52 protein-coding genes, 1 riboswitch and 2 other annotated features (2 of these 55 running past the window's edge) are annotated in these 57,671 nt (G+C 39.1%); of the genes, 17 read left to right on the forward strand and 35 right to left on the reverse strand.

The features are described 5' to 3' along the window. Together AC6CH1_RS12005 and AC6CH1_RS12010 are read left to right on the forward strand one after the other, a co-directional pair. On the forward strand, window positions 1–356 hold the final stretch of the coding sequence (locus AC6CH1_RS12005) for a site-specific integrase (RefSeq protein ID WP_498317671.1). 847 nt of this gene lie to the left of the window's left edge; only the last 356 of its 1,203 coding nucleotides appear in the window; its start codon lies beyond the left edge, outside the window; it ends in the stop codon at window positions 354–356. A gap of 350 nt (window positions 357–706) precedes the next feature. Continuing rightward, window positions 707–862, forward strand: coding sequence for a YjcZ family sporulation protein (locus AC6CH1_RS12010; protein WP_251686471.1), 156 nt, complete (start codon window positions 707–709; stop codon window positions 860–862). Between the two features lie 252 nt (window positions 863–1,114). Here AC6CH1_RS12010 and AC6CH1_RS12015 read toward each other — a convergent pair whose 3' ends face one another. From AC6CH1_RS12015 to tyrS, 3 genes are all read right to left on the reverse strand, one after another. Next, window positions 1,115–1,726 (reverse strand): YIP1 family protein, encoded by a 612-nt coding sequence (locus AC6CH1_RS12015; RefSeq protein WP_498317673.1) that lies wholly within the window; start codon window positions 1,724–1,726, stop codon window positions 1,115–1,117. A gap of 96 nt (window positions 1,727–1,822) precedes the next feature. Then, window positions 1,823–2,995: a PstS family phosphate ABC transporter substrate-binding protein gene (locus AC6CH1_RS12020; RefSeq protein ID WP_498317674.1), complete on the reverse strand. Its 1,173-nt coding sequence runs from the start codon at window positions 2,993–2,995 to the stop codon at window positions 1,823–1,825. 91 nt (window positions 2,996–3,086) lie between these two features. Continuing rightward, window positions 3,087–4,358, reverse strand: coding sequence for a tyrosine--tRNA ligase (tyrS, locus tag AC6CH1_RS12025; RefSeq protein WP_498317676.1), 1,272 nt, complete (start codon window positions 4,356–4,358; stop codon window positions 3,087–3,089). A 74-nt stretch (window positions 4,359–4,432) separates the two neighbouring features. After that, window positions 4,433–4,640, reverse strand: a binding site (T-box leader). A 102-nt stretch (window positions 4,641–4,742) separates the two neighbouring features. Between tyrS and AC6CH1_RS12030 the strand changes: the two genes are divergently transcribed. Further along, on the forward strand, window positions 4,743–7,616 hold the full coding sequence (locus tag AC6CH1_RS12030; RefSeq protein ID WP_427708611.1) for a transglycosylase domain-containing protein: 2,874 nt from the start codon (window positions 4,743–4,745) through the stop codon (window positions 7,614–7,616). Between the two features lie 52 nt (window positions 7,617–7,668). Here the strand turns inward: AC6CH1_RS12030 and argD are convergent, their stop codons facing one another. The 5 genes from argD to acsA all read right to left on the reverse strand — a co-directional run bounded on the left by argD (window position 7,669) and on the right by acsA (window position 13,816). Further along, window positions 7,669–8,820 (reverse strand): acetylornithine transaminase, encoded by a 1,152-nt coding sequence (gene argD / locus AC6CH1_RS12035; RefSeq protein WP_498317677.1) that lies wholly within the window; start codon window positions 8,818–8,820, stop codon window positions 7,669–7,671. Continuing rightward, on the reverse strand, window positions 8,817–9,593 hold the full coding sequence (gene argB, locus AC6CH1_RS12040; protein WP_251686465.1) for an acetylglutamate kinase: 777 nt from the start codon (window positions 9,591–9,593) through the stop codon (window positions 8,817–8,819). Before argB ends, argD begins: the two co-directional genes overlap by 4 nt. Further along, the gene (argJ, locus tag AC6CH1_RS12045; protein WP_498317679.1) at window positions 9,556–10,779 is read right to left on the reverse strand and encodes a bifunctional glutamate N-acetyltransferase/amino-acid acetyltransferase ArgJ; all 1,224 of its coding nucleotides are present in this window, start codon (window positions 10,777–10,779) and stop codon (window positions 9,556–9,558) included. Before argJ ends, argB begins: the two co-directional genes overlap by 38 nt. A gap of 76 nt (window positions 10,780–10,855) precedes the next feature. Next, window positions 10,856–11,890: an N-acetyl-gamma-glutamyl-phosphate reductase gene (argC, locus tag AC6CH1_RS12050; protein ID WP_498317680.1), complete on the reverse strand. Its 1,035-nt coding sequence runs from the start codon at window positions 11,888–11,890 to the stop codon at window positions 10,856–10,858. Window positions 11,891–12,088: 198 nt separating this feature from the next. Then, window positions 12,089–13,816, reverse strand: coding sequence for an acetate--CoA ligase (acsA, locus tag AC6CH1_RS12055; protein WP_498317681.1), 1,728 nt, complete (start codon window positions 13,814–13,816; stop codon window positions 12,089–12,091). Between the two features lie 164 nt (window positions 13,817–13,980). Between acsA and AC6CH1_RS12060 the strand changes: the two genes are divergently transcribed. The 3 genes from AC6CH1_RS12060 to AC6CH1_RS12070 are packed head-to-tail and all read left to right on the forward strand — an operon-like array spanning window position 13,981 to window position 16,446. After that, entirely contained in the window at window positions 13,981–14,613 is a 633-nt protein-coding gene (locus tag AC6CH1_RS12060) for a GNAT family N-acetyltransferase (protein WP_427708601.1), read from the forward strand. 25 nt (window positions 14,614–14,638) lie between these two features. Then, on the forward strand, window positions 14,639–15,286 hold the full coding sequence (locus AC6CH1_RS12065; protein ID WP_251686461.1) for an acetoin utilization AcuB family protein: 648 nt from the start codon (window positions 14,639–14,641) through the stop codon (window positions 15,284–15,286). Beyond that, complete coding sequence (locus AC6CH1_RS12070) at window positions 15,283–16,446, forward strand: acetoin utilization protein AcuC (protein WP_498317683.1); 1,164 nt, start codon at window positions 15,283–15,285, stop codon at window positions 16,444–16,446. The genes AC6CH1_RS12065 and AC6CH1_RS12070 overlap by 4 nt, the downstream gene beginning before the upstream one ends. A gap of 80 nt (window positions 16,447–16,526) precedes the next feature. On the opposite strand, the gene ccpA is transcribed toward AC6CH1_RS12070, so the two are convergent. From ccpA to AC6CH1_RS12085, 3 genes are all read right to left on the reverse strand, one after another. Next, window positions 16,527–17,525, reverse strand: coding sequence for a catabolite control protein A (ccpA, locus tag AC6CH1_RS12075; protein WP_498317684.1), 999 nt, complete (start codon window positions 17,523–17,525; stop codon window positions 16,527–16,529). Between the two features lie 207 nt (window positions 17,526–17,732). Further along, a complete protein-coding gene (locus AC6CH1_RS12080; protein WP_498317781.1) occupies window positions 17,733–18,494 on the reverse strand; it encodes a 3-hydroxybutyrate dehydrogenase in 762 nt (253 codons plus the stop codon). A gap of 127 nt (window positions 18,495–18,621) precedes the next feature. Further along, window positions 18,622–19,707, reverse strand: a complete 1,086-nt coding sequence (locus AC6CH1_RS12085; protein ID WP_251686458.1) for a bifunctional 3-deoxy-7-phosphoheptulonate synthase/chorismate mutase — start codon at window positions 19,705–19,707, stop codon at window positions 18,622–18,624. 177 nt (window positions 19,708–19,884) lie between these two features. Here AC6CH1_RS12085 and pilM point away from each other — a divergent pair, with 177 nt between their 5' ends. Further along, the gene (pilM, locus tag AC6CH1_RS12090; RefSeq protein ID WP_498317685.1) at window positions 19,885–22,026 is read left to right on the forward strand and encodes a pilus assembly protein PilM; all 2,142 of its coding nucleotides are present in this window, start codon (window positions 19,885–19,887) and stop codon (window positions 22,024–22,026) included. Between the two features lie 59 nt (window positions 22,027–22,085). Here pilM and AC6CH1_RS12095 read toward each other — a convergent pair whose 3' ends face one another. The 9 genes from AC6CH1_RS12095 to AC6CH1_RS12135 all read right to left on the reverse strand — a co-directional run bounded on the left by AC6CH1_RS12095 (window position 22,086) and on the right by AC6CH1_RS12135 (window position 32,234). Further along, complete coding sequence (locus AC6CH1_RS12095) at window positions 22,086–22,568, reverse strand: YtxH domain-containing protein (protein WP_498317686.1); 483 nt, start codon at window positions 22,566–22,568, stop codon at window positions 22,086–22,088. Between the two features lie 40 nt (window positions 22,569–22,608). Continuing rightward, window positions 22,609–23,118 (reverse strand): DUF948 domain-containing protein, encoded by a 510-nt coding sequence (locus AC6CH1_RS12100; RefSeq protein ID WP_251686455.1) that lies wholly within the window; start codon window positions 23,116–23,118, stop codon window positions 22,609–22,611. Between the two features lie 391 nt (window positions 23,119–23,509). After that, window positions 23,510–24,808 carry a UDP-N-acetylmuramate--L-alanine ligase gene (murC, locus tag AC6CH1_RS12105; RefSeq protein ID WP_251686454.1) on the reverse strand — a complete coding sequence of 433 codons (1,299 nt, stop codon included), beginning with the start codon at window positions 24,806–24,808 and terminating at the stop codon, window positions 23,510–23,512. Window positions 24,809–24,953: 145 nt separating this feature from the next. Beyond that, complete coding sequence (locus AC6CH1_RS12110) at window positions 24,954–28,127, reverse strand: DNA translocase FtsK (RefSeq protein WP_498317687.1); 3,174 nt, start codon at window positions 28,125–28,127, stop codon at window positions 24,954–24,956. Between the two features lie 210 nt (window positions 28,128–28,337). Beyond that, window positions 28,338–28,952 (reverse strand): YtpR family tRNA-binding protein, encoded by a 615-nt coding sequence (gene ytpR, locus AC6CH1_RS12115; RefSeq protein WP_014823085.1) that lies wholly within the window; start codon window positions 28,950–28,952, stop codon window positions 28,338–28,340. Next, window positions 28,949–29,764: a DUF1444 domain-containing protein gene (locus AC6CH1_RS12120; RefSeq protein WP_251686452.1), complete on the reverse strand. Its 816-nt coding sequence runs from the start codon at window positions 29,762–29,764 to the stop codon at window positions 28,949–28,951. The genes ytpR and AC6CH1_RS12120 overlap by 4 nt, the downstream gene beginning before the upstream one ends. A 108-nt stretch (window positions 29,765–29,872) precedes the next feature. After that, complete coding sequence (locus tag AC6CH1_RS12125; RefSeq protein WP_427708583.1) at window positions 29,873–30,391, reverse strand: hypothetical protein; 519 nt, start codon at window positions 30,389–30,391, stop codon at window positions 29,873–29,875. 72 nt (window positions 30,392–30,463) lie between these two features. Further along, window positions 30,464–31,000 carry a DUF84 family protein gene (locus tag AC6CH1_RS12130; RefSeq protein ID WP_251686450.1) on the reverse strand — a complete coding sequence of 179 codons (537 nt, stop codon included), beginning with the start codon at window positions 30,998–31,000 and terminating at the stop codon, window positions 30,464–30,466. A 157-nt stretch (window positions 31,001–31,157) separates the two neighbouring features. After that, window positions 31,158–32,234, reverse strand: coding sequence for a M42 family metallopeptidase (locus tag AC6CH1_RS12135; RefSeq protein WP_427708582.1), 1,077 nt, complete (start codon window positions 32,232–32,234; stop codon window positions 31,158–31,160). 146 nt (window positions 32,235–32,380) lie between these two features. Between AC6CH1_RS12135 and AC6CH1_RS12140 the strand changes: the two genes are divergently transcribed. Together AC6CH1_RS12140 and AC6CH1_RS12145 are read left to right on the forward strand one after the other, a co-directional pair. Then, window positions 32,381–32,695 carry a peptidase M4 gene (locus tag AC6CH1_RS12140; protein WP_079528542.1) on the forward strand — a complete coding sequence of 105 codons (315 nt, stop codon included), beginning with the start codon at window positions 32,381–32,383 and terminating at the stop codon, window positions 32,693–32,695. 79 nt (window positions 32,696–32,774) lie between these two features. After that, entirely contained in the window at window positions 32,775–33,119 is a 345-nt protein-coding gene (locus AC6CH1_RS12145) for a DUF3169 family protein (protein ID WP_498317783.1), read from the forward strand. Between the two features lie 41 nt (window positions 33,120–33,160). On the opposite strand, the gene AC6CH1_RS12150 is transcribed toward AC6CH1_RS12145, so the two are convergent. From AC6CH1_RS12150 to pepV, 6 genes are all read right to left on the reverse strand, one after another. After that, the gene (locus AC6CH1_RS12150; protein ID WP_251686447.1) at window positions 33,161–34,021 is read right to left on the reverse strand and encodes a YtnP family quorum-quenching lactonase; all 861 of its coding nucleotides are present in this window, start codon (window positions 34,019–34,021) and stop codon (window positions 33,161–33,163) included. A gap of 23 nt (window positions 34,022–34,044) precedes the next feature. Beyond that, a complete protein-coding gene (gene trmB, locus AC6CH1_RS12155) occupies window positions 34,045–34,692 on the reverse strand; it encodes a tRNA (guanosine(46)-N7)-methyltransferase TrmB (RefSeq protein ID WP_251686446.1) in 648 nt (215 codons plus the stop codon). A gap of 65 nt (window positions 34,693–34,757) precedes the next feature. Further along, on the reverse strand, window positions 34,758–35,678 hold the full coding sequence (locus AC6CH1_RS12160; RefSeq protein WP_251686445.1) for a diacylglycerol/lipid kinase family protein: 921 nt from the start codon (window positions 35,676–35,678) through the stop codon (window positions 34,758–34,760). A gap of 3 nt (window positions 35,679–35,681) precedes the next feature. Continuing rightward, on the reverse strand, window positions 35,682–36,680 hold the full coding sequence (locus AC6CH1_RS12165; RefSeq protein WP_498317690.1) for a nuclease-related domain-containing protein: 999 nt from the start codon (window positions 36,678–36,680) through the stop codon (window positions 35,682–35,684). 116 nt (window positions 36,681–36,796) lie between these two features. Then, window positions 36,797–37,648: a D-amino-acid transaminase gene (gene dat / locus AC6CH1_RS12170; RefSeq protein ID WP_427708574.1), complete on the reverse strand. Its 852-nt coding sequence runs from the start codon at window positions 37,646–37,648 to the stop codon at window positions 36,797–36,799. A 19-nt stretch (window positions 37,649–37,667) separates the two neighbouring features. Beyond that, window positions 37,668–39,062: a dipeptidase PepV gene (pepV, locus tag AC6CH1_RS12175; protein ID WP_498317692.1), complete on the reverse strand. Its 1,395-nt coding sequence runs from the start codon at window positions 39,060–39,062 to the stop codon at window positions 37,668–37,670. Between the two features lie 327 nt (window positions 39,063–39,389). Here pepV and AC6CH1_RS12180 point away from each other — a divergent pair, with 327 nt between their 5' ends. Then, window positions 39,390–39,611: a DeoR family transcriptional regulator gene (locus AC6CH1_RS12180; protein WP_008408196.1), complete on the forward strand. Its 222-nt coding sequence runs from the start codon at window positions 39,390–39,392 to the stop codon at window positions 39,609–39,611. Window positions 39,612–39,801: 190 nt separating this feature from the next. Here AC6CH1_RS12180 and AC6CH1_RS12185 read toward each other — a convergent pair whose 3' ends face one another. Both AC6CH1_RS12185 and AC6CH1_RS12190 read right to left on the reverse strand, forming a co-directional pair. Continuing rightward, on the reverse strand, window positions 39,802–40,512 hold the full coding sequence (locus AC6CH1_RS12185) for a pseudouridine synthase (RefSeq protein WP_251686441.1): 711 nt from the start codon (window positions 40,510–40,512) through the stop codon (window positions 39,802–39,804). A gap of 49 nt (window positions 40,513–40,561) precedes the next feature. Then, on the reverse strand, window positions 40,562–42,178 hold the full coding sequence (locus tag AC6CH1_RS12190) for a putative polysaccharide biosynthesis protein (RefSeq protein ID WP_251686440.1): 1,617 nt from the start codon (window positions 42,176–42,178) through the stop codon (window positions 40,562–40,564). Window positions 42,179–42,440: 262 nt separating this feature from the next. Between AC6CH1_RS12190 and AC6CH1_RS12195 the strand changes: the two genes are divergently transcribed. Together AC6CH1_RS12195 and AC6CH1_RS12200 are read left to right on the forward strand one after the other, a co-directional pair. Continuing rightward, complete coding sequence (locus tag AC6CH1_RS12195) at window positions 42,441–43,694, forward strand: BaiN/RdsA family NAD(P)/FAD-dependent oxidoreductase (RefSeq protein ID WP_498317695.1); 1,254 nt, start codon at window positions 42,441–42,443, stop codon at window positions 43,692–43,694. 89 nt (window positions 43,695–43,783) lie between these two features. Further along, on the forward strand, window positions 43,784–44,599 hold the full coding sequence (locus AC6CH1_RS12200) for a cysteine methyltransferase (RefSeq protein ID WP_251686438.1): 816 nt from the start codon (window positions 43,784–43,786) through the stop codon (window positions 44,597–44,599). A 39-nt stretch (window positions 44,600–44,638) separates the two neighbouring features. Here AC6CH1_RS12200 and trhA read toward each other — a convergent pair whose 3' ends face one another. The 4 genes from trhA to AC6CH1_RS12220 form a co-directional block, all read right to left on the reverse strand. Further along, window positions 44,639–45,280 carry a PAQR family membrane homeostasis protein TrhA gene (trhA, locus tag AC6CH1_RS12205; RefSeq protein ID WP_251686437.1) on the reverse strand — a complete coding sequence of 214 codons (642 nt, stop codon included), beginning with the start codon at window positions 45,278–45,280 and terminating at the stop codon, window positions 44,639–44,641. Window positions 45,281–45,499: 219 nt separating this feature from the next. Further along, window positions 45,500–45,934, reverse strand: coding sequence for an SRPBCC family protein (locus AC6CH1_RS12210; protein WP_498317696.1), 435 nt, complete (start codon window positions 45,932–45,934; stop codon window positions 45,500–45,502). A gap of 168 nt (window positions 45,935–46,102) precedes the next feature. Further along, on the reverse strand, window positions 46,103–48,517 hold the full coding sequence (gene leuS / locus AC6CH1_RS12215; RefSeq protein WP_427708564.1) for a leucine--tRNA ligase: 2,415 nt from the start codon (window positions 48,515–48,517) through the stop codon (window positions 46,103–46,105). A 112-nt stretch (window positions 48,518–48,629) separates the two neighbouring features. Continuing rightward, window positions 48,630–48,844, reverse strand: a binding site (T-box leader). A 51-nt stretch (window positions 48,845–48,895) separates the two neighbouring features. Beyond that, entirely contained in the window at window positions 48,896–50,065 is a 1,170-nt protein-coding gene (locus AC6CH1_RS12220) for an MDR family MFS transporter (protein WP_498317698.1), read from the reverse strand. A 133-nt stretch (window positions 50,066–50,198) separates the two neighbouring features. Here AC6CH1_RS12220 and mnmL point away from each other — a divergent pair, with 133 nt between their 5' ends. From mnmL to AC6CH1_RS12235, 3 genes are read left to right on the forward strand one after another with little or no spacing between them, the layout of a single operon-like run. Then, on the forward strand, window positions 50,199–51,155 hold the full coding sequence (mnmL, locus tag AC6CH1_RS12225) for a tRNA modification radical SAM protein MnmL/YtqA (protein WP_498317700.1): 957 nt from the start codon (window positions 50,199–50,201) through the stop codon (window positions 51,153–51,155). After that, window positions 51,152–51,733 (forward strand): tRNA 5-(aminomethyl)-2-thiouridylate-methyltransferase MnmM, encoded by a 582-nt coding sequence (mnmM, locus tag AC6CH1_RS12230; protein ID WP_251686432.1) that lies wholly within the window; start codon window positions 51,152–51,154, stop codon window positions 51,731–51,733. The genes mnmL and mnmM overlap by 4 nt, the downstream gene beginning before the upstream one ends. Before the next feature lie 40 nt (window positions 51,734–51,773). After that, on the forward strand, window positions 51,774–52,187 hold the full coding sequence (locus AC6CH1_RS12235; RefSeq protein ID WP_498317702.1) for a pyrimidine dimer DNA glycosylase/endonuclease V: 414 nt from the start codon (window positions 51,774–51,776) through the stop codon (window positions 52,185–52,187). A gap of 29 nt (window positions 52,188–52,216) precedes the next feature. Here the strand turns inward: AC6CH1_RS12235 and AC6CH1_RS12240 are convergent, their stop codons facing one another. Next, window positions 52,217–53,677, reverse strand: a complete 1,461-nt coding sequence (locus tag AC6CH1_RS12240; protein ID WP_498317704.1) for an alanine/glycine:cation symporter family protein — start codon at window positions 53,675–53,677, stop codon at window positions 52,217–52,219. Between the two features lie 132 nt (window positions 53,678–53,809). Then, complete coding sequence (locus tag AC6CH1_RS12245; protein ID WP_251686429.1) at window positions 53,810–54,613, reverse strand: alpha/beta hydrolase; 804 nt, start codon at window positions 54,611–54,613, stop codon at window positions 53,810–53,812. 254 nt (window positions 54,614–54,867) lie between these two features. Here AC6CH1_RS12245 and AC6CH1_RS12250 point away from each other — a divergent pair, with 254 nt between their 5' ends. Further along, window positions 54,868–55,380, forward strand: a complete 513-nt coding sequence (locus AC6CH1_RS12250) for a gamma carbonic anhydrase (RefSeq protein ID WP_251686428.1) — start codon at window positions 54,868–54,870, stop codon at window positions 55,378–55,380. 109 nt (window positions 55,381–55,489) lie between these two features. Here the strand turns inward: AC6CH1_RS12250 and metK are convergent, their stop codons facing one another. Continuing rightward, window positions 55,490–56,686, reverse strand: coding sequence for a methionine adenosyltransferase (gene metK, locus AC6CH1_RS12255; RefSeq protein WP_251686427.1), 1,197 nt, complete (start codon window positions 56,684–56,686; stop codon window positions 55,490–55,492). Window positions 56,687–56,951: 265 nt separating this feature from the next. Then, a riboswitch (SAM riboswitch) is annotated at window positions 56,952–57,067 on the reverse strand. A 198-nt stretch (window positions 57,068–57,265) separates the two neighbouring features. Here metK and pckA point away from each other — a divergent pair. After that, window positions 57,266–57,671, forward strand: the 5' portion of a protein-coding gene (gene pckA / locus AC6CH1_RS12260; RefSeq protein WP_251686426.1) for a phosphoenolpyruvate carboxykinase (ATP). Its footprint extends 1,181 nt past the window's final position; 406 of the gene's 1,587 nt are visible here — the first part of the coding sequence; its start codon is at window positions 57,266–57,268; the stop codon falls past the right edge of the window.

The following is a 57,671-nucleotide window of genomic DNA, read 5'->3' on the forward strand; positions in this document are numbered from 1 at the left end:
TGCTTGCTTTTGGTATAGGCTACTCTGAAAACTCATTCGTATTCATCTCATATCAAACAGGCGAGCCAATAACGGACTCAGGCCTACTGTATATGCTTAGGCGTGTACACGAAGTTGCTGGGCTTGTAATTATAAATGATGAGGGCGAGCAAGTACCAAAAAGTACTTTGCATGGTCTACGACATACTCATGCTACGATATTATTGAACAGCGGGCAAAATGTGAAAGTAATCGCGGAGCGTTTGGGTAATACACCAGCTATGATTTATGAAATTTATGGCCATGTCTTGAAGGAACTTGAGCAAGAATCCGTTAATGTATTTAGTAATATGTTAAATGCTAGTGGAGCTAAGTAGCAATACGGAATTTCAGTTTCAGTTATTTTCGTGTTGGACAAAAGTCTTTTGTACAAAAGGAATTTTCCCACAAGTGGGCAAAAATACAACTGGGGCTAAAAGTGGGGCTATTTAATAGTAGATACTCCTTCAACCCTTGATGCACCTATTTTTTTAGGGCTATGAGAGTTCTACTCTCGTTAATCTTTCGAGTTTCAGATATATTCGAATCAAACCATCAAGCCCTGTTCACAGGTGCTTGGTGGTTTTTTTATTAATTTAATTTCGGCAAAATTTTTTTAAAATTTGTTCAATCGCCCCGATCAACCTTTCTTAGTTGAATAGGATAACGAGGAAAGGGGGTGAATTTAATGGGTTACGGATATGAAGGGTATCAAAATCAAGGAAACTACGGTGGTTACGGCTGTGGTGGCGGTGGTTACAGCGGCGGTAATAGCTCAACTTTCGTTCTGATCGTTGTTCTATTCATTCTTTTAATTATTGTCGGCGCTACTTTTGTTTACTAATAGCATCGATTCACAAAAAATTTTTAGCTAGCCAGGAATAATTCCAACTACTTATTACTGATTTTCGCGCCATTAGGGTCACTTCCCCCAGTGACCCTTTTAATTTTTAGTTCAGTGACAATGTATTTATCTTTTTCCTGACTCAGACAATGCAGACCGCTAACAATAAAAAAGATGCTGTACGCTTATATAGCGGCAGCATCTTTTAATTTAAACGTAGAATTAGAATACGTTACAATTTAATAATGTCTTTTAAAATGCAAAGTAAGTTGCTCCTAATACAGCAATTACTATAAACGAAGCAAAAAATGCTTTCCATTTAGAAATGCGGTGGACTTCTGAAATTCCAATAACTGTGATGACATATGTCCAAATACTGCTAATGATAATTAGTGTTCCGCAAACAAATTGCAAAATCAAATCACCTAGTGACGTCTCCATATAGGAGATCGTGAAAAATGACTGTGGTGCGAATTGCATCCAGAAAAGCAGAACCGGCAATATCCAAATATAAGGAATCATTGTCACACTGATCATGCGGAACATTTCTTTAAATTTCCCTATACCACCGAAAACTTTTGCTGAGAGTGTCAATACGCCTGCTGATAAAACTGTAGAAAGAAAATACAGTATTAAACTAAATAGAAAAGTTGAATAAACGATATCCCCTAGTGTAAATTGCCCTGTAAATTCACTACCGATAAAGCTGACTAAATTGCTAGCAAACACTCCGATAATACCAACGAAAATGAAATAAGATAACTTTTTGGTTGTTAACACATAACGAATAGTATCTCGGGGTTTAACAGCAATGCTTAATATGGTATGTCGATCATCGACTGTACCTGTTAATTGCTCACTCAAAATAACATCCCCCTAAAAATATGTATACAATCTATTATACTGATATTTTAAGGTGATACAAAGTTATTGCTCCTTTAGTAGCATACCAATCTTTTACTATTCGGCAGATTTAAGAGATAAATAGCCAGCCTTTTCCACTAATGCCTGCCCTTCTTCCGACAGCACCCATTCAATCAGTTTCTTAACATTTCCTGTCGGCTCGCCTGCTGTCACAATATAAAATTCGGAAGCGATCGGATACGTATTGTTGCGGATCGTTTCTCTTGTCGGTGCAACTCCATTGATTTCCAAAAGTTTGATTTCTTTATTTTTAACCATTTCATTTGAATAGTAACGGAAAGTATAACCGATAGCATTTTTATAATTTTTGTATTGGGACACTTCATTGATAATTCCGCCCATACCTGTCGCTATATCTTCCGTTGGTGCTTCCATTAAAGGGGTATCCCCCATTAGACGTTGCAGTGCAGTTTGCGATCCGCTATCCTGAGGTCTTTGGAACGCCCGGATTGCATCATCTTTTCCGCCCACTTCTTCCCAGTTTGTAATTTCCCCAGCATAAATCCCTTTAATTTGATCGAGTGATAGACGATTGACGTTATTTTTACTGTTGACGAAAAAGACAAACGCTTCTTTTCCGATCGGCGTCAAATGAAGTTTAATACCCTGTTGTTCGGCTTGATTAATTTGCGAATCTGAAGGACCAGCTGCAAAAATCATGTCCGTATTTCCGAAAATCAGATTCGTATAGGCTTCATGAGTCTGGTTGACCACCACTTCGCTCTTGTACGGATTGTATTCTTTTTCCGGATATATATGCTCAGTAATGGCGGCATACAATGGATACAAAGCCGTTGCACCGTCGATTTTAGGTAGAGGTTCCGCTAGCTTTAAAGTCGGCTTCTTATCCAATTGAACTAATTCATTTTTATCTGTAAACGGCTCATATTGATAAATATTCACTTCTGAGTCTACAGTAGGTACCCGATCATCGAACCATTTATAAACAGGTTGGACCGTACAGGCGACTAAAACGATTCCGGCAATTGTCCAAAAGATTTTTACACGTTTACTATTTTTATAAAACACATCAAAAATCACAAGGACAAAACCAATATATAATATGACCGCAGCTGCAATTACTAACGGTATATAATGAATGTTACCGCTGAACGCCACAATAAATAACAATATGAAAGTAAAAAAGCAAACAGTCAGTAATACAAAAATCGAAATGACAATTTTCCCTAAATACGATTTATTTTCCATACTTTCCCCCTAACCTCTACGTTCTTTATGAAACATGAAATTCCTTTTAAAAAACGTCTTGGAAAACTGCTTTCCAAGACGTTTTAATTACTTAAGCAAATTTCACCATATGGTATTTTTTCTTACCGCGACGGATAATTGCAAAAGCATCTTCCAAACGGTCTTTCGAATCAATTACATATTCAAGATCCGTAATTTTTTCACCGTTCACACTAATTGCACCGTTCGTAACATCTTCACGTGCTTGACGCTTTGACGAAGAAATCCCTGCTTCTACGATTAGTTCCACAATATTTTTATCCTCTTTTGCCACTTCTACAGAAGGTACACCAGAGAAGGCTACTTTCATTTCTTCAACTGATAATGCTTTTAAATCGCCAGAGAATAATGCTTTTGTAATACGCTCTGCTGCTTCCAGACCTTCTTCACCGTGGATCAGACGTGTCATTTCTTCAGCCAGCGCTTTTTGTCCTTTACGTAAATGCGGCTCTTCTTCAACACTTACTGCAAGACCTTCAATCTCTTCACGTGTCAGGAATGTGAAGATCTTCAAGTATTTCACGACATCGGCATCCGCTGTATTGATCCAGAACTGGTAGAACTCGTACGGAGATGTTTTAGCAGCATCCAGCCAAACAGCGCCACCCGCTGTTTTACCGAATTTTGTACCGTCTGCTTTTGTTACAAGCGGAATGGTAATACCAAACGCTTTCGCATTTTCATCATGTGTTTTACGAATCATTTCCAAGCCTGTTGTAATATTGCCCCACTGATCCGAACCACCTACTTGAATTCGAACGTTGTGATGATCATACAAATGGTTGAAGTCAATACCTTGGATTAATGTGTAAGCAAATTCAGTAAATGAAATACCTGAATCCAGGCGTGACGCTACTGTATCTTTATTTAAGATGTAGTTTACATTGATCAGTTTCCCGTAATCACGAAGGAAATCGATTAATGTCATTGGACCTACCCAGTCATTATTGTTTACAAGGACAGCACTATTTGCCGCATCCGATGAAAAGTCGAATAAGCGTTCCATTTGCTTTTTAAGACCTTGCACATTTTTTTCGATTTGGTCCATCGTCTGTAATTGGCGCTCTTCTGAACGGCCAGATGGATCCCCTACAGTACCTGTCGCTCCACCAACTAATAAAATCGGTGTATGGCCTGCTTTTTGGAAACGGCGTAATGTAAGCAATGGCACGATATGTCCGATATGCATCGAGTCCGCTGTCGGGTCAACACCTACGTATAGAGAAACCTTCTCCTCGTTTAAAAGCTTTTCCATACCTTCCGCGTCAGTTTGTTGGTATAACAATCCGCGCCATTCCAAGTCTTGCAGTAATTCGTTTGTCATTTGTTTTCTCTCCTTTTACATGATGCGTCATTTACTTGTAAGGAAAATAAAAAACGTCCCTACACGCAAATGCATGCAGGGACGTCAAATTTTAATTTAACGCGGTACCACCCGGCTTGAAGAAATTTCAGTCTCTTTCTTCCACTTTAAGCGTCTATAACGAGACGATCCGTTCAGGCTCCAAGTACGTAATTCATAAATGCGCTATGTCTAGCTTTCACCAACCGCTAGCTCTCTATGCAGGGAACACATTTATTACTGCAAACTCTTCACTGCCTGAAATTTATATTTTCTATTCTACCTAGAAAATAGTTGATGTCAATATTTATATTCGTTTATATATCAAATATGCTATAATAAACAAGATTTTAGGAGGTCGATGATGTGAGAGAATGGCTCGAAAAATTAAATAAAAAAATCGATATCCTTGCTTCTTCAGAACGAATGCGCTACGTCCGAATTGGAGGCGGTGTATTCTGGAATTTAACTTTGCTGGCGATTATTTTTATAGCTGCGACACTGTTGTTTGTCGGAGGTGTAGGCGCAGGTTACTTCGCATCATTAACAAAGGATGAACCTTTGCGATCGAAAGAAGAAATGCGCGAACAAATTTTCAGCTATGAAGAAACAAGTGAACTTTATTTTGCGAACGATATTTACATAGGAAAGATCCGAACAGATTTAGACCGACGTGAAACATCGCTTGCCAATATATCCCCTTCCCTAATTAATGCAGTACTTGCTACGGAGGATGAATATTTCCGGGAGCATACCGGCATTGTGCCAAAAGCGGTATTACGGGGATTACTGCAAGACGTATCCAACTCGTCAACACAGACAGGTGGCTCTACGCTTACACAGCAATTAATAAAAAACCAAATATTAACGAATGAAGTTTCATATGAACGTAAAGCAAAGGAAATTTTACTTGCTTATCGTTTGGAACATTTTATGACTAAAGAAGAAATACTCGAAGCCTATTTAAATATTATCCCGTACGGCCGAAATTCTTCAGGTCGTAATATTGCCGGCATCGAGACGGCTGCACAAGGTATTTTCGGTATTTCCGCATCTAAATTAAATTTACCGCAGGCTGCCTATATTGCCGGTATCCCTCAGGCACCTTTCACATATACACCTTTTACAAATAAAGGTGAGCAAAAAAGCGCGGAAGGAATGCAGCCAGGTATTGACCGGATGAAAACGGTTCTTTATCGTATGCAGGAGGCGGGTTATATTACCGAGAAAGAATATAACAAAGCAATTGCGTACGATATTACGAAAGACTTCAAAGGGTATGAAATCCGTCCGGAAGAAAAATATCCTTGGTTAACAGCTGAGCTTGAGCTCCGTTCAAAAGAGATTTTCGCTAAAATTCTCGCGGAAAAAGACGGCATTGACCCGGATCGTTTAAAAGAAGAAGAAAATTTAAACGAAAAGTATACTATACTGGCAGACCGTACAATACGTTCCGGCGGTTACCGTATTTACTCAACGATCAATAAAGATATGTATGATTCCATGAAAAAAGTGACGGAGGAATTCACTTTATACGGACAAACATACAAGAAAAAAGAAAAAGATCCTGAAACAGGCGAAGAAATTGAAGTGGATGTACCTGTACAAACAGGAAGTATTGTTATTGAAAATAGTACCGGCCGTATTTTAAGTTTCGTTGGCGGTCGCGACCATAATATTACACAAGTAAATCACGCAACAAATGCATTCCGTTCAAACGGTTCAACAATGAAACCATTACTTGCCTACGCACCAGCACTTGATTACGGTGTCATCGGAGCAGGAAGCCCTGTTGTCGATGTGAAATTCAAACGTCCATCTGACGGCTATGCCCCTGTAAACTATAACCCGAATCAGGAATTAGGAATTATACCAGCACGCCAGGCGGTTGCTTCATCACAAAACTTAGCCGTCCTAAGATTATATAATTCAATTTTAGACCGCAGTCCGGCAACCTATTTGGAAAAAATGGGATTCTCCAAGCTAGACAAAAAGGACTATGTAAACCTTTCTACAGTTCTTGGAGCTTTGGATATTGGTGCTTCAGTTGAAGAAAATACTAATGCCTATGCGACATTTGCCAATAACGGGCAATTTATCGATGCCTATATGATTGACCGCATTGAAGATTTGGACGGCAATATTATTTATGAACATAAAGTAGAGCCAGTGAAAGTATTTGCGCCTGAAACAGCGTATATGATGACAGATATGCTGCGTGATGTGCTGAAGCAGGGCGGAACTGGAACATTGGCAAAGAGCCAGTTGAAATTCTCATCTGACTTCGCTGCTAAGTCTGGTACAACACAGGACCATAACGATGTTTGGTTTGTCGGATATAATCCGAATATATCGGTAGGTGTCTGGATGGGTTACGAAAAATTGCGTACACTTTATGCATTTAATAACCGTTACCAGCATCCAAGTCAGCGGGTAAACCGTTTATGGGCAAAATACCTAAATACACTTTATGACATTGACCCGGAATTAATCGGTACGAAAGAAACATTCAAAAAACCTGAAGGCGTTGTGACAAGATCATTTTGTGGTATTTCAGGCCTGGCACCTTCTACTTCATGTGCCAATGCCGGTTTAGTCACTTCCGATTTATTTAATAAAAATGTATTTTTACCGACACAGCCGGATGATAGCTTTGTATCTTCCACATCGGTTGTAATTAACGGCAACACGTATGCTGCATTACCGAATACACCTACTGAGTTTGTTCAAATGAGCGGTTTCGGATTAAATCAGGCCTTTGTTGACCGCATGTTAGGCAAACTGGGTGGTGACGCTTCAAAATTATTGTCATTCAATTCAGGTAAGGGCGTTGTAACCGGTGCTCCATTCTCGGCAGACAGTGCACCACCGCAACCTGTTTTTGCTACATTGGCAAATGGTTCACTTTCATGGACAGCCTCTGCATCAAATGATGTTGTTGGCTATCGCGTATATAGCGTTACCGACCAGGGCAGATCGCTTGTACGTTCATTAAAATCTTATGAAGGATACCGCGTGTCTGTTTCACCAGGCGTTCGTTACATCGTTGTAGCAGTCGATATTACTGGATTGGAATCCGGTTATTCGAATGAAGTCGGAGAAGTGGTGGAAACTGCTCCACCTGCTCCACCGGAAACAGAAGAAGAGGAAGAAAATGTTGTACCTGGGGAAATAATTGAAGACCTGGACGAAATTGAAGTTGACGTTGATCCGGTCGAACCAGAACCATCAGGAGAATAAAAGCAAAAACTCACCAACTTATAATAAAGTTGGTGAGTTTTTTTTAATGTAATTAAATTGATACTTGTTCCGCTTTTAATACATCTTTTAGTAAATTGACTGCTTCATCAATTTCCTGTTCACTCACTGTTAAAGGAGGTAATAATCGAATTACTTTCGGGCCGGCTGCAACCGTTAATAGACCCGCTTTATCCAATGCTGCCACATATGGCGCCACATCCTCGCCACCAAGGCTTAGACCAAGCATTAACCCTTTTCCTTGAACTGAATAGTTATCTTCAGGAAAAGCTTCTTCCAGTTTATTAATAAAATACGCCGACTTTTGTTTAACATTATCCAAAAAGGCATCATTGAATATTTGATCGATAACTGTTTGTGCAACGGCAACACCTAATGGATTTCCGCCGAATGTCGTACCGTGTGTACCGGCATTAAATGTGTTAAACAGCTTTTCTGTCCCGAGGATTCCCCCAATAGGGAAACCGCCACCAAGACCTTTTGCCATTGAAACAATATCCGGTTTGATAGCTGTCTGTTCATATGCGAAACGTGTTCCTGTACGTCCGATACCTGTTTGTACTTCATCAACGATAACTAAAACATCCGATGATTGCTGAATTTCATGAATAGCTTTCGCGAAATCCTCCGTTACAGGATTTACTCCGCCTTCACCCTGAATCATTTCAAGCATAATCGCAGCAGTATCTGCATCAGCTGCAGCTTTTAATGCTTCGACATCATTAAACGGCAATGTAATAAACTCGCTTACTAAAGGACCGAAGCCATTACGTACTTTATCTTGTCCAGTTGCGCTCATCGCACCAAATGTACGTCCGTGAAAGCTCTGTTCAAACACAATGATTTTATGTTTTCCTGTATGCTTACGTGCTAATTTAATAGCTGCTTCGTTCGCCTCTGCGCCACTATTACAGAAAAATGCATACGATAAATGCAAATCTTTCACTAATGATGCAGCAAGTTTTTCCTGTCCCGGACTTTCAAATAAGTTACTAATATGCCACAGCTTTTGACTTTGTTTTTGAATCGCTTCAACGATAGATGGATGTGCATGCCCTAAACTACAAACAGCAATGCCGCTCGTAAAATCTAAATATCTTTTCCCTATCGTATCAAATACTTCTGTTCCTTTTCCTTCGACAATAGCAAAAGGTCTTCTTGCGTAATTTTGGAATAATGCACTCATTTCACTAGCTCCTCACTTAAAATAGTCGTCCCGGTTAAAGTTTCATTAACAATTTGTACAGAAGGAATGCCTGCATTTAAACAATTAAGGGCGCCTTGCACTTTCGGAATCATCCCGCCGTAAATATGCCCTTCGCCAATCCATTGTTCAATTAAGCTTGGTGTCACTTCCGTCTGATATTCATCCTGTATGCGAATACCGGCTACATCCGTCACAAGCAGGAGACAATCTGCCTCGACAGCCAATGCAATTTCACTTGCCACTGTATCGCCATTTATATTCAGCGCCTGCCCATCCTTCGTTGCACCGATACACGCAATGACAGGAACAATTCCAGCTTCCGTCAAAGAGTTTAACATATTAATATTAACATGCTTCACTTCTCCTACATATGCGTAAGTTTCATAATCTAAAAATTCACTCTCTAGTAACCCGCCATCAAACCCATTCAGTCCAATGGCAGAAATACTTGCCGAATGGAGCTCATGGACGAGTGAAGGATTTACTTTCCCGATTAAAGTTGACTGTACAATATCGATCATTTCTTCACTCGTGACACGCAGTCCATTTACTGTATGGGACTCGATTCCGGCAGCAGCTAATTCGCGGTTGATTGCAGGCCCTCCGCCATGTGTAATAATGAGTTGGATCCCTTGTTCCTGCAATGCTTTAAAATTGCGAAAGAAGGTCTCGTTAAGACCTTCTAATGTGCTGCCACCAAGCTTGATGACCATTTTACGAGCGGTATGATGCGTTGATTTGAACGTAGTCATAAGTCAAATCACACCCCCAGGCGAATCCGTGCCCTTTACCGACTTCAAGTGACACATATATTTTTACTTCATGTTGCTTTAAAATTTCGATGAGCTCTTCTTCGGAAAACTTAATCGGTTCGCCATTTTCCACCATTGTTGCTCCACCAATTTTGATTGTGATTTTATCAGGATCGATTACAGCTCCGGAATAGCCAACTGCTGCAATAATACGTCCCCAGTTTGCATCACAGCCAAATACTGCTGTTTTCACTAGTGGTGAACCTACAACTGTCTTCGCGATTTTACGTGCTTCTTCATCTGAAACTGCTCCATCCACTTCTACTTCAATCAGCTTTGTCGCACCTTCCCCGTCACGTGCAATTGACTTTGCTAGATCTTCTGATACGAGACGTAATGCTGTGTAGAAGTTATCCCAGTCCGGATGTGCAGGTGATAGCGGTTCATTTCCTGCTAAGCCGTTTGCCATTACAATAACTGTATCGTTCGTTGATGTATCTCCATCAACTGTGATCGAGTTGAATGTGCAATCCGTTACACTCGATAACGCTTTTTGCAGCTCTTCTGATGCAATATTGGCATCAGTTGTAATAAACCCGAGCATTGTCGCCATATTCGGTTCAATCATTCCAGAGCCTTTAGCTGTTCCTGAAACAATTACTTCCCTGCCATCAATGATTGTTGCATAAGTTGTATTTTTCATTACTGTATCTGTCGTTAAAATTGCTTGAGAAAAATCAATACCGCTTTCTAGCTTTGAATCCGGAGTTAATAGCTCCACACCTTTTTTAACTGGCTCCATCTTCATAATTTCCCCGATGACACCCGTAGAGGCTACCCCTACCAAATCAGATGCAATGCCAAGCTTTTGTGCAGCAAGAAGTTGCATTTCATATGCGTCCAATACTCCTTGTTTACCTGTACAGGCATTGGCATTTCCTGAATTTACGATGATTGCCTGCATTTTTTTCGTTTCATATACAACTTCTTTTGTTACTTTTAACGGTGCTGCCTGGACTGCATTTGTCGTAAATACACCGGCAACGCTAGCTGGTACTTCACTTACTAGAATCGCTAAATCTTTTTTCTTATGCTTAAGTCCGCAATGAACACCTGCTGCAGTAAACCCTTTTGGTGATACGATATTTTTGCTTGATAATTTTTTCATTTCTATTGTTGAAGTCATCTAATGACCCTCCCTAAATTTAAAATGCTCGTCATAAAATGCGGGTTGATTTTCATCTATTACTCATCTTTATAAATTAAATAAAATACGGAACGAGTTGTAAGCCTGTTTGCTGCGGGAGACCGAATTGGACATTCATGTTCTGAATTGCCTGACCGGCTGCTCCTTTAACTAAATTATCGATCACACCGATAATTGTTGCCCGATTTGTCCTTTCATCGAGCTTCACATATATGTCGCAATAATTTGAACCTTTCACGCGGTTTGTTCCCACTGCGGAAGCCTCTTGAATGACACGGACAAATGGATGATCTTTATACGTATCTGTTAAACAGTCCACTAATTGTTTTTGTGTTACACCTTCCGTTACTTGTGCATAGGAAGTTGCTAAAATACCACGTGTCATCGGGACTAGATGAGTATTAAATGTTATTGCTGTCTCGATATCGGTAAACATTGAAATCGCTTGTTCGATTTCCGGAATGTGCTGGTGTTCATTAATTTTATAAATCGAGAAGCTTTCATTTGCTTCACTGAAATGTGCTGCTTGTGATGGTTTATTACCTGCACCTGAAATTCCGCTCTTCGCATCAATGACCAAGAAGCTCGGATCAATTAACCGATGTTTTATAAGAGGTAAGATGGATAATAAAACAGCCGTTGGATAACAGCCTGGGTTGGCAATTAAATCGGCTTTTTCAATAGCTGGTTCATTCCACTCCGTTAATCCGTAAACACTTCGGTCCACTACTTCCTGTGGTGCCGGATTTTTTTTATACCAAGTTTCATAGCTTGCTAAATTTTTCAGCCGGAAATCCCCGGATAAATCAATTAATTTTGGTCCCCGTTCAACTAAAGAAGGGAAAATCGTACTTGATACCCCAGACGGCGTACTTGCAAATACAACATCGTATTCCGCCAATGCATCATCGTCCAATTTAAGTAACGGCTGATTATAAATATCCGTTAAATGTGGAAATTTATCCGAAAATAGAGTTCCTTCATCAGAGGATGTAAATAATCCGATTTCCTCCACTTCTTTATGATTATGCAAAAACCGCAGTAGTTCTAATCCACCGTAACCTGTTGCACCAATAATACCTGCTTTCATGTTGTCACCTCGTCATTTTTATATAGCTGAAAAATTTTTACGAATTCTAAATGATAAAAATAAGTATAAGTATGTATATTTATTTAGTCAACTGTATTTTTATATATTTGTAGATTATTCTAAATTATCGTTAAATAATAATACAAAAAGCGCCTACATATGTAAGCGCTCCGATTTAAGAAGTACTGGCATATAAAGTTAATCTTCCATTGTTGATAAGTCGCCTGCCGGTAAATCGAGTTCCCACGCCTTTAACACACGACGCATAATTTTACCGCTTCGAGTTTTTGGCAACTTATCTTTGAATTCAATTTCTCGTGGTGCTGAATGGGCAGATAATCCTGTTTTTACAAAGTCCCGAATATTCGCTTCAAGCGCTTCACTAGGCTTTACCCCTTCACGCAATGAAATAAATGCCTTAATAATTTCACCGCGCACCGGATCTGGTTTACCAATTACACCTGCTTCCACCACATCAGGATGTTCAAGCAGTTTACTTTCCACTTCAAATGGTCCAACTCGTTCTCCAGCCGTCATAATAACATCGTCTACTCGACCTTGGAACCAGAAGTAACCTTCCTCATCCTTAAATGCGGAATCACCTGAAACATACCATTCTCCTTTTAAGAAATAAGATTCATAGCGTTCAGGATTCCCCCAAATTTGCCGCATCATCGCCGGCCACCCTTTTTTGATAGCCAAATTACCCATCGTATAAGGCGGCACTTCATTGCCTTGATCATCTACAATTGTCGCATAAATTCCCGGCACAGGTTTCCCCATTGAACCTGGCTTAATATCCATCGATGGATAGTTGCAGATAATATGGCCTCCCGTTTCCGTCATCCACCATGTATCGTGAATACGATGTTTTAAAATCTCCATTCCCCACTTCACTACTTCCGGATTTAATGGTTCACCGACCGATAAAACGTGACGAAGTGTAGAAAGATTATATTTGCCGATAATATTCGGACCTGCACCCATCAACATACGAAATGCAGTTGGCGCACTATACCAAACTGTGACACCATATTCCTCAATTGCTCCATACCAAGCTTGCGGACTGAAGCGGCCCCCGATGACTACATTCGTCACACCGTTTAACCATGGTCCAAAAATTCCGTAAGCTGTTCCGGTCACCCAACCTGGATCGGCTGTACACCAGTAAATATCGGCCTCCTTTAAATCCAGTACCCACTGAGCTGTCTGGTATTGCTGAACCATTGCATAATGGACCTGCAATACCCCTTTTGGTGCACCCGTTGAGCCGGATGTATAATGCAAAATGGAGCCATCTTCCTTATCGACCCATTCAATGTCAAAATCCTGAGATGCCTCTGCAAAGTATTTATTAAAATCTACTATCTTATCTGTTTCTTCTATATTTTCCCCGACTACAAAAACCGTCTTTAAATGCGGCAGCTTTTCCAGCGGTACTCTTGTCAACAGTGCAGGCGTTGTAATGATTGCTGTCGCCTCACTATCCATTAAACGGTCATATACGGCACCTTCCATAAATGCTTCAAATAATGGCCCAACAATTGCGCCAATTTTCAATGCACCAATTAAGCTGAAATAAAGTTCCGGCGTGCGTGGCATAAAAATAAAAATACGGTCCCCTTTTTTTAAATCTGCCTTTTCCTTCAACACATTCGCAGCTTTATTCGTATGACGTTTCATATCATAAAAAGAATATGCTTCTTTTCTATTCCCATCATTATAATAAAGAGCAACCTTATTTTTGCGGTGTGTTGTTGCATGCCGGTCTATTGCTTCATATGCAATATTGACCTTCCCCGTTTCAAACCAAGAAAATGCTGTTTCACTATGTTGCCAATCATGATTTGCAGCTGTTTCCTCATAATTTTTTAAATTATGTTCCCCTGGAATAACTGCTAGCTTTTCCATTGTTTTCATCCCCATGAAAAATCCCCTTTCATTAAAAACTACAATCATTTTACAATAAAAATACTATAATAGTCAAAATATTTAAAACTTTCAATCAATTTAGTTACATCTCGCGAATTTAAGCGTATTTTCGCATGAAATAGAGTATAATAGATGTATTAAAAGCAGGTGGTGTGATTATGATTCATGTGAAAAATTATTATCGTCTTGAATTCAAAACGAGAAATGGTAATGTTTTAGTAGAAGGACCTGTTTCTTCCGAAAAACTTGCTACCTACACATTACATGAAGATTTAAAAGCTTTTAGACCTTCCCATCAGCAGCATGAAGCACTTGTCGGAATTGCTCAGCTGGAAGAAGGACGCATTATCGTCATTCGACAGGATAACATAATCGTCGGCTATGTTACGTATCTCTATCCAGATCCATTGGAACGCTGGTCTGAAGATCGGATTCCAAATATGATTGAGCTTGGTGCCATTGAAGTCATTCCTGCTTTTAGAGGATCCGGCGCAGGCAAAAAATTATTGGAAGTATCATTTATGGATGATGCAATGGAAGATTATTTAGTAATTACAACTGAATATTACTGGCATTGGGATTTAAAAGGAACAGGTTTATCTGTTTGGGAATATCGAAATATGATGGAGAGAATGATGACATCTGTCAATTTCGAATATTATGCAACAGATGATCCTGAAATTACTTCCCATCCTGCCAACTGTCTAATGGCGCGTGTTGGGGCACGTGTTGGAAATGAGACAATGGAGAGATTTGACAGACTTCGCTTTAGAAATCGTTTCATGTATTAATTCTTATCACAAAGGGGAATGAACTATGATTGTCGAAGAAATTATGCAAAGAGAGATACATACACTCCTGCCCGAAAACACAGTACGTGATGCTGTACGTCTTATGCGAGATAAAAATATCCGTCATGTGCCAATTGTTAACAAAGAGAAACTGGTTGTAGGAATCATTACAGACCATGACTTGAAAAATGCTTTGCCTTCTCGTTTGCGTGAAGAACCGGACTCTACGATTTATGATGCAACAATCGAGAAAATCATGATAAAAAATCCGATAGTCGGTCATCCGCTAGACTTCGTTGAAGAAGTTGCCATGACTTTTTATGATGCTAAAATCAGCTGTTTACCTATTGTTACTGCCGGGAAACTGGTCGGCATCGTAACGACGACTGATTTACTATATACTTACATCGAATTAACAGGCGCACATAAGCCCGGTTCTAAAATTGATATTCGGGTAAACGACAAACCTGGCATGTTGTTTGAAATAACGAAAGTATTCCATGAAAATAAAGCAAATGTATTAAGTGTTCTCGTATATCCTGATGGTGAAAATGTGAAATCCAGAATTGTAAGTGTCCGTCTGCAAGTAATCAATCCGCTGCATATTATTGAAGAGTTGCGAAAGCAAGGATACGATGTATTGTGGCCAAACTTGCCTGGCGTTACATTATGAAAAAAGCTGTATTTATTTATTCACCAGAACAACTCACTTACAAATTTTCGGACACACACCCGTTTAACCATAAACGATTACACTTAACGATTGATTTACTGAAAAATATCGGTGCCCTCCAAGATGAGGATATCGTCCCTGCTCGTATTGCAACAGATGAAGAAATTGCGCTTGCCCACGACATGCAGTATATTGACATCGTAAAAAAAGCAGGTCATGGTGAGTTAGCCGCTCAGCAAGGGGAACCATATGGTATTGGGACAGAGGATACTCCGATTTTCAAAAATATGCACGAAGCAAGCGCATTGTTAGTCGGCGGGACTCTACAGGCGGTCGACCAAGTACTGCAAGGTAAATCTCAGCACGCATTAAACTTGGGAGGCGGACTTCATCACGGTTTCCGTGGAAGAGCATCCGGTTTTTGCATTTATAATGATAGCAGTGTAGCTATTAAATATATTCAGAAAAAATACGGGCTGCGTGTTTTATATGTAGATACTGATGCACATCACGGCGATGGCGTTCAATGGTCCTTTTATGATGATCCGAATGTTTGTACATTATCGATTCATGAGACAGGACGCTATTTATTTCCGGGTACAGGCAATATCACAGAACGCGGGAATGGTGAAGGATATGGGACTTCTTTTAACTTCCCGATTGATGCCTTTACGGAAGATGAGAGCTTCTTGGAAATATATGAACAATCAATGCGGGAAGTTTTTGAATTCTTCAAACCGGATGTTGTTTTGACACAAAATGGTGCAGATGCCCATTATTTTGACCCCCTAACACATTTATACGGGACGATGAACATTTATAAAGAAATACCGAAGCTTGCACATAAATTGGCACATGAATATTGTGAAGGTCGCTGGATTGCAGTTGGTGGCGGAGGATATGATATTTGGCGGGTCGTCCCGCGGGCTTGGTCACATATTTGGACAGAGATGACCGATCAGCCTGCACCGACTGGAGCGTTACCGCAGCAATGGCTTGATACATGGCAATCTGAATCGCCTGTTCCGCTAATTCCGACATGGAATGATCCACAACCTCTATATGATCCTATTCCGCGTAAAGCAGAAATTGAGGAAAAAAATGCACGAATGCTTGAAAAAGCACTACATATTATTCGTACAGAAAAAAACCGATCGTAACGTTTGCAATAAAGTTTGAACAAAATTATAAAGCTATAAAATAATACAAAGCGCCTGTCAGCTACTGACAGGCGCTTTTGTTATTTACTCGAACCACGCTTTTCTATGCGGTGAGGTAAGATGACATGTTGCTGTTCAACTTCCTCTTTGTTCATATACTTCGTTAATAAGCGCATTGCGACTGCTCCAATATCGTATAAAGGCAATACAACACTTGTAAGTCTTGGTCGTACCATACGCGCTAGTTTTGAATTTTCGAAGCTGATGATTTCAACATCATTGGGTACATTTTTTTCGCTATCTTGAATGCCATGTACTAGTCCAATTGCCAGCTCATCATTCCCGACAAAAATGGCTGTAGGCGGTTGCTGTAGTTCACTTAAACTCACCCAGCTTTCCAATCCGTCATCATAAGAGCCATCTCCGGCAACAATTAAAGCATCGTCTATTTCAATGTTTGCTTTTTCAAGAGCATCTTTATAGGCTGCAAGTTTATGCTGACCATTCACTGTATACTGTAATGGACCTGAGACAAATGCAATTCTCATATGTCCATTATTAATAAGTGTTTCTACAGCTTCAAATGCCGCATTATAATAATCAATGTTTACAGAAGCTACTTTTTCAGTAGAACTGATAGAACCTGCCAATACAATCGGTACTGGACAAGCTTCCACTGCGCGTTGGATATTTTCAGTTACCTCTTCACTCATCATCACAATACCGTCAACTTGCTTTCCTAGCATCGTATCAAGTAAAGACAACTCTTTTTCTTCATTTTGATCTGAATTTGCTAAAATAATATTATAGCGGTACATTGTCGCAATATCTTCAATGCCTCGTGCAAGCTCAGCATTTAAATTATTCGAAATATCAGGGATGATGACTCCTACTGATGTTGTTTTTTTACTTGCTAAGCCACGTGCTACTGCATTTGGACGATATTCGAGACGCTCAATCACTTCCAACACTTTTTTTCTTGTCGCAGGCTTAACATTTTGATTTCCATTTACTACGCGAGATACGGTTGCCATTGATACATTCGCCTCACGTGCAACATCATAAATTGTGACAGTCAAAAATTTCTCCCCCTTTTTATCTTAGTGATATAAGTTTTTATAAACGACTAGTAGAACTAATTGTTATGTATAGCTTCATCATATAATATTTTCATTTCTATTTTCAATCTAAAACCTAGTGAATACCTGGTTTTTTCATCAATTGTCTTAAAATATTCAAAAAGTGTGATATCAACACGATAGCACTTGTTTAAATTCGCTATTTTTTTATTGAACGGTGTATCCTCCATCCAATACAACCGCCTGTCCTGTCATCCCTTTTGCTGCATCACTGCATAAATAGATGACTAACGCTGCAATTTCGGAAACATCAATTAAGCGCTTTTGTGGCACTAAAGGATAGAGTACTTGCTCCAATACATCTTCAACCGCTATATTCCGTGTTTTCGCTAAATCCTGAAATTGATTTCTAACTAATTTCGTATCAACATAGCCGGGACAAATTGCATTTACTGTAATTCCATTTGCTGCCGTTTCAAGTGCTGCTACTTTAGTTAAACCAATAACACCATGTTTAGCGGTATTATAGCCGGCTTTCCCTGCAAAACCGACCAAACCATTGATGGACGCAATGTTAATTATTCTGCCAAAGTTTTGCTGTTTCATAATAGGTAATGCATACTTCATAAAAATAAAAGGCCCTACAACCATTACTTTCTGCATCAATTCAAAAACTTCCGTATCAAATTCCTCTATTATGGATACATGTTGGAAACCAGCATTGTTGATCATGGCATGTAGTGCACCAAACTGCGAAATAACTGTATCGATTGTTTCTTTAATTTGGTCTTCATCGCTGACATCACAAAGTAAATACTTTAAATCCGGTCGTTCTGTAATTGCTTCTTTCAGTCTTTCTTCATTTTTATCTGAAATAATAACTGTCATCCCATTGTTTGAAAGCTCTTTAGCAATTTCAAAGCCGATTCCTTGTGCAGCCCCCGTGATTAACGCAATTTTTTGCACTATGTCATTCCCCCTTATATAAGGTATTTAGAAAAAATTGTAATTTATTACACTACTATTCGTCAAATTAAAACATGCAGAAATACATAAAGGCCCATGTTGAATTGACTCAACATGGGCTTATTAATGTTTATTTTGACACTTCGTATTGTTTCATGAATTTTAAAAGTTCATCGTAGTAAGCATTGAATGTCGGGATATCCATTTGCTGTTGCTGATCCGATAATGCGATTGATGGATCTGGATGCACTTCTGCCATTACACCGTCTGCTCCAATAGCGATTGCAGCTTTTGAACATGGCAATAATAAATCACGACGACCTGTAGAGTGCGTCACGTCTACCATAACCGGTAAATGTGTTTCTTGTTTTAAAATCGGAACTGCCGAAATATCTAATGTGTTACGAGTTGCTTTTTCGTATGTGCGAATACCGCGTTCACATAAAATAATGTTTTCATTACCTTTTGACATGATGTACTCTGCTGCATGGATGAACTCATCAATTGTCGCTGCTAAACCGCGTTTTAATAAGACAGGCTTATTCGTTGATCCAGCTGCTTTTAATAATTCGAAGTTTTGCATATTACGAGCTCCGATTTGAATTACATCGATGTAATCTAATGCATGGTCTAAATCAGCAGGTGTTACGATTTCTGTAATAACACCTAAACCGTATTCTTTAGAAACATCTTTTAAAATCTTAAGGCCGTCCAAACCTAGGCCTTGGAAATCATACGGAGATGTACGTGGTTTGTATGCACCACCTCGGATTAATTTTAATCCTTTTTCCTGAATTGTTGCTGCTACTGCAGCAACTTGTTCATACGACTCAACCGCACATGGTCCAAATACGAACGAAGGAGCACCTGTACCGATTAATTCACCATTAACATTAATGACAGTATCTTCTGACTTTTCTTTACGTGAAACGAGTAATTCTTTTTTCTTTTCTGCTTCTAATTGTTTAAGCGCTGTTTTGAAGATTTGTTTAAAAATATAATCAACCGTCATTTGATTTAACGGGCCGTTATTGTTTTCTTTAATTAAGTCAAGCATATGACGCTCGCGTAACGGATCATAGCGATTGACACCTTGCTTCTCTTTAATCTTACCAATTTCTTCCACTACTGATGCACGTTCATTAATTAAACGTAAAATTTCTAAGTTCAAGCTGTCAATCTGGCTACGTAAGCTTTCTAAATCTTGTTGATGCATATTCCTCTACCCCTCTTCTTTGCGTATCCGGCACTTTCAGATAAATAAAAAGTATGATACATTTTTAAGTAATAATCTTATTATAATCAAACTATTGTAGATTGTCACGCATTTTTAATTTAGCGCTTCAACTCGTTAAAGTATATTGTGATAATAATAGAAAGGAAGCGTTTTCATATGGCAAACAAATTGTTCGCACTTGATATCGGAACACGCTCCGTTGTCGGTATTATTTTAGAGCAGCATACAGATACATACCATGTCGCCGATATTTTAGTAAAAGAACATAAAGAACGTGCAATGGTTGATGGCCAAATACATAACGTCCTGTATGTAGCGGAGCTTATACAGGAAATTAAGACGAAATTGGAAGAAACTCACGGTCCTTTGGAGAAAGTGAGTGTAGCAGCAGCCGGGCGTGCATTAAAAACCGAACAGGCCAGTGTTTCCATTTCTATTAAAAACCGACCGATCTTTACTGATGAAGATATTAACCGCTTAGAACTTCAAGCCGTTCAACAGGCTCAGCAAAAATTATTGCTTCATAAAGAAGATACAAAAAATAACCATTATTATTGTGTTGGCTATTCCGTTTTATATTTCCGTTTGGATGGAGAAGAAATTGGGAGCCTCCTCGATCAGCAAGGTGATGAAGCATCCGTTGAAGTGATTGCCACTTTCCTGCCGCGCGTAGTCGTGGAATCATTGCTAGCTGCATTAAAACGAGCCAATTTGGAAATGGAAGCCCTCACGTTAGAACCGATTGCCGCGATTAATGTACTTATTCCTCCTTCCATGCGCCGCTTGAATGTGGCACTTGTTGATATTGGTGCCGGAACTTCGGATATTGCCATTACAGACAAAAGTACGGTTGTAGCATACGGAATGGTGCCGACTGCTGGTGATGAAATTACCGAAAGTTTAAGTGACCACTATTTACTGGACTTTCCGGTCGCTGAAATGGCAAAGCGCCAATTGCATACGAGTGAGGAAATTCTCATTCAGGATATTTTGGGATTTGACGAATATTTTCCTCGTGAAGAAGTAATCAAGGCAATATATCCAGCAATTGAAAATTTGGCGAAGTCTATTGGCGACGAAATACTACGGTTAAATAATAACACCCCTCCAAAAGCGGTCATGTTAGTTGGGGGCGGGAGTTTAACACCTCACTTGCCGGAAGAGCTCGGCAAAACATTAAATTTGCCGTCTAACCGTGTAGCGGTACGTGATGTGAGTGCCATTCAGAATTTAACACGGGCTCAACATATTGCTGCAACACCTGAGCTTGTGACACCGATTGGAATTGCCATTGCCGCACAAAAGTCACCGATCCATTACATGTCAATTCAAGTAAATCAACAAGTTGTACGACTATTTGAGTTGAAAGAAATGACAGTCGGTGATGCATTTTTGGCTGCGAACGTCAGAGCAAAACAATTATACGGCAAACCCGGACACGGTTTGTCGATTACAGTGAACGGTCAAAATGTTTTCGTGCCAGGTGAGCATGGACAGCCGGCACAGATCATATTGAATGGTGAAAATGCCTCGATTAAATCCCTTATTCAAAATGGAGATCAAATAGAGCTGATTCCCGGAAAAGATGGGACTGCCGCATCTGTTACTATAGGGGATATTATTGACCATGCATCCGTAAAAACTGTGATAATTCAAGAAAAGCAATACACTATTGAACCGAAAGTATTTGTAAACGGTCAAATCGCAAAATTGGATACACCTTTACAGGATCGAGACTTAATTGTCGTCGAAACAATCGAAACGTTGGAAGATGTATTGAAATCTATGAACCATTCTGTGCATATGCAGCAATTCCAATCATATTTTGTTCATATCGATGGGAAACCTGTATCGTTCCCTGATTTTTCATCACAGCTTTTCATTAACGGAAAGCCGGGGAAACTGCATTACCCTATTCAAAATGGAGATATCATTACATTCGAACAGCGTCATTTACCTACAGCTGAACAAATTGCAGCACATTTGAATTTGTTGTTGGAAGAAAAGGCGATTGTAGAGTTCCAGCATGAACAAGTCGAACTTGTAAAGGTGGCCCGTGAGTTTTCTGTAAACGGTCAAGTAGTCCAACGTGAAGCAACAGTGCCGAATGGGGCTACAATTAATATTATCGAAAAAGATACAAGCAAATGGATTTATCAAGATGTCTTTCGTTTTTCCAACTGGCAGCTTCCTGCGTCATTTAAAGGGTCATTTGTGATTTTACGTAATGGTGCGCCTTCTTCATTTGATGCCGAAATATTCGGTGGCGACCAACTTGAAATTCAGCTTACCGATTAACCGGTTGTGGAATAATAAAAAAACGGCTCCCAATATTTTTTTGGGAGCCGTTTTTCTTATTATTGTACATCTGTATGGCGTGTTGAGTTTGGTGCGATATCCGGGTCTGTATTTACGCTATCCGGATCCGGAGCTTCAGCAGCAAGTACTTCTTCATCTACCATTTTATCCAATGGTAATGGTTCCTCACCTTCTGATGAAGCAGTTCCATCATCCATAACTGGTGGTTGTTTCGCTGTTTTCGCTTTCACTTTTTCAACAATTGAAGAAGATTGCTCTTTTAATTGCGTCGATAGCTGTGCCGTTTTCTCCTTTGCCGTGCCAGAAAGCTCAATGCTCTTATCCTTTAATGTGACAGCTTGTACCGCAACATCATTACGCATTTCACTGCCTGTCTTAGGCGTAAGTAATAAAGCTGTCGCTACACCGACAATACCGCCTACTAATGCGCCGATAACAAAATCCTTAACGTGAATTTTTTCATCATCATAGATCGAATCATTTAATCGGTTATAATCATAGTTTACGCGTTTTTCTTCCATTTTAAAAACTCCCCCTTGTTATTGAATGTCATTTTCCCTTTTACTTGCGTTTTAAGAAACCAAACTTTGATTTCTGGCCTAAATTTGGTGGTGTTTCATTTGTTTTAGTACTCGTATAAATGATATCTTCTTCATTAATCGGCTTGCGCTGACGCCATTGGTCTGCAATCCCCATCGCTACATTACTCCATTGTACGACTTGCGCAATCTTGTCTTCGTTTTTATGCACTTCTGTTGAAATCGATGTTGTAATACGTTGAACTGATGAATTCAAATTATTCACAGAATCCCCAACACCTTTTACAGCATGCATTACTGAATTTAACTTCTCCGATTTATCTGAAATATCATCTGCCAGTGCATTTGTTTTTGTAAGCAGGCTTGTCGTCTCACGTGTAATGCCTTCCATTTGTCCTTCGATGCCGGCAACAGTTCCCGCAATTGAATTTAATGTATTCTTAACAGAAAACAATGTCATACCAATACTTACGCATAGGACTAAAAATCCGATTGCAGCCACTAATGCCGCAATATAAAGTAATACTTCCATCAAATATAACCTCCTCTATCTAGTTCCATTTATTACATTCGACAAAAATTGCGACAATCCTTTTCCTAGAAAAGCATTTTTTCCGAAAAACCCTCACGAAATACAAGCTTTTCTTACGTGAATACTGTTAATTTGTTATTTATTTATTCACTAAAGGCGAATGGCCATTTTGTCCATGCTTTCATATTCCCCAATCTCTTGATGAATAAAACCCTTTATAAATAGAAGTTCTATCATTTGTCCCGTATTAACGGAAAATCCGGTTGCTTTGGGCCAACACAATGTTGGTCGTATCACTAGGGGATGAAGACAACAACCTGCTGATTGGAGTTTCACTTTATGTATGGAAAAACAGCTTATCCTTTTACTTCTAGGTTAAGCTGTTTTTCAATTAATTCAAAATTGCTTCAAAGGCATCTTGATATTTATGAACATCTCCCGCTCCCATAAACAGGAATACGGCATTTTCATGTTTTTTAAGTTGATCAACTGTTTCGGTTGTTAACACAGTACAGCCATCGATTAAGTTTGCTAAATCATGAATCGAAAGCTCTCCTTGTTTTTCACGTGCTGAACCAAAAATATCACATAAGTAGGTTGTGTCGGCACCGCTTAAACTATCCGCAAAATTTTGTAAAAATGCTTTAGTTCGAGTAAAAGTATGAGGCTGGAATACAGCTACAACTTCACGATCTGGATATTTTTGTCGCGCTGATTGCAAAGTTGCCGCAATTTCTGTTGGATGATGTGCATAATCATCCACTAAAATTGCATTACCCACTTTTGTTTCAGTAAATCGACGTTTTACACCGCCATAAGTATTAAGGCGTTCTTGAATCAGCTTTGCTGGAACCCCTTCATAATGACAAAGTGAAATCACCGCCAAAGAGTTTAAAATCGTATGGTCACCGAATAGCGGGATAAAGAATTTGCTGTAAAACTCATTACGTACATAAACATCAAATTCCGTACCTTCTGATGTTTTTACGATATTACGCGCAGAAAAATCATTAGCAGGATCAAAACCATAGTAGACAACTGGTACATTGGCTTGAATTTTCTGAAGCTGTTCATCATCTCCGCAGGCAATGATTGCTTTATTCACTTGTAAAGCCAGCTGTTGGAAAGCATCGTATACATCGTCAATACTCGTGAAATAATCCGGATGATCAAAATCGATATTCGTCATGATTGCATAATCCGGATGGTACGCTAAAAAGTGGCGACGGTATTCACATGCTTCCATAACAAAATATGAAGCATCTTTTTTACCTGAACCAGTACCGTCACCGATTAAATACGATGTCGGCATATAACCGCCTACAACATGGCTCATTAAACCAGTCGTAGACGTTTTACCATGTGCACCTGTGATGGCAATTGAAGTATAGCGATTGCTGTATTCACCTAAAAACTTATGGTAGCGAATGACCTCAACACCTAACTCGCGTGCACGCACTAATTCTGGATGATCATCATTAAACGCATTCCCTGCAATAACTGTTAAACCTTCTTTAATATTGTTTTCATCGAAATTTAAAATTTCTATTCCTCGGTCACGTAATGGTTGCTCCGTAAAATAGTATGTTTCATAGTCGGAACCTTGAACTTGCTCTCCTGCATCAAATAGAATTTGCGCCAGGGAACTCATGCCTGAACCTTTAATACCGGTAAAATGATAGCGTGTCATTATTTATAAAACCCTCCTAGGATACGAAGACCCCATTGAATTATCAAATTATTGTTTCAAAGTATGCCTACATTATAGCACTAAATACACGTTACGATAATTGAACGACAATTCTAATTTTTTTAATTGTTCAACTTGCTGTGCTTTAGCCTCCGAATTGCTCAAACAGCTCTTCTTCTGTAATATATACATCTCTCGGTTTGCTTCCTTTTGGTTCTGAAACATAACCATGTCGCTCTAACATATCGATTAATCTAGCTGCTCGATTATAGCCAATATGATAACGGCGTTGTAAAAGTGATGTCGATGCTGAGCCTTGTTCAAACACAAATCGGCATGCCTCTTCAAACAACTCATCTTGTTCCTCTATTGTTTCTGAGCGTTTTAATAATTCTTCCTGTTTAAAAATATATTGTGGCTCTCCTTGTTCACGTACATACTCGATAATTTCTTCGATTTCATCATCTGTTACAAATGTACCTTGAATACGGGTTGGAGCCGACATTCCATTTCCTAAATATAGCATATCTCCGCGTCCCAGTAATCGTTCTGCACCCTGTGAATCCAAAATTGTGCGAGAGTCGATTTGTGATGATACTGAAAAGGCGATACGCGTTGGAATATTGGACTTTATCAGACCAGTTATAACATCTACTGATGGGCGCTGTGTAGCAACAATTAAGTGTATTCCTGCAGCACGGGCCTTTTGCGTAATTCGTACAATGCTGTCTTCCACATCTTGTGGGGACATCATCATTAAATCTGCCAACTCATCGATGACAATTAATAAGTAAGGAAGCTTCTGTGCATACATACCATTTGCATCACACATTTTATTATATGCTTCTATTTTACGTGCACCGCTGTGCATAAATAACTCATAACGTCTTTCCATTTCCTCAACTGCCCATTTTAACGCTGCAGTCGCTGCTTTAACATCTGTAATAACAGGGCTGACTAAATGCGGAATATGGTTAAATGGCGCCAGTTCTACCATTTTCGGGTCAATCAGCATAAGCTTTAATTCATTCGGATTTGCTTTATACAGCAGGCTGACTAAAATCGAGTTAATACATACCGATTTACCCGATCCTGTGGCACCGGCGATCAGACCATGCGGCATTTTCCGTAAGTCGATTGTGACCGGCTTTCCTGTTAAATCCAAACCAAGTGCTGCTTCCAATGGGGAATCTGAATCTTTAAACGAAGCTGATTCTGTCACTTCTGATAGGCGCACCGAACGAGAAATCCGGTTTGGAATTTCAATACCGATTGATCGTTTCCCCGGAATTGGCGCATCAATTCGAATATCTTTTGCAGCTAATGCCAATTTAATATCATCCGTTAAATTGCGGACTTTGCTTACCTTCGTCCCGTGCCCTACTGTAATTTCAAATTGTGTAACGGCCGGTCCTTGGACAATCGATTCAATCTGCGCCTGAACTTGGAAATGGGATAGTGCTTCCACTAAATTTTCGCCTTGTTCATCCATCCAGTCGCGGTCTTCCACCATTTCCTCCGGCGGTACTAAGTATTCAAGAGGTGGCTTTACATAAGGTATCCTTTTAACTGGAGGTGCTTCTATTACGGTCTCAGCTTCCTCTGCTATCACTTCTTGAGTAGAAGGTGCTTTTACGTCTGCTGTTTCTTCAACAATTAGCTCTTCCTCTTCTTCAACTGACGGAAGTTCTGTTACCTCTTGGATTTCCGGTACTTCTTGAACGTTCAGCGTTTCTGGAACTTCTTCTACTACTGCTTCCGTAGTCGCTGCTACTTCTAATAACTCTTCTACTTTTGCAGGTATATCGGATTCACGTTCCAACAACCCAATAGATGTAGAAATAGGTACCCTCATCGTTTCCTCTTCATACTGATTAGTCGGTTCATGCTTCACAACCTGTTCGTTAAAAGTAATGATTTCAGCATTTTCCTGTACAGGTCGTACTTCATTCTGAGATAACTGAGCTTCCTTTTTAACAGCTTCTATTTCATCATTCTTTTCATGTTGCACTATATCCTCTAGTTCAGTATGAACTTCATTAGTTTCTTCAACCGGATTCATAATGTTTTCTTGCTTTACTTCGTCTAGTTTATTTTTTTTACTTTGCATGCTTAACTGCTGTTCAACAAATTGCTTCGTCATTAGTTTTTGCTTGTCTGACTTCAGCATCACCACATTAAAAGGAACACGGCTTCTCGTACTGATTGGCTGTACTGCATCCGTTTCTTCCTTCTTCTCTTCAATTACAATGGCTTCTTCAGATGGAGGCATTTGCTCCACATTTAATTGACCGATGTGTATTGTCGAATTTTCAATTGTTACATGCTTCACTTGTACATCACTGATTGTTTCTGCAACGGAAGGTTCCTCTTTCACTACTTCTTCCGCTTCATCTTCTATTTCGACAACTGCTTCTGTCCGTTGTTCAAGCACCTCTTCTTCCACCGGTTGCTTGTCTTCTTCAATTGATTCGTCATTTTCGACTTCGATCAATTCTTCCTCATTCACAGGGGCAAGTTCAGGTTCTGATTCAAGTGGTTCAGTTTGGGCAATTTCTTCTTCTGAATAAGGCTCATGTATTTCTTGTTCATAATTTGTTACAGCTTGTTGTTCTTCCTCATTTGGTTGTACATCAACCGGTTCAGTCGGCTGTTCTGCCGTTTCATTATGTTCTGGTTCAATTATTGATTTATGTTCGTGCTCTTCATTTTTAAGCTTTTCATCCTGCTGCTTTTCAATTAATTTTTCAATTGATGACGGCTTTTTAAAACCATGTACAGGCGACGGAACATCGGTAGGAATAAAACGTTTCCTAATTTCGATCGGTTTTAAAATTTGTTTATTTTCAGTTCTTTCTGCGCGTACAGGCTTATTGTGACGTATCGCTTCCCGTTCTTCTTTTAAATTCGGTAAACGTCGTACAGGATCTCTTGTATGCACGACATTTGTGTGGCCTTTCCCTTTGCGGCGGCGTTCCAGTAAATCTCGTATACCGGATACTTCGACTTCATATACTTCCTTGGCTGTATGCTTTTGCAAATAATTTGGTAATGTCAGTTCTTCCTTATCATCATCATAAAAGCGCGTCGTTTGTCGCTGCTCATTTTCTTGCTTAACTGTTTCTTCATAATCATCTTCTATTAAAGGAAATCGGAATGCTTTTTTCGGCGCATCAGGTTCTTCATAATAATTTTGCTGCGCTTGTGATTGTTTTGTTTGATCTATTTCATCCATTTTTGGAGAATCATCATACTCATCATATTCTTCATCTGAATCCATTTTAAATAGCTTATTAAATTTATTTTTAATCCAACTCATAAATACCACTTCTTTCCTTAAAAACATTGCCGTACAAATTCCACTATTTGCAACGGTCTTTATTCTTATTTAAATTGCTGTGTATAAATAATATACACCTCAAAAGCATATCATATTTGCCGGGTAAATGCGCTTTGTCGCTGATATTTTTAAGGATAAAAAAAAGTTAGTATGAGAGACTCAGCTCAACATACTAACTTATCGTACTTATTAACGAGTTGGAACCTCGAATGGGCTTCCTACTTCTGCAGAATCTTCCAGCACTAAAATACCTTTTACTTCAGGTGCGCCTGGAATTGCTAGTTCACGTGCAGAGCAAAGCATACCGAATGAATCTTCACCGCGTAAGTTACCTTCTTTGATCAATAGACCAGAAGGCATAACAGCGCCAACTTTAGCTACAACTACTTTTTGGCCTGCGTCAACATTCGGTGCTCCACATACGATTTGTAATGTTTCATCCCCAACGTTTACTTTACAAACACTTAGTTTATCTGCATTTGGATGCTTTTCTTTTGATTCAACATAGCCAACTACAAATTTTGGTGAGAAGTCTACATCTAGAGAAATTTCTGCGCCATTTGCTTTTAAAGCTGCTTCTATTTTCTCTACAAGTTCCGGTGTTACTTCCACATTCCCTGCAACATCCAGTTCTACATACTTGCTAGCATTAAAAAGGTTAAATGCTTTCACTTCACCAGTTGTCTCTTCTTTTAAAATGGCTACATCGCCAGCGCGATCCATCGCTGTTTTTACGATTGGCTCCATTGATAATTGAACTAATAGGACATCTCCTACATGTGCTTTGTTGTAAGCTACTTTCATTTTTCTTCTTGCTCCTTTTTTACTTTGTTTTTCGCTAAAATAAATATTGGTTCTAAATGACCGTTTTCATATACAAATGACAAGCTCGTAATCGGAACCGCGCCAACTGTAAAGAAATGCATCGTCATCTGCGCTAATACATCATACCCTACTTCATTCCGAATATCACCAATAATTAATACGTCCTGATGCGGGACAGATACCGTCATTTCGCCTTCAATTTGACTTTCCATTTCCTTCAAAAAGCTTTCATTTAAAATACGGCTTGCATCATAACCGTCATTCTGATTTAAAAAGTAATAAACATTACCGGAAACTTCATCACGTTTAACAGAAGTCGGCAATTTTTTTACAGAAAAACGTGCAGCTTCACGTATATGCTCCTCTGTTACATTTAATTTCGGCAACATTGACTCATCAATTAAACGATAAGTTGTACCTAAATCGAGCGCATAATAAATACGTGTTTCCGCTGTATGGTCTGTCATGACAAAAGCATGACCATCATTCGACTTTTTAGGGAAGGATGTTGAGCGGATAATTGGATAAACAGAAGCAAGACCTGCAAAGCCCTGTTCTTTTTCTCGCTGCATCGCTAAAAATGTTTGCTCAATTGTATAAATTACTTCATCAATTGCCTGCTGTTTTTTCTTTTCGTACTTCGTTAAAATTTCGGGTAAAGAGATATCCATCCCTCGTCCAATTTTTTTATGTTCAAGACGTAATTTATCATGCTTTTCATCGAATGTGAATGTAAAGTTTGCCTCACCTAGCTTAGTCTTCAGTTCAGCTACTAACTGTTTCGATTCCATTCAACCACTCCTTTATCTAATCAAAAACGGCTCACAAATGTGAACCGTTCCATTTACTTCATCTATTGTAACAAAAAAGCTATATGATTACTTTACTCAACGCCTCAACTAGTTAACCACTTTCACTGTTTTCACAATTTCCATCATTTCCTGGATTTTATCGTCAATTTTCTTATTCTCGGAAATAGTCGACAGCTTAACGCCGCCTAAATTAACGATCAGCTCATATTTCTCTTCAGGAAATTTTGTGACAGCAGAAAATCCGAATTGGCCATCCGATTCGAATGTTTTCTCTTCGACAATTTCATTTTTGTTTTCCTGCTTTAACAAGTCATATTGTAATTGACTGTCTTCTGGTTCATTTTGATTAACGAATAATATATAGGAATCTTTACCGTTCAGAATCGTATAATTCAATTCATCGATTCCTTTTTCAATACTATATCCTTTTGGTAAGTATAGTTCTATATGTCCAATCGTTTTGTTTGCTTCATTCGCTTCGTTGCTAAACATTGTTTCAGCATTTTCCATCCCTGCTTGTGCCTGTTCTTCAACTGTTTGACTGCATGCTGATAATATAACAACAAGTGAAGTAAGCAAAAACGCATGTATCCATTTACGACTCATTGTTTTCCCTCTCTTTCAAACGTTCCATCAGTATCATAATAATTTTTCGAGCCGTAATGCAACGATTGTGCTCTACATCCGGTCCGATTGCTCTTTGTTTATTTTAAACAAGATTTGACCGACTAATAACTTAACAATATGTTCAAACATTTCTTTTCGGTCGATTAAATTATTTGAAAAAATACCAACTGCTCCTTGATGATGGCGAATATTTTCGCTATCTGTATAGACGTCCATCACCGGTCCGAGTTCCTTGCCCATACGAAGCTCCTGTGCAATTTCTTCCGGTAAGGCAAATTGAGCTCCTGAGCTGGCAATGACTGTCCCATCCTTCAAAACAGCCGCCCCCCAGTTACAGCAATACATTGTTCCTTCGATTTCATCGACGCCGCCTTCAAGTCCAAATGTTATATCAGCATTTGTAAGCATCATTGTATGACGTGCACGGTTGATCGCCCCTTGTCTCGTTTCTTCATTTGAGAAGGGCTGAATTGATACATCTGAAGGCACTTCCATATTTTCGATTGTGGCTTCAGGGAAATACTGTTTGACAATTGCTTCAACGGCACCTAATTTCGCCTTATTTTTCGATCCGACTGCTACTCTCATTATTTCATCTCCAAGCTATTCGTTTTTAAACGGTCTATACCTATATAAAATGGTTTACCGATTTTTATGTAAGTCACGTTAAACCCATTATCCGCAACTAAAAAACAAGAATGCGATAAGTTCGCATCCTTGTATTATAATATAATATTGATTTTTTTTATACGTTTGCGCGAATAGATTCGATTGTAGAACGGTCGGCAGTTTGAATTAATTTTACTAACAGTTCTTTAGCAGCTGCATAGTCATCCACATGAATAATCGACGCAGATGTGTGAATATAACGTGAGCAAACCCCGATTACAGCTGATGGAATCCCGTCATTTTGAGTGTGTACACGTCCTGCGTCTGTACCACCTTGAGAGACGAAATATTGGTATGGAATATTGTTTGATTCTGCTGTGTCCAGCACGAATTCACGCATACCACGGTGTGTAACCATTGAACGGTCTAAAATTCGTAGTAATGTTCCTTTACCTAGTTGACCGAATTCATTTTTATCGCCAGATGTATCATTCGCCGGTGATGCATCCAATGCAAAAAACAGATCAGGTTTAATCATATTAGATGAAACCGCTGCACCGCGTAAACCGACCTCTTCCATAACATTCGCTCCAGAATAAATATGGCTCTTCACTTCTTGACCGTGAATCTCTTTTAAAAGTTCAATCGCTAATCCACAGCCGTAGCGGTTATCCCACGCTTTTGCCATAATTTTTTTCGGATTAGCCATCGGTGTGAATGGACATACAGGAATAATGGATTGTCCTGGACGTACACCTAAATTCATCGCATCTTCTTTTGAATCTGCTCCGATATCGATCAGCATATTTTTAATATCCATCGGTTTAGAACGTTCCGCATCTGTTAATAAGTGCGGCGGAATTGATGCAATAACACCTGGAATTTCACGGTCTTTTGTATAAAGCGTAACGCGCTGTGCCAGCATAACCTGATTCCACCAGCCGCCAAGTGTTTGGAAACGGATCATGCCGTTTTCAGTAATGGAAGTAACCATAAAAGCGACTTCATCCATATGGCCAGCAACTAAAATTTTTGGCGCTTGTTCATCTTTTGCTTTACGCACACCAAATACGCCACCTAAATTATCCTGGATCACTTCATCAGAATATTTCGCTAATTCTGAGCGCATAAAATTGCGGACCGCACGCTCATTCCCTGGTGCACCAGGCAGTTCTGTTAATGTTTTAAAAAGAGCAAGTGTATCTTGATTCATTCTGTAACACCTCTAAATGTAGATTTGCCTTCATTATACCATAAATTATAAGCACTATTTCGACTTTCGAACCTTCTATTATTTTTACTCTATTTTCAGAATATGATAAAGTAAATGTAGTCACTATTTTGAGGAGGTATTTTGAAATGAATTTAAAAGACTTTACAATAGGGGTTGTAACAGGGATGGCAGCTGCTGTCATTGTTAAGGAAATGAGCAATCGTGTCGCACCATTTGCGAATCCAGATCATATTTTAGCTAACATTAAAGATGAATTTAAAAAACATGCACCAATTGATGGTTCTTGGATTTACATGAAAACTGAAAACTTCAGTAATGGCTTTACAGAAACTCCGGTTTACCGTGGAGGTATTTCACGTACAATCAACGGCGAGCTTGAAAACTACGAGTTCGCAGCAGATGCCCGTTCCGGTGCCATTGTAGATATTAAACAAATATAATGTAAAAGATGCGATGACGTAATTTTAGTCATCGTATTTTTTTGGTTGTGTAGCTATCATTACAGAACAGTCAATCGTTATTCAAATTCTTTCAATTCCTGCTATATTATTAGCTATTATTGCTACACCATTAGTAGGCAATTATATTAAATATGTGTATCCGTACCGTGAAATCCCTTCTTATAATGATAAGCAATATACGAAAAAGATGTTTGAAATGTCCGACGAAGGCGAGCGCCATATCATGTTACAAGGGTTATATTCGGCATTTAATTTAGAGAATATTTTATTACTATGTTCCTTGTTACTATGCATGTTCTGTTCAGTCGCATCCGGTGAATCCCAGCTTTTCGCCATTCTCATCATTGCTATAATATTAATTACTGTAAACACTCAATATATGCTGAAAGTACGTAATCGATAATAAAAGCACCTGCATCGATAATCATGCAGGTGCTTTCGTGTTTACTTAATTAATGCCGGTTTCGAACGTTCCAGGCTGTCTGTTACTTCCTTGCCTGTTGCATCCCACTGAATCATGCGGTAATACGCATCATGGTAGAAGATAAAACGGTAGCCATTTGACAGCGCTTCTTTCATTAACTTTTCCTTCGCAAATACGCTTGTCATCGGGTAATCATCATATGCCAATACCCAAAGCGGATTTTGGTGGGCATGTGTCGGCATAATATCCGCCATATGTAACGCCACTTCCCCATTTTGTTCAAGGCGAATAATTGCATGCCCTTCACTATGGCCGCCCGTATGGATCATTTTTAAGCCTGGAGCCACTTCCAGCTCCCCTTCATATGTTGAGACTAAATGCTGTACAGGCTCCCAGTTTTCTTTCCAATACGTATTTTTTGAACGGATATTCGGATTGCGCATCTCATCCCATTCAATCTGTGTCGTGTGAATAACTGCATTAGGGAAAACCGGAACAAGCTTGTCCCCTTCCCACTTCGTTAAACCGCCAGCATGATCAAAATGTAGATGTGTCATCAGAATTGCATCAATATCACTTGGCTGTAATCCAGCTTCAGCTAAGCTTTTTTCAATTGTTGATTCTTCGGAAACACCGAAATTGCGCAGTTGCTTTTCATTTAACTTACCAGCACCTACCCCAGAATCGATTAAGTAATTTTTCCCCTCGTATTGAATTAAAATTGGTTCACATGCTAATTCAATTTGGTTCAATTCATTTACCGGATATTTACGAGACCACAGTGCTTTTGGCACTACCCCAAACATAGCTCCGCCATCCAGTGCTGTGACACCCCCATGTAACCATGTCAGTGTCATGTTGTGAAATTCAAATCGATCCATTTCTCCATCCCCCTAAATCGTTATTATTTCGTCTTGTATTGGCATTCTAGTCGATATATTGGTTGACCGAGCTTCGAGAATTTCTCCTCGTATTCTGTCATAATATTATCTTCCGGCATATTCGCATGTAAGTCTAGCGATACATAGTTTAATGCCATACCATACTCGTTCATACTTACGAGTGAATATTCAAAAAGACCACGGTTATCCGTTTTGAAATGGATTTCACCGTTATCAACTAAAATGTTCTCATAAATTTTCAGGAAACCTTCATGTGTCAGGCGACGCTTTGCATGTCGCACTTTTGGCCATGGATCCGAGAAGTTCAGATATACACGGTCCACATCCCCTTTCCCAAAAAACTCTTCCAGCTTCGCACCATCAACTTTTAACAAACGCAAATTCGATGGTTTGTTTGCTGCTTCGATTTTTTCAAGGGCACAGACGATCACACTATCAAATAATTCAATACCGATATAGTTAATCTCCGGATTTTGCAATGCCATCCCTAAAACGAATTGCCCTTTACCCGTACCAACTTCGATATGAATCGGATTGTCGTTGCCGAATGCTTCAATCCACTTGCCTTTATAATCTTCCGGGTTCGGAATAATTACATCAGGATGTTGTTGAATATATTCCGCTGCCCATGGTTTATGCTTTAATCTCACTTACTTATCCTCTTTTCTATTGTGTAGCTGCCTCATATTATAACGGAAAATAGCTTCGTTTGCTTTTATTTTGCTAAATTCCATGCTTTTTTCTGAACAGTTATTTCAATTTCATTTTGACCGGGTGCTAATTTTTGGGTTTCACCGTCTGCATGTGCCATGACCGGTTCCTCAAACATCAACTGTGCATCCGTCGCTGCAAACTGCTCGACTTCCTTCAAAAGTGTATGCTTCCCTAAAAAGACTGTTCCAAAAAGGAATAACAATTTCCATTTCGATAAATTGGAAACGACTGTCAGTTCAAACTGCCCATCGGACGTATTAGATTCTGGGGACAATTTCATGCCCCCTCCAAAATAAGGCTGATTGCTCGCTGTTACAAACCATACGTTTTGAAATTGCTTCTTTTTCCCTGTATGGACAATCGTAAGCTTAAACGGTTTATAAGTAAAAAGAGCGTGAATGACATAATAAGGATAGCTCAGCTTCCCGAGTTTCCATTTATTAAGCGACCTTTTCAGCGTGGACTTGTTCGCGATGTTCGCCACTAATGCATCAAACCCCACACCAAAATTATTGATAAAGTATGTGGTTTTCCCACCTTGTCTCACTACCCCGCAATCATGTGAAGTACTATTTACTGTGTTTACAAATTGCTCTACTTGTTTGCTCGTTTCGAATGCTTGATACCCCCTGGCAAAATCATTACCAGAGCCTGCCGAAATTGCCCCTAAATAGACATTTTCAAAATGTACTGCACCATTCAGCACTTCATGAATCGTCCCATCACCGCCAATGGCAATTAGACAGACCGGGTTTTCCTTTGTTGCTCGTCCGGCAATATCCTTTGCCAGCAGCTGCGAATGTCCTTCGTATTTTGTCCAATGGATTTGATACGGGATCGCCAACTGGTGATGAAACTTATGCCAACGCTTAACCCCCTGCCCGTTACCCGCATAAGGATTAATTATAAAATGCACTTCCATTATTTAATCTTCCTTATTTTCCGTATTCCAAATATCCCGATGAAAAGATGTTGTCTGTACTGTATTTAAAATGGCTTGAGCTCCACGTATTTGCATATGCTTCATCGGTGAAACAGAGCGCGATAATTGTCCTATCCATTCAGGGAATTTCCGTTTATCCACAAATGAAACCCCATACATTGTTCCTGGATAATCAATATAGCCATTTCTTGTCAACAATACTTTGCGAATCGGCAGTTCAATATGATTCTGCTGAAAAATCTGCTCGATAACTTTTTCCATCCGGTTTAATTGAATTAAAGGACTCAACACTTTTTTTTCATTTTTTCCGTCCTTCTTTAACCAGAAGCGTTCGCTATTTGCGATATATACCGCCTGACTTTCCTGTTCCAAAACCGTAATACATAGACATTCTGTCGGTGTCATTATAATAATATCCAATTCTATCGGCGCTTTTTTCACACGTAAAATCGGATAATAGAATACTAAGTAATTGTCCGGCAATGTTTGGAGCATGGAACGCAAAAATGTATCACGCATAAACTTCGGATCTACATAAGATTTTTCACGCAATGTCGAGCTTGCCCATTTCATTTGAAAATGAAAAAACTGATCGATGAACATTTTCTTAAGTTCTTCTAATGTTTTTGGCGTATAGACAAGATTCGGTTCAAATGTCAGCGTTGAATCATCTTCCTGATATGGATTTTCTTCTACTGCCCAATCATTGGAGATGGTCACTTTTTCGATATCTTCTTGTTCTTCTTCGATTACTTCTACTTCTTTTTTGAAAGGGAAAAGTTTTTGAAACAGTGATTTTTTCTTCTCTTCCTTTACTTCTTCCTCTATATGTTCCCAACGTTCAATTGCTTCACCAGTCTGCCATTGATACTTTATTCGCTCCCACTGATTTGTCTTTAAGCGAATAAACTGCGTTGGATAGCGTGCCAAGTCAATTTCGTATCGTGAAATATAATCTTGAAGTTTTATTAACTGAGCCATTTTATCTACTCCCTAAGTTCATTCCTAATCTTCATTACGTTATATTTTACAGGTTATCCGCAAAAAAAAATAGCGCCATGCCGTTAAGCAAGGCGCTATTTTTATTAAATTAAGAATTAAGCTTTAATCCCTTTTGGAATTTTTGTTTCGAATTGTGCTTGTAATTTACGTGTCCATTCACCCGGTGTACCATTGCCGATAACTGTACCGTCAATTTCAATAACCGGAGTTACTTCTGATGTTGTTGAAGAAACGATTACTTCATCCATAGCAAGCAGCTGCTCTTTCGTCATTGCCTGTTCGTTAACAGTAAGACCGATTTCCGCTGCACATTTAATAATTACTTGACGAGTAATTCCGTTTAAAATGAGATTGTTGGCTGGGTGTGTATAGAGTACACCTTCTTTAACTCCGTAAATGTTTGATGATGAACCTTCCGTAATGATTTCATCACGGTGCAAAATTGCTTCATAGCAGCCTTTTTCATATGCTTCCTGTTTTGCAAGAACCGCACCAAGCAAGTTCAGTGATTTAATATCACAACGCAACCAGCGAATATCTTCCACAAATGTAGCCTTTACACCCTTTTCAAAGTTTTCTAATGGGCGTGGATTTTCTTTCGCATTCCCTGTAATCACCGGTTTCACATCATCGCCAGGGAAAATGTGGTTACGAGGGCCGGCGCCACGTGTAATTTGGAAGTAAACATGACCTGTGTCAATATTGTTTGCTTCTACAAGTTGATGCAGTAACTGGTGCAATTTATCTTTTGTATAAGGAATAGTAATGCGGATTTTTTCAGCACTGTCATAAAAACGGTCAATGTGCTCAGTCGCTGTAAACAGTTCTCCATTATATACTTTCACTACTTCATATACACCGTCGCCAAATTGATAGCCACGGTCTTCCTTGTCCACCAATACTTCTTCATTTTTTACAATTTGATCATTCCATAAACTAAAGCTCATCTCAAATACCACCTTTTTATTAGTTAGTTGCTAAATTTACTATTGCTTCTGCATAAATGGCAGTCGCTTTTATCAAGTTATCAATATCAACAAATTCATCGGCCTGATGGGCAACATCTAGTTCGCCTGGGAACAGCATTCCGAATGCAACCCCTTTTTTCATAACGCGAGCATATGTCCCTCCGCCAGTTGAAAGTGGCTTCGAGTAGTCATTGCTGTATTTGCGATATACTTGCAGCAATGTTTGAATTAATTCATCTTCCTCGCTCACATAATGCGGGACTGAATTGCTTACTACATCTAGTGTAAATGCTTCATGCTGTAATAATGCCTGTACTTTCGTTATTTTTTCTTCAAACGGATACGTTACGGAATAGCGCATACTCACTTCAATTGACGCACCGCGCTCATCAAAAGTTACGATTCCAGGATTTAATGTTGTCGGTCCTGACATGGCATCTTCAAATTGGAAGTCCAATGCGGTTCCAAAATGATCGTTGTCAAAAACACGGACGATAAAATCGATAAACGATTTACTTTGTTTCGTCTCCACAACATTTTGTAAAAATTTCGCTAAATAAACTGCTGCATTTCGTCCCTTTTCCGGTTCCATGGCATGAGCTGATTTACCTTTCACAACAATTATAATCCCATTATCGTTATTAGTGAAAGTACCTTCAACGTCATTTTCTTTTAAATATTTCAGAAAATTCTCACTTGTGCTTTTTTCGCCATATTTTAAAGTTGCGGTTGCTTCATCCGGTACCATATTTGTTCTGCTACCTGCATAGAATGACAGTAATTGCTCATCGCCTGTTCGTTTTTCTTTACTTGAGAACGTTAAATGAGCAATACCTTTTTCAGCGTTGATTAGCGGAAAATCTGCATCAGGTGCAAAACCAATTGTCGGCATTTCCTCTTTTTCGAAGTAGCGCGTTACACATTGGAATCCGCTTTCTTCATCTGTACCAATAATCATTCTTACACGTTTTTTCAAAGGGATCTTCGCATCGTGAATCAGTTTCATCGCCAGCCATGCCGCCATTGTTGGACCTTTGTCATCAATCGCACCACGACCGAATAATTTTCCATCTGCCACTTTCCCTTCAAATGGAGGATATGTCCAACTTGCAACATCTCCGGCAGGCACTACATCCACATGGCAAAGTACACCAACAAGTTCCTCACCTTGCCCCATTTCAATATGGCCGGCCATATGATCCACGTTTTTTGTAGTCATCCCTTGCTCTATACCTTTTTGAAGCATATATTCCAATGCTGCTTTCGGACCAGCACCGAAAGGCATTATATCAGAAAAATTATTTTCATCTTTTACACTTTCTATTTGAATCAATTGCTGTAATTCTTGAATAAGCTCTTCTTTTCTTGCTTGAGCCAGTTGTAACCAATCCATTAATACACCTCATTTTTTTAATATTGTTATTGTACTCCTTCTTGTTAAAATTACAATAATCATTTGACAAAATCATTTCCATCCTATATTTCTAGGAATATTAAATATATGAATTTTCTGTAAAAATAGTGTTTTTCGTCTCTCATTTCTGGAAATCTGTTTGGTTTTCCGCTATAATGTATGTGTCAGAACATCTATTCTGACCAAACTTTCAGAAAAGGGGATGTCTAAGGCAAACTATTAAAGCCTAAGTGCACTCCGCACATATTTTGTCGTCCGCTAGTCTTATGCCATGAGAATTTAAGATCGAAGGAGTGGTTTTTAGAAATGAAGCCAACTACTGATAGAATGCTTAATCGTATTAAAGACGTGTATATGTTTATCCTCAATAAAGGAGAAGTGACTACACAGGATTTAGTCGAAGAGTTTAACATCACTCCTCGCACCATTCAAAGAGATTTGAATGTGTTAGCCTTCAATGACTTGGTAATGAGTCCAAGTCGGGGTAAATGGACAACGACGAAGAAAAAAGTAAAAATGACATCTTAGAATTTTGAAAGCGGCTGATTCTTATTTTGTGAGAAAGGACTAATTGTCCCAACATAACGTAAGGTGTCGATCAGTTACACATGAAATATTATGAACATTGCTGAGTCAGCAAGCGTTCACTTAGTTCTTGACACAAGAACTAAAAGAAGCGAATGCCTTTTCGTCGGGGCATTCGCTTTTCCTTTGTTTATTATTTTGAAGCTAAAAGATCTAGTTCCTGTTCTGTCAGCTCGCGGTATTCACCTAATGCCAACTCTTCATCAAGCTTCAATGTTCCCATTGACTGACGCTTTAAATACGTAACCTTCTTGCCTACCGCCTCAAACATGCGCTTCACTTGATGGAATTTCCCTTCTTGGATCATCAGCTCAATTTCCGATTGCTCGCCAGACACTAATATTTTTAATTCTCCAGGCTTTGTATGATAACCATCTTCCAATGTTACACCTTGTGCGAAGGCTTCGATATCGGCTTCCGTTACTACTCCGTCAATTTTGGCGTAATACCATTTCGGGACATGCTTTTTAGGAGAAAGCAGATTATGTGCTAAATTGCCGTCATTTGTAATTAGCAGCAGCCCTTCCGTATCTTTATCCAAACGTCCGACAGGGAATGGCTCAAAGTGCTGATACTCTGGATCCAGTAAATCAATGACCGTTTGATCGTGGCGGTCTTCTGTAGCTGAAATGACACCCGGCGGTTTATTCATCATTAAATAAATAAACTCCACATATTCCACACGCTCACCAAATACCGAAACATTTTGCTTTTCAGGATTCACATGCATTGCTGAATCTTTTACTGTAACACCGTCCACTGTTACAGCTTTTTGCTTTAATAATAGTTTAACTTCTTTTCTAGAGCCGTAGCCCATATTAGCCAGTAATTTATCTAAACGCATAAAGTCCTCCATGAAAAAAGGGGACGCCTTCGTTACGACGTCCTCATTTTTATTTAACTAATCTTAATTTACGTGCAATTTTTGTGAATTTTTCACCTAATAATAATTGGGCCAACCCTAGTCTATAAGAAATCGCGCCATAAAAAATCGCGCCGACCCCTGCACAAATAATTGCATATAGAAGTGCCAATACTTTCGTTTCAGCCGGAGCAATTGCTGTTAAAACAATATGTGTAATCCATACCGCTAAAGCCATTACAATTGTCAAAATAATAATTAATAGAATACGTCGTAAAACAACAGTTGCATTGTAATTTGTCACTTTCCTCAAGACAAAAATATTAATTGCGATTGTTGCTCCATAGCCAATTGCTGTCGCTAAAATAGCTCCATCAACTGACATTAGATGAATAAGCGGTGTATTTAGTATCGTTTTTGTAAGCAAGCCGACAAGTAAACTGAAGATTACCCACTTTTGATAATTGACCCCTTGTAACATAGCAGCTGTAACTGAAAATAAAGCAAAGAAAATAGCAAGCGGTGCGTAGTGGCTTAATACTTGTGTACCCATTTCACTGAAGGAATAGAAGAAATGATATAAATCTTCCGCTAAAATTGAAATTCCGATCGCTGCCGGTACAGTAATAAACAACAGCACTTGGTACGTTTTATCCATCGCACTATGTACTTGGCGCAAATTACCTTCCGTATAAAATTTCGTTACAGTCGGAATGATTGCCATTGAAAAGCCTGTCGCCAAAACAACAGGAATCATAACAATTTTTTGTGTTAACAAGTTAAGCATTGTAAAGTACAGATCATAAATTTCCGCTGGTATTCCACTGGCTGCCATCGCACGGTTAAATGTCAGCAAATCAATAAGCTGGAATAATGAACCACCCAGCCCGACAAACACTACAGGAATCGAATATTTAAAAATTTCTTTGTACATATCCGAATAAGGAAGTCTCTGTTCTCTCGGTGCTACAACCTGTACAGATTTAATCTCCGGACGCAGCTTTTTCCAAAAATAAAACAAAGTCAAAAGTCCGCCAAGTGCCCCAATAAATGCGGCAAACACCGAGAAATTAATAGCCGTAATCTCATCACCGTCCATCACATTGACAACGATGAATGCCCCGCCTAGTAAAAAGACGATTCGCACAATCTGCTCGACCAACTGAGAAACAGATGTCGGCAAATAATGTCCGTATCCTTGCAAGTAACCGCGTATCAAACTCATAAACGGCACAACAATTAATGCATAGCTCACCCACTGGATGACATTAGCAACTTGCTCCACAGTAAATGCCTGTTCATCACTATTAATCACTATATTTGCAAGCGGTGTTGCAAGCAGATTCATTAAAATAAACGCTACAATTCCTGTAAGCGTCATCAGTAAAGCACCTGTTTTTACTAGTCTGCGGCCGGCATCAAAATCCCCGAGCGCATTATATTTCGATACGAATTTTGATACTGCTATCGGCAGTCCCGCAATGGCAACACTTAACATAATGTTATAAGGAATGTAGGCGTAATTGTATAAAGCAATATTATCTTCACCTACAATGGCGTAAAACGGGAAAATATAAATTAACCCTAAAAGCTTTGATAGAAACAACCCAATTGTTAATATGGCTGTTCCTTTCATTAATGAAGACATGAAATAACCTACCGTTCTATATGAAATTCTCTCAGTATAACAATTTACTTACAATACGAATTCGTAAAGCAAGTTATTTATTTACATTATTTAACTTCCTTCTTGTGACGGCACTCTCATTAAAAAGTTCCCGTACATTTCCTTTTACAAGTTTACATGTGAAAGACCATTTACTCAAATAGTTTCTTCACTTCGTGTATAATAAGTAAGAGAAAAATCCGTTGAACGAAAAATTATTGCAAAAGAAAGTGAGAAATTATCTATGTATGATGTAATTGTAATAGGAGGCGGTCCATCAGGATTGATGGCAGCAATCGCCGCAGCCGAGCAAAACAAAAAAGTGCTCCTCCTTGAGAAAGGCTCAAAAGTAGGAAAGAAATTGGCCATATCAGGCGGTGGCCGTTGTAACGTAACAAATCGACTATCAGCGGAAGAAATCATTAAACATATTCCCGGCAATGGACGTTTTTTATATAGCCCCTTTACCGTTTATAATAATGAAGATATTATTGCATTTTTCGAAGGACTTGGCGTGGCATTAAAAGAAGAGGATCACGGGCGTATGTTCCCTGTATCCAACCGCGCACAAGATGTCGTTGATGCACTTGTGAATGAAATGAAACGATTAAAAGTGGAAGTCCGACTACACACGGCAGTTAATAAATTGCTTTTGGATGATGAAAAAATATATGGTGTACGTTTGGAGAGCGGCGAAGAAATCCGTACAAATGCTGTTGTTGTAGCAGTCGGTGGTAAAGCTGTTCCTCAAACAGGCTCAACTGGAGACGGTTATCCTTGGGCAGAACGAGCAGGTCACACGGTTACTACGCTTTATCCGACAGAAGTTCCTGTGACATCAAAGGAACCATTCATTCAATCACGTGAGCTGCAAGGGCTGGCTTTACGCGATGCCGCTGTTTCTGTCTTGAACAAAAAAGGAAAAGTTCTTGTAACACATCAGATGGATATGCTGTTTACGCACTTCGGCTTAAGCGGACCCGCCATTTTACGCTGCAGCCAGTTTATTGTTAAAGAGCAGCTGAAATCTGGCAGCGCGCCCGTACAAGTTCGTATTCAATCATTACCGGAGCATAACGAAGAGACATGCTTCCAAATGTTAAATAAAACAATCAAGGAAGAACCGAAAAAAGCGGTGAAAAACTTATGGAAATCACTAGTTCCAGAACGATGGCTTCTATTTTTAATGGATCGTGCAGGTATTGACGCACAGTTAACAGGCATAGAATTATCTCAGGAGAAGATTCGCAACTTTGCACGTGAACTTGTCGCATTTACGATGGACGTTCACGGTACCCAACCGATCGAAAAGGCATTTGTTACAGGGGGCGGTGTTTCGGTAAAAGAAATAGAACCAAAAACAATGGCCTCCAAGAAAAAACAGGGACTCTACTTCTGTGGTGAGATTTTGGATATTCACGGTTATACAGGGGGTTATAATATTACTTCCGCGCTCGTAACAGGACGAATTGCAGGTATGAGTGCGGGTCAACAGTAACGTTTCTGATTTTAATCGTAAAAATACTAGAACAACTCATCATTCCCTAGTATCATAAGAGGTATGTACACTCAGGAGGATACGGCACGATGAATAATTCTCAAAAAAACCAGACTATGCTTTATTTAGCATCAGATGAGCTAATGCAAACTCATTTATCTTGCACTAAAATAAGCAATCGTAATAAAGATGAATTTACCTTTTCCATTCGTGTTTTTTGTTATGTCGAAAAAAATAACTCCTATGCGAAAAGTGTTCCATTATATTTGATACTCGGCTTAAATAAACAAGGTGTCGGCATGACTTTGGCTGTCGATTTAGTCAATATCCCAAATGTTTGCCCTATGCAATTAAAAAAGATTATTGAACATTTGCAAAAAAGTCCAGCACTATTGCTAATCGTCTGTCAGCAGCTCGATAAAATTGCTTCTTCTTCATCAATTGAAGAGGCCGTGCAAGCAAAACTGGCAAAGCATTTCTTCATTGAAAATGCGCCAAAAGGGATTACTAGCTTTACGACAAACCGTCAGGCAAATGAACTGTACTGGCTCATGCATAAAAATCAAATGATTTCAGATATGGATTCATTTAAATTAGATGGTGAAGGCGGTCATATTGCATTTACTGTTCAGGTTGGCTTTAAACACGATTTTATTATGCAATGCTATGAAGTAGATTGCATGATGCATATGTTTAATGAAGACGAAAAGCTCGGCTATTATTTTGAGCTTTATCTGGATCAGGAAAATTACCATCATCAGCTACTATATGAAACGCTGCCGAATCAGTTCATGGACAACAAAACATTTTTAAATCAGGTTTTGGAAGAAATGAAAAAACGCAACGAAGAACAATACGACGATTATTTGCAGGATTTAATCGAAAAGTTTACAGCGAGCATATAGTAAAAGAGTCAATCCCCAATAACGGGATTGACTCTTTTTTTATACATATAAGTAAATTGCGAAGAACATCGCGACACTGCCGCCCATAACAAATAAGTGCCAAATTGCATGGTTGTATGGAATGCGGTCATTTTTGTAAAAGTAAGTGCCGACCGTATAGGAAAGCCCACCGATTAATAGTGTGGCAAAGCCTGCGATGCCTATATGTGCGAATAACGGCTTGGCAACAAAAATAATAAGCCAGCCCATCCCGATATAAACAAACAGCGACAGTAATTTAAAACGGTAAACAAAAAATTGTTTCAGCACAATACCGATTGTTGCTAGTATCCATTGAACCGCAAAAATTGTCCAACCCAATTTGCCACCAATTGCGACTAATACGATCGGTGTATATGTTCCTGCAATCAATAAAAATATTGAGCTATGATCGAGCTTTTTCAGAAATGTTTTATGTTTCGGCCATGAATGATACATCGTTGAAGCAAAATACAGGCAAAACATTGAAATACCAAAAATAATATAACTAACAAGCTCTAATGTTGTGCCTTCCTGCTGGGCTTTGTTTACTAACAGCAATGTTGCGGGAATCGTCAGTAATGCGGCAACTCCATGTGTCAGCCCGTTCCAAAATTCTTCCTTTGTACTATATCCACTTTGTTCCATCATGATTTGTGTCATAAAGCCACCTCTTTCATTGTTCAATTATAAAAAATTGTATTTAGTTGTTATAGAAGAACTTGTCATACTTTCCATATGATATTTATCATGGATTTGCTGGAAACTTTCATTTCTGGAGTAATAGCTTTTTAAGGGGTTCTTCCCATAAAAGCTATACCCCCTTCTAACAAAATAAAAAACCCACTGGGAAAAATTTTTTCCAGTGAGTTATTGTTCGTTTTACGATTGAATATGACGAGCGATTTTTTCTGTTAGGCGACTCGTCACTTTTGGCAATAATACTTTAATAGCCGGATTTAATACTGCACCCGAAAGACCGCCAGCAGTTACTTCTACTGTACCTGTCATATATGTACCGCCATCTTTCGGCTTGGCTGTAAATTCACCGCCGCCTTTAATATTATCTGATAGCCCTGTAATTTCAAATTTGATTTTAGAAGGCTCAATCATTTCGATAATTTTAATTTCGATTTCAACTTTTTTCTTTAAGCCTTTAAAGTTCCCTTCGAATGTCCAATATGATGTTTGGGCATCCAGTTCTTTATGCTCTTTGTAAGCTGGAACTAATACAGCCCATTTTTCAATCTTACTTACGAAACCCCATACTTTTTCCTGGCTAACTGGGATTTGTACTGAATGTGATGCTTGTGCCATGTTGTTACACTTCTTTCTTCAATTCATTAAATGTGAACATTTACTATTCTAGTATTACATAGAATTCGGTTACGCAACATAGTTATTTTTGCTCTTCATGCAATATCAAAATAAAAATGCACGGTGATTTCTTTATGAAAACACCGTGCATTAATTTTATTTCACTTATTATTTAACAACGATATTTACTAATTTACCTGGGATGACAATTACTTTCACAACCGTTTTTCCTTCGATAAATTCTTGTACTTTGCTGTCTGCTAAAGCAACTTTTTCTAACTCTTCTTTAGTAATATCTTTTGCAACCGTTACTTTTGCACGTACTTTACCTAAAACTTGTACAACAACTTCGATTTCATCGTCTACTAGTTTCGACTCATCGAATGTTGGCCATGTTGCATACGTAATTGTGCCTTCATGTCCTAAAATTGACCAAAGTTCTTCAGCAATATGCGGTGCGATTGGTGATAAAAGCTTCACGAAGCCTTTTGCATATTCTGTTGGAATTACTTCCGCTTTGTAGCAATCATTAATGAAGACCATCATTTGTGAAATCGCTGTGTTAAAGCGAATACCTTCATAGTCTTCCGTCACTTTTTTCACAGTTTGGTGATACACTTTTTCCAATGCCGTATCAGAAGAATCCTGAATTTTTGCAGCTAGCTTCCCTTCATCTGTTACGAATAGACGCCAAATACGATCTAGGAAACGACGTGCCCCATCAAGACCGTTCGTGCTCCATGCAACTGAAGCTTCAAGTGGACCCATGAACATTTCGTATAAACGTAATGTATCTGCACCGTGTGAAGCAATAATGTCATCCGGGTTTACTACATTGCCTTTTGATTTAGACATTTTTTCATTACCTTCACCTAGAATCATCCCCTGGTTAAATAACTTTTGGAACGGTTCTTTCGTATGAACAAGTCCTAAATCATAAAGCACTTTATGCCAGAAGCGTGCGTATAGTAAGTGAAGTACTGCGTGCTCTGCACCACCGATATAAATATCGACTGGTAGCCAATGTTTTAATAGTTCCGGATCTGCAAGCGCCTGATCATTTTTCGGATCGATATAGCGCAGGAAGTACCATGATGAACCGGCCCATTGCGGCATTGTATTCGTTTCACGGCGTCCTTTTTTGCCTGTTACTGGATCAACTACATTCACCCATTCTTCAATATTTGCAAGTGGTGATTCACCAGTACCGGAAGGACGGATGTTTGTTGTTTTCGGTAATTCCAATGGCAGCTCTTCTACAGGTATCGTAGTCATTGTGCCATCTTCCCAGTGAATTACTGGAATTGGTTCACCCCAATAACGTTGACGGCTGAATAACCAGTCGCGTAAACGGTAAGTGATTTTCTTTTCCCCTACACCATTTTCCACTAACCAGTCAATAGCCTTCGCAATGCCGTCCGTTTTATTTAATCCGTTTAAGAAGTCCGAGTTAATGTGCGCACCATCACCAGTGAATGCTTCATTCTCGATGTCTCCGCCTTCAAGTACCGGAATAATTTCTAAATTGAACTCTTTCGCGAATTCATAGTCACGCTCATCGTGTGCAGGAACAGCCATTATTGCACCAGTTCCGTATGTTGCCAATACATAATCCGCAATCCAGATTGGCACTTGTTTGCCGTTAATCGGGTTCACTGCATAAGCACCTGTGAATACACCTGTTTTTTCTTTCGCTAAGTCTGTACGTTCCAGATCAGATTTTAACGATACTTTTTCCAAGTATGCTTCTACCGCTTCTTTTTGCTCTGCAGTAGTAATGTCGGCTACTAATTTATGCTCTGGTGCTAATACACAGTATGTCGCGCCAAATAATGTATCCGGACGTGTTGTGAATACTTCGAAGTTTTTGTCTGTGTTGGCAACTGTGAATTTCACTTGTGCGCCTTCAGAACGTCCAATCCAGTTACGTTGCATTTCCTTAATTGATTCAGGCCAGTCAACATCAACTAAATCATCGACTAAACGGTCTGCATATTTTGTAATACGCAGTACCCATTGTCGCATCGGACGACGTACTACCGGGTGACCGCCGCGCTCAGAAACTCCGTCGATTACTTCTTCGTTTGCAAGTACTGTACCTAATGCTTCACACCAGTTTACTGCCACTTCATCTACATACGCTAAATCCATTTCCACTAACTTTGTGAAAATCCATTGCGTCCATTTGTAGTATGAAGGATCAGTTGTATTAATTTCACGATCCCAGTCATAAGAGAAGCCTAGTTCGTTAATTTGACGTTTAAATGTCGCGATGTTTTTTGCCGTAAATTCAGCCGGGTCATTTCCTGTATCAAGTGCATATTGCTCTGCAGGTAAACCGAATGCATCCCAACCCATTGGATGAAGAACATTGTAGCCTTGCATACGTTTAAAACGAGATAAAATATCTGTCGCTGTATAGCCTTCAGGGTGTCCTACGTGCAGACCCGCACCCGATGGATACGGGAACATATCCAATGCATAAAACTTTGGCTTATCCATTTCATTTTCAGTTTTGAATGTTTTATTGACATCCCAAAACGTTTGCCACTTTTTTTCAATTTGCTGATGATTAAAACTCACAATAATTCCTCCTTTAAATATATTCTTGCTGTGGTTTATGTATTTTAGGCGCATTATCAATGATTTAACAGAATATTTAAAAAATAAAAAAATCCCGTCCCATCTTATGATAAGAAGGGACGAGAGGTATTTTTACTCCCGCGGTACCACCCAAATTAGTGACGCAGCACTCAGCTTCATTTCTTAACGCGAATACACGGCCATTAGCTACTATTACTTCACTAAAGCAAACTCCGAGGCGAGTTCAACTTGACACTTACCGGCTTCCACCTGCCGCCAGCTCTCTATAAAGTGCGTCCGTTTACTATTCCTCATCACAGTCAATATTATTATTTCATTCATTTTAACGAATTCAACACAAAAGTACAAGTAACTGTTTTATGTTTGTTCTTTTCCTAACGTACGATCAAAGAACAGACATGGAATAATTGCGATGACAATGAGTAGTGATAATATTAGCATCAATATTTGCATGCCATATAAATCTACCATTAACCCGCCAAATACAGGGCCAATCATCCGTCCAATTGTTGATGCACTATTGACAAGCCCTTGATAGAAGCCTTCTTGTCCATGAGGCGCCAATTTATTGGCAATCATCGGAATAACCGGTGTAAAGAACACTTCCCCAAACGTCAAAATGACCATCGCTGCAGCAAACATCTTAAAGTCCTGCGCAAAATAAACGACGATATAAGATAGCGACATCAATATGAGACCAAGCACCAGCTGATGTTTTATTTTGTTTTCCCAACGTGTGACAAGCGGTCGGATAATCGGTTGAACTGCAACGATCATGAAGCCGTTGATCGTCCATAATAAACTATATTCGGACAGACTCATTCCTAACCCTTGTGTATAAGAAGAAATGGTCGCACTCCATTGAGAGTAGCTTAACCAGCAAACGATTAAAGAGATACTTAATATACTGATTGCCACAATCGGTCCCCTGTTTCTTCTTTTTGTCTCATTACCTGAGAACGGTTTAGTTGTCAGTCCCTTCATATCAATACGCTTATATGTCGTGATGACAAGCACAAAAAATATAGCATAGAAAAATAGATTCGCACTAAATACATAGTCAAACTTAATATCGGCAACAATGCCTGCCAATGCCGGGCCAATTGCGACCCCTACGTTATTTGCCAAAAAGATCGAGTTAAACGCACGTCGCCCCCCTTCTGGCCAGGCACTCCCTGCTATCGCATAGATAGCCGGGTACACAATTCCTCCACTAAAGCCCAACATCGTCAAAAATATGATGTATTGCGGCCAATCATGCCAAATGGTCAACAGTGTGATTGACAATAAATTAAATACAACCCCAATTAAAATTGCTTTATAACCACCTAATTTATCAAATAAATAACCACCTACTAGATTACCGAACACACCTGCCAATGAATTTAGCATGAGGACAAGTCCAGCTGTAGTTAAAGTTTTCCCTAAATGATCATGGATATAAATGCTATTTAAAGGCCATAAAAATGAATTTCCGACCGTATTTACGAATGTGCCAATAATTAAAAACCATACTTGTTTCGGCAACCAACTTCCTCCTTCAATATTTGCTCAATTTACTAGTTTATTCTTTAACAGGAATTTGTACAAGAAAAAGATTTCTATTAGGACACGATGTTCTGTCCGTGTTAGAATAATACGTTAGAGGAGTGAACAAGGAATGACTGAAACAAATTTCCCTTTCCCGTCAGACGGGAAACGTTATTATACATGGAATCGCTATTTACGAAATGAATTCGGAAAGAAAGTTTACAAGGTTGCTTTGGATGCAGGGTTTGATTGCCCAAACCGTGATGGTACGGTCGCTTTTGGCGGTTGCACGTTCTGTTCGGCAGCTGGTTCAGGAGACTTTGCGGGCAGTAAAGTTGATCCGATTCCGGTACAGTTCGAAAAGATTAAAGCAAAAATGGAGAACAAATGGAAAGATGGCTTAACTATGGCCTACTTCCAAGCGTATACAAATACACATGCTCCACTTGAAGTATTAAAGGAAAAGTTCGAAGCAGCACTTGCCTGTGAAGGAGTAATGGGACTTTCAATTGCAACGCGTCCTGACTGTTTGCCGGATGATGTTGTAGAATATTTGGCAGAGTTAAATGAACGCACATATTTATGGGTAGAGCTAGGACTTCAAACAGTTCATGAAAAAACTGCCAATTTAATTAACCGCGCACATGATTACGCTACATATGTAGAAGGTGTTAATAAACTGCGCAAGCATGGTATTCGAGTTGTGACACATATTATTAACGGATTGCCTTTAGAGGATTACGATATGATGATGGAAACAGCCCGTGAAGTGGCAAAGCTTGATATACAAGGGATTAAAATCCATCTACTGCACCTTTTAAAAGGAACACCACTTGTGAAGCAATACGAAAAAGGCATGCTGGAGTTTATGGATAAGGATGCTTATATTCAACTCGTGGCAGATCAGCTAGAAATTATTCCCCCTGAAATGATCGTCCACCGTATTACAGGTGATGGCCCAATCGATTTAATGATCGGTCCGATGTGGTCTGTCAACAAATGGGAAGTTCTGAACGGAATTGATGCAGAGCTGGAACGTCGTGGTTCTTACCAAGGGAAGTTTTATAAGGCGGATGTGACAAAATGAAATTAGAACGTGTTCTTCAATATGCCCAAACCTTATTGGAAATGTCAGTTTCCGAGGGTGATATTGCAGTCGATGCAACAGCAGGAAATGGACATGATACACTTTTTTTAGCAAATCTCGTTGGAGATGACGGTTATGTATATGCGTTTGATGTGCAAAAGGAAGCGGTTGATGCAACATTACACCGTCTGCTCGATAACGCACTTGAGCATCGGGCAATCGTTTTAAGAGACGGGCATGAAAATGTGGCAAACTATATTCACAAACCTGTTTCAGCCGCTATTTTTAATCTTGGTTATCTGCCAGGCAGCAATCATGAAATTGTAACAAAGCCGAACACTACGATCCAAGCGATTGAAAGTTTGTTAAAGCTGTTAAAAGTCGGGGGAATGATCGTTTTAGTCGTTTATCATGGTCATGAAGGCGGAAAAGACGAGCGCGACGAAGTAATTCGCTATGTAAGTGATTTACCGCAAAAACATGTACATGTTCTGCGCTATGAGTTTGTGAATCAGAAAAATGATCCCCCGTTTATCATTGCATTAGAAAAAGTAAAAGAATTTCCGATAGAGGGCTAAGTTTTCTTAGCTCTTTTTCTATCTTTAATGAGGTGAAATGATGCGTTTATGGCATACCGAGTTAATCCCTTTTATTCCAAAAAGTCAGTTGCTTGCCCAGTGGCGCGAGTTGAACAGTATTTTCGTGAAGGAAGACAAACATGTGCTAATCAATTATATTTACGAATATCCAAAAGAGGATTTATATATTTATACGCAAATTGTTCTGAAGGAAATGCGCGCCAGAAACATTACAATTCGTACGATTGATAAGATGGATCGTTATTTTGCCGATTTTCGTTTGTCTGAATATAAATACTATCCGCCATACAGCCGCCACCATAATGATGAGTATTTAACGATTTGCTACTATAATTTATATGAAAAATATATTCGCGGACAAAAAGATTTTACTACGGATCAATTTGAGGCACTACATCAGTATTATTCCATAAAAAAAGGAGCAGCTTTTTAACTAGCTGCTCCTTTTAATCTATTAATCTATTACTCTTTCTTATATGTCTCCCAGAAATCAGCATTTTTAATTCCGAGTTTTTTCGGGTCAAATACTGGGTCTTTTCCTTCTTTTTTCTGTTGCTCATAATCCTTCAACGCAATGAGGGCAGGCTTCATAATGAATAGTAGCATAATTACGTTAATCCAAACCGTTAATCCTAAACCAACGTCACCGAATGCCCAAGCTAAATCGGATGTTTTAACTGTTCCGTAAAATGCCGAAGCCAATAATATGAATTTCATTAACAATATCCCGATTCGTCTTGCCTTACCATTAAACATATATGAAACATTCGTTTCAGCAATATAGTAATATGCCATTAAAGTTGTAAAGGCAAAGAAGAACAATGCAATCGCTACAAACCCCGAACCAAAGTTATTTAAAGATGGGAACGCATCGTTTACCGCTGCTTGCGTAAAGCCTGAATACGTTATTGTCTCATCCATTTTTGCTTCGATCAGCGCTCCATCTTGGCTACCCTCATGGACATTGTATGTACCCATGAATAAAATCATCAGTGCTGTTGCAGAACATACTAGTAATGTATCAATATAAATTGATGCTGCCTGCACTAAACCTTGTTTTGCCGGATGTGATACTTCTGCAGCAGCAGCTGGATGTGCACCAGTACCCTGCCCTGCTTCGTTTGAATAGATAGCACGTTTTACACCCCAGAAAATAGCGCTACCAATCATCCCGCCAAATACCGCATCTGCCGCAAACGCACTGCGGAAAATTAATGCTAACACTTCAGGCACAGCTGTAATATTCATAATAATAATAATACCGGCTACTAATAAATAGGCTAATGCCATGAACGGAACTAAAATTTGTGCTGTGTTCGCAATACGTTTAACCCCGCCAAAAATAATGACCGCTAATAAAAGAATCGTAATTAGACCAGTAATCCATGGATCAATACCGAATGCGTTATCAACCGCACCTGCAATGGCATTTGCCTGAACACCTGGCATTAAAAACGCAACAGATGCAATCATGGCAACCGCAAAAATAATTCCTAATGCGCGAATTCCCGTTGTTTTTTCAATGTAGAATGCCGGGCCTCCTCGATACTGCCCATCTTTTTTCTCTTTGTAAATCTGCGCCAATGTGGACTCCATGTACGCTGTTGATGCCCCAATAAAGGCTGTAACCCACATCCAGAACACCGCTCCCGGACCCCCAAAAGCAATTGCTGAAGCCGTCCCTACAATATTCCCCGTACCGACACGACCCGACAACGCAATCGACATTGCCTGGAAGGAAGATACTCCGGCATCGGACTTTTCCCCTGTGAACATTAGCGTGAACATGTCTTTAATAAGCCTGACTTGCGCAAACTTTGTAAGGATAGAGAAAAACAAACCAACGATTAAAATACCATAAATCATGACAGGACCCCATAAAATATTGTTGGCCCATCCTACAAAATCATTCAAGAAATCCATACTATACCCCCTTTGTTGAAATAATGTATTAATTTGAAATTTAGTATATTACAAATATTCGAAAATTTCGATATATTTTTTTAAAGAAAATAAAAATAAACCTAACAAAGTATGATTTTGTTAGGCTTATCACTATTCAATAATATATCCCAAGTCTCTTAAAACATTATTAATATAATCTATCGTAAATTTAAAAACATCTTCCCTTTCCACTTCAAAATAAAGGCTGTGGAGGCAACCTTTCCATTGCTTATAGTGAAACTCGGAAAGCGTATGTTCTGTTATCCATTTCTTTGATGTACTAATGTCTGTAACTTTATCATTTTCACCTGTCATTAATAATACCGGGATATCCGGGAACTTCAATTCGGGGTTACGGATTGTACGCGTCATCTGCTGCCAGTCGCGATACCATTTTACCGTCACCATACTCGTTAACGGTAATTGTTCTTTCAACTCCATTAATACATCTGTATTCCGGGTAAGATGGTGAGGCTCCAGCTCATGTTTCAGCTTAACATTCGATGTAATGGCGCTGAAGCTTGATAAAGCATTCGACAGTTTACCCGGTGCCAGCTTTAAGTTAAACCAAGGGGATGTTAAAACAACACCCGCACATTCTATTTTATTGTTCTGGAGCACGTACGTAGCTATTGCAGCCCCTAGCCCATTTCCGACGATAAAAAGCGGTAAATTATATTCTAGTGCCACTTTCAATAACACTTTTGTATACTTGTAATATTCTTTAAAATCTTCATCATGATACTTTGTATACTTTCCTTGCTCTCCATGTCCCGGCAAATCTCCCATCACAACGTGAAAGTGAGAACTACGGAACTTTTCGATTAACCATGCGTACCACCGATGATGTTCATATGCGCTATGAAGAATAACGACTACGGCTTTTGGTTGTTGCTCTGTTTCCCATTTCCACATGGCCATACTCCTTACATGTAAATTATTTTTATGTCATAAACACGAGACCTTTAATTTTAAATCTGAGTTTTGCCGTGTATCAAAAAATTATGGTATTGCGCCTACTTTAATATCGGCATCATTATATTACTATTTATTTGTTTAATTATAATACATTCCGATCTAAAAGAAATGTTAATTGAAAAATCTTCACGTTTTGTTACGATATCTATAGATTTATCTACAATTTTATAGAAGAAATGAGGAAATGAAAAATGATATACCCTTATAAGGATAAAATACCGACGATTCACCCTTCTGCATTTATTGCCGACTATGCCACAATTACCGGCGATGTAACAATAGGAGCCGAAACTTCAATTTGGTTTAACACAGTAATCCGCGGCGATGTAAACAAGACAATAATTGGCGACCGTGTCAGCATCCAGGATTTGAGCTGCCTTCACCAAAGTCCCGCTTACCCTCTCATTATTGAAGATGAAGTAACAGTAGGTCATCAAGTTACATTACATAGCTGTACAATTAAGAAACGTGCTTTAGTTGGTATGGGTTCCATCATATTGGACGGAGCCGTTATAGGCGAAGGAGCATTTATCGGTGCCGGTAGTCTTGTGCCACCGGGAAAAGTGATTCCTCCCAACTGTTTAGCGATGGGACGCCCAGCAAAAGTCGTACGTGAAGTAACTGCAGAAGATCGCGCAGATATGGATCGCATTATTTCCGAATATGTAGCGAAGGGACAATACTATAAATCACTTCAGAAATAATTTCACACTCATTTACTGTTTATCGAAATCTCTACCTATAATATAGGAAGTTTACTGGAAATTACAAAAAAGGAGCTATCCATTTAACCGGATGCTCCTTTTTATTTTATTAAATTCCTGCTTTTGCTTTTAATTCAGCTGCTTTATCCGTATTTTCCCATGGCACATTTAAATCTGTGCGACCGAAATGTCCATATGCTGCTGTTTGTTTATAGATTGGGCGACGTAAATCAAGCATTTTAATAATGCCTGCAGGACGTAGGTCAAAGAGTTCACGAACCCAGTTTACGATTTGTGATTCTGCTACTTTTCCTGTACCAAATGTATCAACAGCGATTGAAACAGGCTGTGCAACACCGATTGCATAAGCAAGTTGCACTTCAGCACGGTCGGCTAAGCCAGCTGCTACAATATTTTTGGCAACATAGCGTGCTGCATATGCTGCAGAGCGGTCAACTTTTGTTGCATCCTTACCAGAGAATGCTCCGCCACCGTGACGTGCATAACCGCCGTAAGTATCAACAATAATTTTACGTCCTGTAAGACCTGCATCTCCTTTAGGTCCGCCGATTACGAAGCGACCTGTTGGGTTGATGAAGTACTTTGTAGCTTCATCCAATAAATGAGCAGGAACTACCGGTTTAATAACGTGTTCTTTAATGTCTGTTTGGATTTGTTCCAATGTTGCTTCTTCATCGTGCTGTGTTGAAATAACGATTGTATCTACACGAACAGGTTCATTGTTTTCATCATATTCAATTGTTACTTGTGTTTTACCATCCGGACGTAAATATTCCAATTCACCTGATTTACGCACTTCTGTTAAACGACGCGCTAATTTGTGAGCTAAAGAAATAGGCATCGGCATAAGTTCCGGTGTTTCGTTACATGCATAACCAAACATTAAACCTTGGTCGCCTGCACCGATTGCTTCAAGTTCATCTTCAGTCATTGAACCTTCACGTGCTTCCAATGCCTGGTCAACACCTTGTGCAATGTCAGGTGATTGCTCTCCTACTGCTACTAGTACTGCAAGATTTTCAGCATCAAAGCCGTACTTACCGCGTGTATAGCCGATTTCTGCTACTGTATCGCGGATAATTCCTTTCATATCTACATAAGTAGAAGTTGTAATTTCACCAGATACTAATACTAAGCCTGTTGTTACCGTAGTTTCACAAGCTACACGTGCATTTGGATCTGCAGCTAAAATAGCGTCTAAAATGGCATCCGAAATTTGATCACAAATTTTGTCCGGATGTCCTTCCGTTACACTTTCTGATGTAAACAGTCGACGATTTGTCATGTCATTTCCTCCTAAATCACTTTGGCAATTGTTTTTTATTGATACGGTACTCATTACCCATGTCCGTTATATTGCAGGAATTACGCTGATGCGTAGCTGCCTTTTTAACGTCAAGCTATATTTGCTTTAACACGAGGGTCTGAAAGGCTGTAACTATATAATTTTCGTTCAGTACGAAATTGTAAAACAAAATAAAAAAAATCCTTTCTCTCATAGCCGTGTTCATCACACGTGAGGAAAGGATATTACGTTTCGTTACCTTTCACTCTTATCGTTCAAGGGAAATTTTGCCCTTGCATCAGGTTGGCACCAACACGTATAAAATATACGCAGGTTGCCGGGTTTCATAGGGCCTGCCCCTCCACCAGCTCGGGATAAGAGTATCCGTTCAATTAAACATCTTACGCAAAAATTCAAGTACTGTCAACAAATTTTGACTTTTTTCGATCTGCTAAAATTTACGAAAAAATAATTTGCAATTAGTATAGATTATTTCACTTAATGTGTTATACTATTTTTGAATTAGGAATCAACTCCCCTCTATAAGGGAATACTATAAAAAAGGATGGTATTTAATAGATGAATTCGGTAGAAATTGCTAACGAGCTGAAAGAACTTTTAAACGGGGAAAACATCAAAACTCAATTATCTGTTCCACAATTAATTGAAAAAGCTACATCACGCGGAGAAGCATCGCTAACTGTTGAAGGCGCATTACGTGCTGAAACAGGCAAATATACTGGCCGCTCTCCTAAAGATAAATATATAGTAGAAGAAGAAATTTCAAATGACAAAATCGATTGGGGTAAAGTAAACCGTCCGATCTCTGCAGAAGTATTTGATAAACTTTATGTAAAAGTTATAAATTACTTAAAAGAACGTGACGAGTTATATGTATTCAACGGTTTTGCTGGTGCAGACAAAGAGTCTCAATTATCTATTAAAGTAATTAACGAATATGCTTGGCATAATCTATTCTGTCATC

The sequence above is a fragment of the Solibacillus sp. GQ1 genome, from assembly GCF_059758555.1.

Bases quoted from the DNA above. Each gene is read 5' to 3' on its own strand.
- dat (WP_427708574.1), bottom strand. From the start codon at position 37,648: ATGAGCTTTAGTTTATGGAATGATCAAATTGTAAAAAATGAAGAAGTA.
- metK (WP_251686427.1), bottom strand. From the start codon at position 56,686: ATGACAAATCGTCGACTGTTTACATCAGAAAGTGTAACGGAAGGACAT.
- argJ (WP_498317679.1), bottom strand. From the start codon at position 10,779: ATGACTTCAACAATAGAAATGAAAAAATTATCAAGCAAAAATATCGTA.
- argB (WP_251686465.1), bottom strand. From the start codon at position 9,593: ATGACTACGTTCAAATCAACGCATCATACCGCTCGTAAAATGGTCATC.
- AC6CH1_RS12210 (WP_498317696.1), bottom strand. From the start codon at position 45,934: ATGGCACAAGCATCACATTCAGTACAAATCCCAGTTAGCCAGGAAAAA.
- mnmM (WP_251686432.1), top strand. From the start codon at position 51,152: ATGAAATTAGAACGTGTTCTTCAATATGCCCAAACCTTATTGGAAATG.
- ytpR (WP_014823085.1), bottom strand. From the start codon at position 28,952: ATGAAAGTAGCTTACAACAAAGCACATGTAGGAGATGTCCTATTAGTT.
- AC6CH1_RS12020 (WP_498317674.1), bottom strand. From the start codon at position 2,995: ATGGAAAATAAATCGTATTTAGGGAAAATTGTCATTTCGATTTTTGTA.
- mnmL (WP_498317700.1), top strand. From the start codon at position 50,199: ATGACTGAAACAAATTTCCCTTTCCCGTCAGACGGGAAACGTTATTAT.
- AC6CH1_RS12150 (WP_251686447.1), bottom strand. From the start codon at position 34,021: ATGGATCGATTTGAATTTCACAACATGACACTGACATGGTTACATGGG.
- AC6CH1_RS12120 (WP_251686452.1), bottom strand. From the start codon at position 29,764: ATGGAATCGAAACAGTTAGTAGCTGAACTGAAGACTAAGCTAGGTGAG.
- trhA (WP_251686437.1), bottom strand. From the start codon at position 45,280: ATGACACAAATCATGATGGAACAAAGTGGATATAGTACAAAGGAAGAA.
- AC6CH1_RS12235 (WP_498317702.1), top strand. From the start codon at position 51,774: ATGCGTTTATGGCATACCGAGTTAATCCCTTTTATTCCAAAAAGTCAG.
- AC6CH1_RS12140 (WP_079528542.1), top strand. From the start codon at position 32,381: ATGAATTTAAAAGACTTTACAATAGGGGTTGTAACAGGGATGGCAGCT.
- AC6CH1_RS12070 (WP_498317683.1), top strand. From the start codon at position 15,283: ATGAAAAAAGCTGTATTTATTTATTCACCAGAACAACTCACTTACAAA.
- pilM (WP_498317685.1), top strand. From the start codon at position 19,885: ATGGCAAACAAATTGTTCGCACTTGATATCGGAACACGCTCCGTTGTC.
- AC6CH1_RS12240 (WP_498317704.1), bottom strand. From the start codon at position 53,677: ATGGATTTCTTGAATGATTTTGTAGGATGGGCCAACAATATTTTATGG.
- AC6CH1_RS12135 (WP_427708582.1), bottom strand. From the start codon at position 32,234: ATGAATCAAGATACACTTGCTCTTTTTAAAACATTAACAGAACTGCCT.
- AC6CH1_RS12245 (WP_251686429.1), bottom strand. From the start codon at position 54,613: ATGTGGAAATGGGAAACAGAGCAACAACCAAAAGCCGTAGTCGTTATT.
- argC (WP_498317680.1), bottom strand. From the start codon at position 11,890: ATGAAAGCAGGTATTATTGGTGCAACAGGTTACGGTGGATTAGAACTA.
- tyrS (WP_498317676.1), bottom strand. From the start codon at position 4,358: ATGACAAACGAATTACTGCAAGACTTGGAATGGCGCGGATTGTTATAC.
- argD (WP_498317677.1), bottom strand. From the start codon at position 8,820: ATGAGTGCATTATTCCAAAATTACGCAAGAAGACCTTTTGCTATTGTC.
- AC6CH1_RS12250 (WP_251686428.1), top strand. From the start codon at position 54,868: ATGATATACCCTTATAAGGATAAAATACCGACGATTCACCCTTCTGCA.
- AC6CH1_RS12110 (WP_498317687.1), bottom strand. From the start codon at position 28,127: ATGAGTTGGATTAAAAATAAATTTAATAAGCTATTTAAAATGGATTCA.
- AC6CH1_RS12065 (WP_251686461.1), top strand. From the start codon at position 14,639: ATGATTGTCGAAGAAATTATGCAAAGAGAGATACATACACTCCTGCCC.
- AC6CH1_RS12180 (WP_008408196.1), top strand. From the start codon at position 39,390: ATGAAGCCAACTACTGATAGAATGCTTAATCGTATTAAAGACGTGTAT.
- AC6CH1_RS12100 (WP_251686455.1), bottom strand. From the start codon at position 23,118: ATGGAAGTATTACTTTATATTGCGGCATTAGTGGCTGCAATCGGATTT.
- AC6CH1_RS12190 (WP_251686440.1), bottom strand. From the start codon at position 42,178: ATGTCTTCATTAATGAAAGGAACAGCCATATTAACAATTGGGTTGTTT.
- AC6CH1_RS12130 (WP_251686450.1), bottom strand. From the start codon at position 31,000: ATGAGAGTAGCAGTCGGATCGAAAAATAAGGCGAAATTAGGTGCCGTT.
- AC6CH1_RS12085 (WP_251686458.1), bottom strand. From the start codon at position 19,707: ATGCATCAACAAGATTTAGAAAGCTTACGTAGCCAGATTGACAGCTTG.
- AC6CH1_RS12165 (WP_498317690.1), bottom strand. From the start codon at position 36,680: ATGGCTCAGTTAATAAAACTTCAAGATTATATTTCACGATACGAAATT.
- AC6CH1_RS12200 (WP_251686438.1), top strand. From the start codon at position 43,784: ATGAATAATTCTCAAAAAAACCAGACTATGCTTTATTTAGCATCAGAT.
- AC6CH1_RS12185 (WP_251686441.1), bottom strand. From the start codon at position 40,512: ATGCGTTTAGATAAATTACTGGCTAATATGGGCTACGGCTCTAGAAAA.
- AC6CH1_RS12095 (WP_498317686.1), bottom strand. From the start codon at position 22,568: ATGGAAGAAAAACGCGTAAACTATGATTATAACCGATTAAATGATTCG.
- AC6CH1_RS12010 (WP_251686471.1), top strand. From the start codon at position 707: ATGGGTTACGGATATGAAGGGTATCAAAATCAAGGAAACTACGGTGGT.
- pepV (WP_498317692.1), bottom strand. From the start codon at position 39,062: ATGGATTGGTTACAACTGGCTCAAGCAAGAAAAGAAGAGCTTATTCAA.
- AC6CH1_RS12125 (WP_427708583.1), bottom strand. From the start codon at position 30,391: ATGAGTCGTAAATGGATACATGCGTTTTTGCTTACTTCACTTGTTGTT.
- AC6CH1_RS12195 (WP_498317695.1), top strand. From the start codon at position 42,441: ATGTATGATGTAATTGTAATAGGAGGCGGTCCATCAGGATTGATGGCA.
- AC6CH1_RS12160 (WP_251686445.1), bottom strand. From the start codon at position 35,678: ATGGAAGTGCATTTTATAATTAATCCTTATGCGGGTAACGGGCAGGGG.
- AC6CH1_RS12060 (WP_427708601.1), top strand. From the start codon at position 13,981: ATGATTCATGTGAAAAATTATTATCGTCTTGAATTCAAAACGAGAAAT.
- acsA (WP_498317681.1), bottom strand. From the start codon at position 13,816: ATGGGGATGAAAACAATGGAAAAGCTAGCAGTTATTCCAGGGGAACAT.
- murC (WP_251686454.1), bottom strand. From the start codon at position 24,808: ATGACACGCTATCATTTTACCGGTATTAAAGGTTCAGGCATGAGTTCC.